Origin of the sequence: Mesorhizobium sp. LNJC391B00, assembly GCF_000502535.1 — a bacterium.
GTDB lineage: Bacteria > Pseudomonadota > Alphaproteobacteria > Rhizobiales > Rhizobiaceae > Mesorhizobium.
Genome location: NZ_AYWI01000008.1, coordinates 1 through 57,671, shown reverse-complemented (window position 1 = coordinate 57,671; position 57,671 = coordinate 1). Strand labels below are relative to the sequence as shown.

Annotated in this window: 48 protein-coding genes and 3 pseudogenes (1 of these 51 running past the window's edge); 13 read left to right on the top strand and 38 right to left on the bottom strand. The window is 60.8% G+C overall.

Translation table 11 applies throughout. The annotated features are described in order from the left end of the window. The 4 genes in view from X750_RS145135 to X750_RS145150 are tightly spaced (at most 49 nt apart) and all read right to left on the bottom strand, a layout consistent with a single transcriptional unit that may run on beyond the window. Positions 1-414, bottom strand: partial view of an SDR family NAD(P)-dependent oxidoreductase gene (locus tag X750_RS145135; RefSeq protein WP_023748029.1) — the 5' end (the start) only. The gene continues 591 nt to the left of window position 1, outside the view; only the first 414 of its 1,005 coding nucleotides appear in the window; it begins with the start codon at positions 412-414; the stop codon falls past the left edge of the window. Between the two features lie 43 nt (positions 415-457). Then, on the bottom strand, positions 458-1,132 hold the full coding sequence (locus X750_RS145140; RefSeq protein ID WP_023681043.1) for a sugar transferase: 675 nt from the start codon (positions 1,130-1,132) through the stop codon (positions 458-460). Next, on the bottom strand, positions 1,129-2,280 hold the full coding sequence (locus tag X750_RS145145; RefSeq protein WP_023681042.1) for a DegT/DnrJ/EryC1/StrS aminotransferase family protein: 1,152 nt from the start codon (positions 2,278-2,280) through the stop codon (positions 1,129-1,131). The genes X750_RS145140 and X750_RS145145 overlap by 4 nt, the downstream gene beginning before the upstream one ends. Positions 2,281-2,329: 49 nt before the next feature. Then, positions 2,330-3,058, bottom strand: a complete 729-nt coding sequence (locus X750_RS145150; RefSeq protein WP_023744437.1) for an NDP-sugar synthase — start codon at positions 3,056-3,058, stop codon at positions 2,330-2,332. A 620-nt stretch (positions 3,059-3,678) separates the two neighbouring features. Between X750_RS145150 and X750_RS145155 the strand changes: the two genes are divergently transcribed. Continuing rightward, complete coding sequence (locus X750_RS145155) at positions 3,679-4,356, top strand: response regulator transcription factor (RefSeq protein ID WP_023681040.1); 678 nt, start codon at positions 3,679-3,681, stop codon at positions 4,354-4,356. Positions 4,357-4,457: 101 nt separating this feature from the next. Here X750_RS145155 and X750_RS1000000167060 read toward each other — a convergent pair whose 3' ends face one another. Together X750_RS1000000167060 and X750_RS01000000163165 are read right to left on the bottom strand one after the other, a co-directional pair. Next, complete coding sequence (locus X750_RS1000000167060) at positions 4,458-4,946, bottom strand: sensor histidine kinase (protein ID WP_245271879.1); 489 nt, start codon at positions 4,944-4,946, stop codon at positions 4,458-4,460. Positions 4,947-4,965: 19 nt separating this feature from the next. Next, complete coding sequence (locus X750_RS01000000163165) at positions 4,966-6,276, bottom strand: PAS domain S-box protein (protein WP_245271878.1); 1,311 nt, start codon at positions 6,274-6,276, stop codon at positions 4,966-4,968. A 253-nt stretch (positions 6,277-6,529) separates the two neighbouring features. On the opposite strand from X750_RS01000000163165, the gene X750_RS145160 reads away from it, so the two are divergent. Further along, positions 6,530-7,207: a helix-turn-helix transcriptional regulator gene (locus X750_RS145160; protein ID WP_023706589.1), complete on the top strand. Its 678-nt coding sequence runs from the start codon at positions 6,530-6,532 to the stop codon at positions 7,205-7,207. A gap of 159 nt (positions 7,208-7,366) precedes the next feature. Next, the gene (locus X750_RS145165; protein ID WP_084567170.1) at positions 7,367-8,503 is read left to right on the top strand and encodes an NAD-dependent epimerase/dehydratase family protein; all 1,137 of its coding nucleotides are present in this window, start codon (positions 7,367-7,369) and stop codon (positions 8,501-8,503) included. Positions 8,504-8,552: 49 nt separating this feature from the next. On the opposite strand, the gene X750_RS145170 is transcribed toward X750_RS145165, so the two are convergent. The 6 genes from X750_RS145170 to X750_RS145190 all read right to left on the bottom strand — a co-directional run bounded on the left by X750_RS145170 (position 8,553) and on the right by X750_RS145190 (position 18,896). Beyond that, the gene (locus X750_RS145170) at positions 8,553-9,758 is read right to left on the bottom strand and encodes an acyltransferase (protein ID WP_050589855.1); all 1,206 of its coding nucleotides are present in this window, start codon (positions 9,756-9,758) and stop codon (positions 8,553-8,555) included. 215 nt (positions 9,759-9,973) lie between these two features. Then, positions 9,974-12,142 (bottom strand): polysaccharide biosynthesis C-terminal domain-containing protein, encoded by a 2,169-nt coding sequence (locus tag X750_RS1000000163800; RefSeq protein WP_031243145.1) that lies wholly within the window; start codon positions 12,140-12,142, stop codon positions 9,974-9,976. A gap of 69 nt (positions 12,143-12,211) precedes the next feature. Then, positions 12,212-14,413: an exopolysaccharide transport family protein gene (locus X750_RS145175; RefSeq protein ID WP_023748027.1), complete on the bottom strand. Its 2,202-nt coding sequence runs from the start codon at positions 14,411-14,413 to the stop codon at positions 12,212-12,214. A 1-nt stretch (position 14,414) separates the two neighbouring features. Next, positions 14,415-16,412 carry an asparagine synthase (glutamine-hydrolyzing) gene (gene asnB / locus X750_RS145180; protein ID WP_023748026.1) on the bottom strand — a complete coding sequence of 666 codons (1,998 nt, stop codon included), beginning with the start codon at positions 16,410-16,412 and terminating at the stop codon, positions 14,415-14,417. A gap of 1 nt (position 16,413) precedes the next feature. Further along, positions 16,414-17,673: a polymerase gene (locus X750_RS145185; protein WP_023681031.1), complete on the bottom strand. Its 1,260-nt coding sequence runs from the start codon at positions 17,671-17,673 to the stop codon at positions 16,414-16,416. Continuing rightward, the gene (locus X750_RS145190; protein ID WP_023681030.1) at positions 17,670-18,896 is read right to left on the bottom strand and encodes a glycosyltransferase family 4 protein; all 1,227 of its coding nucleotides are present in this window, start codon (positions 18,894-18,896) and stop codon (positions 17,670-17,672) included. Before X750_RS145190 ends, X750_RS145185 begins: the two co-directional genes overlap by 4 nt. A 992-nt stretch (positions 18,897-19,888) precedes the next feature. On the opposite strand from X750_RS145190, the gene X750_RS145195 reads away from it, so the two are divergent. Both X750_RS145195 and X750_RS145200 read left to right on the top strand, forming a co-directional pair. After that, positions 19,889-21,367, top strand: coding sequence for a calcium-binding protein (locus tag X750_RS145195; protein ID WP_023681029.1), 1,479 nt, complete (start codon positions 19,889-19,891; stop codon positions 21,365-21,367). Between the two features lie 88 nt (positions 21,368-21,455). Further along, positions 21,456-21,668, top strand: a complete 213-nt coding sequence (locus X750_RS145200) for a DUF768 domain-containing protein (RefSeq protein WP_023733260.1) — start codon at positions 21,456-21,458, stop codon at positions 21,666-21,668. An 80-nt stretch (positions 21,669-21,748) separates the two neighbouring features. Here the strand turns inward: X750_RS145200 and X750_RS145205 are convergent, their stop codons facing one another. Beyond that, the gene (locus tag X750_RS145205; protein ID WP_023741165.1) at positions 21,749-22,474 is read right to left on the bottom strand and encodes an AAA family ATPase; all 726 of its coding nucleotides are present in this window, start codon (positions 22,472-22,474) and stop codon (positions 21,749-21,751) included. 475 nt (positions 22,475-22,949) lie between these two features. On the opposite strand from X750_RS145205, the gene X750_RS145210 reads away from it, so the two are divergent. Genes X750_RS145210 through X750_RS145230 form a run of 5 tightly spaced genes read left to right on the top strand, consistent with a single transcriptional unit; the run spans position 22,950 to position 30,444 of the window. Continuing rightward, positions 22,950-25,565, top strand: a complete 2,616-nt coding sequence (locus tag X750_RS145210; protein WP_348524479.1) for an AMP-binding protein — start codon at positions 22,950-22,952, stop codon at positions 25,563-25,565. After that, positions 25,562-26,542 carry an NAD(+) synthase gene (gene nadE / locus X750_RS145215; RefSeq protein ID WP_280805595.1) on the top strand — a complete coding sequence of 327 codons (981 nt, stop codon included), beginning with the start codon at positions 25,562-25,564 and terminating at the stop codon, positions 26,540-26,542. The genes X750_RS145210 and nadE overlap by 4 nt, the downstream gene beginning before the upstream one ends. Positions 26,543-26,548: 6 nt before the next feature. After that, the gene (gene asnB / locus X750_RS145220; RefSeq protein WP_023748024.1) at positions 26,549-28,576 is read left to right on the top strand and encodes an asparagine synthase (glutamine-hydrolyzing); all 2,028 of its coding nucleotides are present in this window, start codon (positions 26,549-26,551) and stop codon (positions 28,574-28,576) included. Then, on the top strand, positions 28,566-30,122 hold the full coding sequence (locus tag X750_RS145225) for a class I adenylate-forming enzyme family protein (RefSeq protein ID WP_031243142.1): 1,557 nt from the start codon (positions 28,566-28,568) through the stop codon (positions 30,120-30,122). The genes asnB (X750_RS145220) and X750_RS145225 overlap by 11 nt, the downstream gene beginning before the upstream one ends. Positions 30,123-30,177: 55 nt before the next feature. After that, positions 30,178-30,444 carry an acyl carrier protein gene (locus X750_RS145230; RefSeq protein ID WP_023670883.1) on the top strand — a complete coding sequence of 89 codons (267 nt, stop codon included), beginning with the start codon at positions 30,178-30,180 and terminating at the stop codon, positions 30,442-30,444. A gap of 53 nt (positions 30,445-30,497) precedes the next feature. Here X750_RS145230 and X750_RS145235 read toward each other — a convergent pair whose 3' ends face one another. Further along, positions 30,498-31,190 carry a class I SAM-dependent methyltransferase gene (locus X750_RS145235; protein ID WP_023697126.1) on the bottom strand — a complete coding sequence of 231 codons (693 nt, stop codon included), beginning with the start codon at positions 31,188-31,190 and terminating at the stop codon, positions 30,498-30,500. A gap of 486 nt (positions 31,191-31,676) precedes the next feature. Here X750_RS145235 and X750_RS145240 point away from each other — a divergent pair, with 486 nt between their 5' ends. After that, entirely contained in the window at positions 31,677-32,048 is a 372-nt protein-coding gene (locus X750_RS145240) for a response regulator (protein ID WP_023670881.1), read from the top strand. Between the two features lie 371 nt (positions 32,049-32,419). After that, a complete protein-coding gene (locus X750_RS0133225; RefSeq protein WP_155921622.1) occupies positions 32,420-32,623 on the top strand; it encodes a hypothetical protein in 204 nt (67 codons plus the stop codon). 173 nt (positions 32,624-32,796) lie between these two features. Here the strand turns inward: X750_RS0133225 and X750_RS11060 are convergent, their stop codons facing one another. From X750_RS11060 to X750_RS1000000167055, 23 genes and pseudogenes are all read right to left on the bottom strand, one after another. Next, the gene (locus X750_RS11060; protein ID WP_023681021.1) at positions 32,797-32,982 is read right to left on the bottom strand and encodes a hypothetical protein; all 186 of its coding nucleotides are present in this window, start codon (positions 32,980-32,982) and stop codon (positions 32,797-32,799) included. A 1,464-nt stretch (positions 32,983-34,446) separates the two neighbouring features. Continuing rightward, positions 34,447-34,894, bottom strand: a pseudogene (locus tag X750_RS1000000164830) (flavin reductase family protein). An 84-nt stretch (positions 34,895-34,978) separates the two neighbouring features. Continuing rightward, the gene (locus X750_RS145250; protein ID WP_023706577.1) at positions 34,979-36,406 is read right to left on the bottom strand and encodes an FAD/NAD(P)-binding protein; all 1,428 of its coding nucleotides are present in this window, start codon (positions 36,404-36,406) and stop codon (positions 34,979-34,981) included. Next, entirely contained in the window at positions 36,403-37,578 is a 1,176-nt protein-coding gene (gene ssuD / locus X750_RS145255) for an FMNH2-dependent alkanesulfonate monooxygenase (RefSeq protein WP_023706576.1), read from the bottom strand. Before ssuD ends, X750_RS145250 begins: the two co-directional genes overlap by 4 nt. Before the next feature lie 33 nt (positions 37,579-37,611). Then, the gene (locus X750_RS145260; protein ID WP_023706575.1) at positions 37,612-38,859 is read right to left on the bottom strand and encodes an SfnB family sulfur acquisition oxidoreductase; all 1,248 of its coding nucleotides are present in this window, start codon (positions 38,857-38,859) and stop codon (positions 37,612-37,614) included. Next, entirely contained in the window at positions 38,856-39,647 is a 792-nt protein-coding gene (locus X750_RS145265) for an ABC transporter ATP-binding protein (RefSeq protein WP_023748023.1), read from the bottom strand. Before X750_RS145265 ends, X750_RS145260 begins: the two co-directional genes overlap by 4 nt. A 65-nt stretch (positions 39,648-39,712) precedes the next feature. Then, positions 39,713-41,044 carry an ABC transporter substrate-binding protein gene (locus X750_RS145270; RefSeq protein WP_023706573.1) on the bottom strand — a complete coding sequence of 444 codons (1,332 nt, stop codon included), beginning with the start codon at positions 41,042-41,044 and terminating at the stop codon, positions 39,713-39,715. Positions 41,045-41,091: 47 nt separating this feature from the next. Further along, a complete protein-coding gene (locus X750_RS145275; RefSeq protein WP_023706572.1) occupies positions 41,092-42,141 on the bottom strand; it encodes a branched-chain amino acid ABC transporter permease in 1,050 nt (349 codons plus the stop codon). A 3-nt stretch (positions 42,142-42,144) separates the two neighbouring features. Next, entirely contained in the window at positions 42,145-43,041 is an 897-nt protein-coding gene (locus X750_RS145280; RefSeq protein WP_023706571.1) for a branched-chain amino acid ABC transporter permease, read from the bottom strand. After that, positions 43,041-43,943 carry an ABC transporter ATP-binding protein gene (locus X750_RS145285; RefSeq protein ID WP_023706570.1) on the bottom strand — a complete coding sequence of 301 codons (903 nt, stop codon included), beginning with the start codon at positions 43,941-43,943 and terminating at the stop codon, positions 43,041-43,043. Before X750_RS145285 ends, X750_RS145280 begins: the two co-directional genes overlap by 1 nt. 51 nt (positions 43,944-43,994) lie before the next feature. Continuing rightward, a complete protein-coding gene (gene sfnG / locus X750_RS145290) occupies positions 43,995-45,095 on the bottom strand; it encodes a dimethylsulfone monooxygenase SfnG (RefSeq protein ID WP_023709130.1) in 1,101 nt (366 codons plus the stop codon). Positions 45,096-45,119: 24 nt separating this feature from the next. Then, a complete protein-coding gene (gene msuE, locus X750_RS0133215) occupies positions 45,120-45,689 on the bottom strand; it encodes an FMN reductase (protein ID WP_031193016.1) in 570 nt (189 codons plus the stop codon). Positions 45,690-45,994: 305 nt separating this feature from the next. Continuing rightward, complete coding sequence (locus X750_RS145295) at positions 45,995-46,237, bottom strand: hypothetical protein (RefSeq protein ID WP_023706569.1); 243 nt, start codon at positions 46,235-46,237, stop codon at positions 45,995-45,997. Between the two features lie 248 nt (positions 46,238-46,485). Continuing rightward, complete coding sequence (locus tag X750_RS145300; protein ID WP_023707684.1) at positions 46,486-47,724, bottom strand: Zn-dependent hydrolase; 1,239 nt, start codon at positions 47,722-47,724, stop codon at positions 46,486-46,488. Then, complete coding sequence (locus tag X750_RS145305; RefSeq protein ID WP_023707683.1) at positions 47,721-48,563, bottom strand: BtpA/SgcQ family protein; 843 nt, start codon at positions 48,561-48,563, stop codon at positions 47,721-47,723. The genes X750_RS145300 and X750_RS145305 overlap by 4 nt, the downstream gene beginning before the upstream one ends. After that, entirely contained in the window at positions 48,560-49,471 is a 912-nt protein-coding gene (locus X750_RS145310) for a ribokinase (RefSeq protein ID WP_023707682.1), read from the bottom strand. The genes X750_RS145305 and X750_RS145310 overlap by 4 nt, the downstream gene beginning before the upstream one ends. A gap of 2 nt (positions 49,472-49,473) precedes the next feature. Then, positions 49,474-50,244: a glutamine amidotransferase gene (locus tag X750_RS145315; protein WP_023705820.1), complete on the bottom strand. Its 771-nt coding sequence runs from the start codon at positions 50,242-50,244 to the stop codon at positions 49,474-49,476. Positions 50,245-50,275: 31 nt separating this feature from the next. Continuing rightward, positions 50,276-51,364, bottom strand: a complete 1,089-nt coding sequence (locus tag X750_RS145320; RefSeq protein WP_023707681.1) for a phosphotriesterase — start codon at positions 51,362-51,364, stop codon at positions 50,276-50,278. Position 51,365: 1 nt separating this feature from the next. Then, positions 51,366-52,376, bottom strand: coding sequence for an ABC transporter permease (locus tag X750_RS145325; protein ID WP_023705822.1), 1,011 nt, complete (start codon positions 52,374-52,376; stop codon positions 51,366-51,368). Continuing rightward, on the bottom strand, positions 52,373-53,170 hold the full coding sequence (locus tag X750_RS145330; protein WP_023686756.1) for an ATP-binding cassette domain-containing protein: 798 nt from the start codon (positions 53,168-53,170) through the stop codon (positions 52,373-52,375). The genes X750_RS145325 and X750_RS145330 overlap by 4 nt, the downstream gene beginning before the upstream one ends. Positions 53,171-53,268: 98 nt before the next feature. Next, the gene (locus tag X750_RS145335) at positions 53,269-54,210 is read right to left on the bottom strand and encodes a substrate-binding domain-containing protein (protein WP_023701800.1); all 942 of its coding nucleotides are present in this window, start codon (positions 54,208-54,210) and stop codon (positions 53,269-53,271) included. A 141-nt stretch (positions 54,211-54,351) separates the two neighbouring features. Further along, complete coding sequence (locus X750_RS145340) at positions 54,352-54,969, bottom strand: cupin domain-containing protein (protein WP_023672469.1); 618 nt, start codon at positions 54,967-54,969, stop codon at positions 54,352-54,354. Positions 54,970-55,909: 940 nt separating this feature from the next. Further along, positions 55,910-56,146, bottom strand: coding sequence for a hypothetical protein (locus X750_RS1000000167055; protein WP_031195849.1), 237 nt, complete (start codon positions 56,144-56,146; stop codon positions 55,910-55,912). 137 nt (positions 56,147-56,283) lie between these two features. Between X750_RS1000000167055 and X750_RS1000000167050 the strand changes: the two are divergent. Further along, positions 56,284-56,724 (top strand): annotated as a pseudogene (locus tag X750_RS1000000167050) (tyrosine-type recombinase/integrase); the annotation flags it as partial. A gap of 711 nt (positions 56,725-57,435) precedes the next feature. On the opposite strand, the pseudogene X750_RS145355 reads toward X750_RS1000000167050, so the two are convergent. Continuing rightward, positions 57,436-57,671: pseudogene (locus X750_RS145355) on the bottom strand (integrase); the annotation flags it as partial.

Here is a 57,671-nt window from a genome sequence, read left to right as displayed (position 1 = left end):
CATGGTTTGGGCAGTTCCGTAGACCTCGCTCGTGGAGGTATGGATCACCCGCTCCGTCTCCCATAGGCGCGCCGCTTCGAGGACGTTCACCGTGCCTAGGATGTTGGTTTCCACATAGGACTGGGCAGCGGCGTAGGAATATGGAATCGCAATAAGCGCCGCCAGATGAAAAACCGCGACTTGGCCGCGCATGATCCGGTTAAGGAACGCACTGTCGCGGACGTCACCACGGACGAGCCTCAACTGGCTGCGGATGGTGTCCGGCAGATCGTCTAGCCATCCATGGCTGTCGAAGGAATTGTAAAGGGCAAGGGCTGTGACATCTGCCCCGTTGCGAACAAGCGCCTCCGTGACATGCGAACCGATGAATCCGTCCGCGCCGGTCACCAGGACTTTCTTTCCATTGTAGCTCATCACTGCGCATTCCCTTGGCTGTTTGGAACGCTTCCTTGGATATTCAAACGTCGATCGGCGGTACCGGAACCCAACCGACCACTGCCAGCACTCCCCGCACCATCCACGCGAGGTCGGAGACGATGGTGCGTCGCGGATAATATGAGAGGTCCAGTGTTGCCTTGGCGGGGAACATGACCTCCCGGTAGAACACGATCGGATCTACGGATTGGGGGAAGTAATGCGCTTCGTGCCGAAAAACGACCTGGGCTGGTCCCAGCAGGCCTGGCTTGTATTGCAGCACGGCCCTAAGCTCGCCCCGGAAACAATCGGCGAAAGCCAGGCTCTCGGGCCGTGGGCCGACGATCGCCATTTCGCCTTTGAGGACATTCCACAGCTGCGGTAGTTCGTCCAGCTTCGTCGCTGCGAGAAAGCGGCCAACGGTGGTCATGCGTGTATCGCCCACGACCGTCAGCGCAAGGCCTTGAGAGCCGCAGTTCACACCGAATTTGCGAAATTTGTACATGCGGAAGGTTCGGCCGCCGGCCCCGATGCGGGTCTGAGCGAACAAGATCGAGCCACCGCCCTCGAGCAGAAGCGCTCCGGCGATCAGCAGCATCAATGGCGCCAATGCGACGGTAGCGATGCCCGCCACCGCAAGATCGATTGCGCGTCTCGCAAAGCCGTGATCAGGATTTGGAACGAACATCCGGTGAAAGGCAGGGTCTAACGCATTCATGCAGCAGTTCCTCTTTGGGCGCCTGCTTTGAGCGCGCCTGTTTTGAGCGCGGCTGCCAGGGCAGCCACGACTGATTCGGCGGCGGCGGAAGTGATCTGGGGGTGCAGCGGAATTGTGAGCTCTCGCTCAGCGAAATCCTCTGTTCGGGGCAAACTCACGCCGGGAAAGCGCTCGCGGTAGAACGTCATTTGGTGCACCGGCGGGTAGTGGATGGTGGTCTGTATGCCCTGTGTCCGCAGCTCGTCGATGACATCCTGCCGGCTCGCGTAGCGCGGCAGGACGATCGGCATGATGTGGTAAGCCGACGTCCGGGGTTCGCTAAATGGAATGACAATGGCTGGGCAACGGTCCGCGATCAGGCGTCGGTACAAGACAGCTATGATACGCCTGATTTCGTTCCACTCTTGCAGGTTCTGCAACTGAACCAGCCCTATTGCCGCTCGCATCTCGTCCATTCGGTAGTTGAACCCGAGCATCGTGACATCATATTGCGGCGTACGACTGTTCAGCCGCTGATGCGTCCCCGTGGTCATTCCGTGCCCGCGGGCCAGGCGAACCCTGTCGAGCAGATCGGGGTCACGTGCGATCACGGCGCCCCCTTCGGCCGTTGTCATGTTCTTGTTGCCATAGAAGCTGAACGCGGCCGCGGCGCCGAAGGTCCCGACTTCCCTAAGCCCGGGCGCGTGCGCAGCGTCCTCGATGATATGCAGCCCGCGAAGCCGGGCGAACCGCTGCCATTGTTCCCGATCGGGGAGATACCCGGCGAAGTGAACGAGAATGACCGCTTTCGTGCGCGTCGTGCACCGCGCTTCGGCTTCCGCAACCGAGATCAACGGCACGTCGACGGACTCGATATCGACGAAGACCGGCGTCGCCCCTACATACAGCACCGCATTCGCCGTCGCCACGAACGTCAGCGAAGGAACCAGTACTTCGTCGCCAGGGCCGATGCCCAAAGCATGGAGGAGAAGATGGAGCGCTGCGGTGCAGGAACCAACCGCAACGCAATCTCGCGCGCCATGCATGCCGGCAAAGGCCTGTTCGAACTCTCGTACCCTGTCCCCCATCGTAAGCCAGCCGCTATCAATCACCTGCGACAGGGCTGCCTTCTCTGGCACGCCTAGGATCGGGGCGCTCACCAAGAGCATCTTGACCTCCTGAAAGCCTTGTTAGTGGCTAGACCTCTGCATCAGACTTTCATGCGGCTGCAGCGGCAGCCGCGACCTCGATTGAGGACGACTGATCTTCCCAGGGAATTGCCTGTGCATTCTGGAAGTCATCGACACGACCGATGTCGAGCCAAAGACCGTCATGCTTGTAAACATGCACGGTCGTGCCGCCCTGCATCATCTGCAGCATCAGGTCATCGAACCCAAATGGGATCCCGGACGGAATGAACCGCAGGACATCTGGGTTCATGCAGTAAATCCCCATGCTGACGAGATGGGAAAGCGTCGGCTTTTCCCGGAAGAGCTGGACGGTATTGTCGATCTCGTCGATGACCCCGAAGTCCATCTTGATATGACGGCACGCCGTGGCAATCGTAACGGGATCCCTATGCAAGCGGTGCGCGGCTACAAACCGGCTCAGGCTTAGATCTGTGAGGACATCGCCGTTCAGAACGACAAATGTTTCGTTCAGTTCATCCCTAATCAGAGAGAGAGGTCCGACGGTGCCGAGTGGCTCCATTTCCTGGGTATATTTGATCTTCAAGTTCCATTGCGATCCGTCGCCGCAGACGCTACGGATCAAATGCCCTAGATACCCTGTCGTAATATACACGTCTTCAATGCCGTTGCGCCGCAGCCACTTCAAAAGCAACTCAAGAACAGGCCGGGCCCCTATCGGCATTAATGGTTTCGGCAGGACCGATGTAAACGGTCGAAGGCGCGTACCCATCCCACCACATTGAATCACCGCTTTCATTCGATCCTCCTGATCTGCAGTTGGCTTTGTTCGGGATCGGTGTTCCATTGTCCGGCCAGGGCATACCCTCAAATCCGGCCAAACCTCGGCGGCAATCCGAACATCATATGTGAAAAGGTATGTGACAGCCGGGGCGGCTGTCGTCGTGCATTCGAATGGTAGGGATTCAAAACGTTCAAGGTATTAGATGGCCACGAGATCAACAGCCGATAGAAGCGCGATTGGGCACTGATCATGACGGCGATAAAACGAAAGCAGTTGCTTTCAAAAAAGCTGCGATCCGCCCGGGCCGGACCGGCCTACAGGTCCAGCGACAGCGGGTGGCGACATAACAGAAATGGTCCTGAACAGCTGGCTTTGGACCCACAAATGGGGAACCGGCATCGTTTTGCGGACAGGCACCGCACGCCAGGGTTAAAAATCTATGGATGAGCTTCGCAATTTAGTATTATATTAGACGTTCTGGATGTGCGTGGATGGGACGCTGCGGACATCACTGTGATGCGTTGACCAGTGGATGGCCGCCATTTTAGGACCACCACGGATTGTCGATCATAGGCGAATGGGAGGTTCCAGCGGGTTTTCTCGTCGGGAACCGAGTAACGCGTTGGGGTAGTTGCATGGCTCGGATCGTCATTGCCGACGATCACGGCTTATATCGGCGTGGTCTCCGGCTGGCACTCATGGCTGGAATTCCAAGCGCCGAAATATTCGAAGCTTCGTGTTTCGATGCCGCGGTCAATCTTCTAGAGGAGCAGGCGTCCATCGATCTTGCGATCCTCGATCTGAACATGCCTGGGCTGTTCCATCAGGAAGTGCTCAGCGACTTTATGGCTGCCTATCCTGACACTCGCTTTGCGATCGTTTCCGGGGATGATTCCCGCTCGGAGATACTGACCGCGCTTTCGATCGGACTTCACGGGTATATCGTCAAATCGCAGAGCGACGAAGAAGTCGTGCTGGCTGTAAACGAAATCCTCGCTGGCCGGATCTATGTGCCATCTCTCCTATCTCGAACGTCTGCCGACCAGAGATCGCATGCCCCCCCACCTCCGGTACAAAATGCCAGCCGCCGGCACGAGGGCTCGGGCGACGTCGCTAGGCTGACATCTAGACAGAAGGACGTCCTCAAGCTGATGGCAGAGGGGTACTCGAATAAGGAGATTGCCCGCAATCTGGACATTGCCGAGGCGACAACGAAAATCCATGCCGCAGCCGTGCTGCGTGAGCTTGGGGTTAGAAACCGTACCGAAGCAGCTGTGTTGCTCCAAAGCTGGCTGACGAGACAGGCAAGTTGACGTATGCCCCTCGAACCGGCCCGAGTTTGCTTGCAGGAAATCGCAGCAAAGGGCCCACACCATCCGTTAATTGGCCAATTCGGCTTCGACTTGGAGGGGCTCTATTGCAATCCAAATTCCTCAATTTCTTTGCGCGACACACGCAGCGAATATCGAAGGCCATCTTCGGTTATTTCCATATTCGGGGAATGACCGACAAGCGGCGTGCTGTCCACACCGATTATCAGTGACCCGAACCCGCGGCGTACGACTTTTGAACTCTTCCGTCGGCCCGATTCCACCCAATCGAACACGAGGTCGTCACCTTCGTCCTCGGATGCAAATCGCCACTTAACTTCGACCCTGCCATTCGGGTCACCCAGCGCACCATGTTTCACCGAGTTTGTCGTCAACTCGTGAAGGATCATCGCCAAGCCCTCGGCGGCGCCGCTTGGCACAGTGAGGGAAGGTCCACTGATCGTTATGTCGCGTGTCTCCTTGAAGGGCTGCAATTCCCGGTCCACGAGCTCATGGAGCATCCCTGACAGGTTGGCGTGACGAGAAAGGATGCGATGGGTCGCCTCCAGCGTTCGAATCCAATCGATCAACATCTCCTTGTATTTGGCAACGTCATTGTCGGGAATTTTTTTTTTTTTTTTTTTTTTTTTTTNGATGGGTCGCCTCCAGCGTTCGAATCCAATCGATCAACATCTCCTTGTATTTGGCAACGTCATTGTCGGGAATATCGATCATGTTGACCAGAGCTCTGATCACTGGAAACACATTGCTGAACCGATGGCGCTCTTCGCGCATTATGCGCTCGCGTCTCTTTACGGCGGCGCGAAGCAAAGTTGTTTGTCGACGTTCGGTCAGATCCGCCGCCACCCCGATGCGCATTTTGCGGTCGCCGTGCTCTTCCTGCCGTCCACGCAAAGCAATCCAGCGTGTGTGACCATCCACTTGCCGGACACGGATCTCGACGTCATAGTTCAATGCCGATGAAGGCTTTGCCGAGGCGGACAGCTTCGGCCAGTCGACGGGATGGATTACAGCCGAGAGTTCTTCCAAGCGGCGGACTGGGGCCGGAGGCAGACCAAGAATGTCCCAGAACTTGCTCGAGCCGGCGACTGTCCCATCGTCAATGTCTATTTGCCATGTTCCCAGGCGCCCGGCAGACACGGCGAGATCAAGCCATTCCTTCTGAGCCCGAAGGGCCTCGCGTGCCGCTTGTCGCTCGGAAATATCGTCAACCACCACGAATACGCTCTCATTTGGCGCCTCGTCCGGCCGCGACGAAGACAGGGCCAGGTGAGCCCAGAATGCCGTGCCATCCTGGCGCAAAACGCGGATATCCGTCGCAGACGCGGTCCCATTGCCCAAATCTTCCAAAAGTTTCCGCACAGTACCTCGATCGTCGGGGACAATGAGTTCCTGCAACTCGAGTTGGGCAAGTTCCTTGTGCGCGTAGCCGGTCATCTCCAAAAGCCGTCTGTTCGACTGCAGCAGTTCGCCATGGCGATTGGTATTAGCAAAGCCCAAGGCGGCAGCGTCGATGGCAGCGAGCCTCGCTTCTGCCACCCTGAGCGCACCGTGCAGATCTTGTCGCAGGCGGTGGAACACAGCTGCGATCAGGCTACCCGAACCCAGGAGGAAGACGGCCCCGGTCCAGTCTCCACCAGTGAGGTGACCGTCCAGCAGGTGTCGCATCCACAAGCCGGCGACCGCCATCAGAAGCGTTGCTGCGATGGCAACAAAACGGCCCTCAAGATACACGATGACAACGGTTATGGGGATAAACGCAACAAGCGGCAACGGCTGGCCGCCATATACCGTACTTATCGCCTCGAATGCTATCGATGCTGCAAACACCAACAGCGAAGCTAGATGAGCCAACGTAGTGCTCGACACATTCGATTTGAGCCAGCGCAGGTCCGAACCCATGCGCAAAGACTACAACTTTCGGTCTAGTCCGTCGAGACTAGGCCGAAGGGGTGGCACCTAATCCCAATGCCCGATTGCCATGACTTTGCCGGCGAATAAAATCATGTGTCAGGAGCGCTCTTCAGAAAGGTATATCCAAAGAGACGCTGCGGAAAAACCATTCGCAGATTTCTCGCAGTATGTGGAATTCAAGTTGAAGCAGCAACTTCAACCAATTTGATTTGCGTCAGTAGCAATGGGTTGGGTGGAAGCGATGACACTGATTGAAACGCGAAACGATACGCTCGCAGGCAGGCAATACATTGTATTGAACGATACCCGCCACGAACGGCCGATAAGCCTTGTGGACCGACCGGACGCAAGGGTCGGCGGATCTCGACGACGCAGCCTGGAATCCATCACCGGCATGCTTGATCGTATGGGTTGCGGCTATCTCGTCCTGGACCGAGACAAGAAAGTAATAGAATGGAACGCTGCCGCTCGGGACACCCTCGCACGCCAGGGCGAAGCAACTGATACAGCCGTCGAGCTTGCTGCCGGGTTGAGGCGGCTGGTCGCGAATGTTCCGGTCCACCTCCAGCCGGGCTCACTCTCATGGGTAGTGATCCACAGCAGAGGCGACAGGCCGGTGACCATGAACGAGACGGGCGTCGTTACACCGGACGGGACAACCGTCGTCGCATTGCTGGACCGGGATAACAAATCGGCGGCCAACCCTCGCACGTTGCAAAGGATGTTCGGTTTGACCAGCGCGGAAACGCAGTTGGCGCTACGCCTGGCCCATGGCGACGCGCCCTTGGAGATCGCCCGTAGCTGGCATCTCAGTCGCACGACTATTCGCTCTCAGCTCGCCTCGCTGTTCGCCAAGACCGACACGAGGCGTCAGGCGGAACTAGTGGCTCTTTTGGGGCGCATTTCGGTTTTGCCATGAGAAATCGACTGCTGTCTGCATCCGCTTTGATTCAGACGGCGGCGGCCCGCATTGAGCGCGCTGTCGCGTAGATCACAAGGCCGGCGGCGCCATTTCCGATCGTTCAAGCGCTGCCGAGATAGCGCGGAACGCGGAACCTGGAAACGGGAGTGACTTGCCATGGCCGAAGCAGATTCGAAGGTCAAGAAGCTGGCGGATATCGTTCACGGGCTGCAGGATGGTGCTGCGTCGACCCTTACGCACACGGGGCCGATCATCGTCACGGGCGCCGCTGGGTTCATCGGATTTCATGTTGCGTTACGCCTTTTGCGGCTCGGCGCCGAGGTCATCGGCGTCGACAACTTCACGCCTTACTACGACCTGAAGCTGAAGGAGGCGCGATTTACACGGCTCTGCGCCGAGCCGAGGTTCACGCCGATGCGCTTCGACCTGGCGGACCGGTCGCTGGTGAAAGCGCTGTTCTGCGAATTCCAGCCATCGCACTTCGTGCATCTGGCCGCCCAGGCCGGGGTACGTCATTCGCTCGTGGACCCGCATGCCTATGTGGAGTCAAACATAGTCGCGTTTCTCAACGTTCTGGAGGGCTGCCGACACGCCGGCGTCAGCCATCTCGTTTATGCCTCGTCGAGCTCCGTATATGGTGCCAATCGACGCATACCCTTTTCCGAGCATCATGGTGCCAATCATCCGGTGAGCTTCTACGCCGCCACCAAGGCCGCCAACGAGTGCATGGCGCATTCCTACAGCCATCTGTTCGGCTTGCCCGCAACCGGACTGCGCTTCTTCACCGTCTATGGTCCCTGGGGCAGGCCCGACATGGCTGTCTATACTTTCACCCATGCCATCGCCGAGGGCCGAACGATCGAAATCGCCAATGCCGGGCGCGTATGGCGGGATTTCACCTATATCGACGACATCGTAGAGGGGGTTGTTCGCGTGCTCGCCAAACCACCGTGTCAGGATCCCGATTGGGACGGTCGCGCTGCCGATCCTGCCACCAGCTCGGCGCCGTATCGGCTCTACAATATCGGCAATGATCGGCCTGAAGAAATCAACCATCTGATCGCGCTCATCGAGACGGCCCTTGGCCGCCGCGCCCTTCGCGTCAACGTACCTTTACCACCAGGTGACGTCCTGGAAACCCGCGCCGATGTCAGGGACCTCCGCCGCGCCGTTGGCTTCGCACCGGCGACAACACTGGAGGACGGCGTGCAACGTTTCGTGGAATGGTATCGGGAATTCCATGCATGCCCCGTCGGACAGGTGCGACCAGCCGGCCTTACGGCAACGGCATAGTGAGCACAACAGCGGCATTTCCTTGGTGTGGCAGGGTCGCGGCTCGCCTTCAATCTGTCTTGGGATACGCCGGCAATGGAAGGGACCCAAGCTGCCGCCCTGTGCTGTGCCCGACCCCCAAAAGGCGCCGCGCATAGCGGGTGAGCGGCTTCTCGAACAGACGGTGGGTGATAAATGCCACGCCCAGGGTTATCGCCAAGGCCGAACCGATGAAAGCCCACGGGCCGAGCACAAAGATCAAGCCTGTACGCCAGAAAATTATGCGCATGGCGCGGATCACGAATGGATGCATGAGGTAAAGAGCGTATGACGCATCGCCAACGCCAGCGGCCCACCTCGCCGCCAGGCTGTCATGCCTCAGTTTACCCGGCTCTGCCAGGGCAGCACTCCAAACAATTAGAGACGCCGGAATGCCATACACGACAGGGCGACCAAGGCCGGCCGAGATATCGGGAAACGCCGCCGCAAGCATCAGGGCACCCAGTCCCGTTGCGGCGACACAGGCCCTGATTGGGCCGGAAGGCCGCAGGCCCGAGGCGCACATGACCCCGATCATCGCGCCGAAAGCGAATTCGAGGATGATCGGATTGGTCCAGAAACCCCAAGGCTCTGGCAAAGGAGCCGCAAGAGCGCCCAAGAGCACCATCCCAACCAGGATCGTGAGCAGGACCGTAACTGCCCACCGCATGGGCAGCACGATCGTCGCCGTGAACAGCACGTAAAACAGCATCTCATAATTGAGCGTCCAACCCAACTCGTAGACCGGCTGAACGACGCCGTCAGGGCGACTGGCCGGAACGAATAAGTAGGATTCGACTACAAACCTGAAATCGACGTAGCTCTGGTTGAGAAGATTTGGGGCGGCCACCGCTACCGCAATGTAGAGCGAGGTGAGCGCCCAATATAGCGGGACAATTCGCGCGATCCGGCGGGAAATGAAGAGACGCGCGCCCCCGGGCTTTGCGAACAGCTGTCGCGACGTATGCACCATGATAAGGCCGGAAATCACGAAGAAAATATCGACTCCAGCGCTCCATGGTATCGGATTCCAGCTCTGAAAGGTGCGGCCGGCCTGTAATTCCAGGGTGGCCGCATCATGCTGGGCGTGTCGCAGCGCGACCGAACTAGCCGCGAGGGCGCGCAGGACCTGGACCTGGGTGAGGGTTTCGCGTTGGCTGCGCTCGACAGGCGTCGATCTCTCCGAGCGACGGCGCACTGCAGGCGCCGAGGCGCTCGCCATTCGGGCTTGTTCCATGGATGCTCCGCAGATTGTGAGCACACCCTGGGGCGCCTCCGAAACTGATGCATCCTTCAAATGACGGACACAGCCCGCGAAGTATCGGCTGCCCGCGCGGGTGTCCCGAACAGAGATACGCCGAAGCGTCTGTGCAGCCCTATGGCCTTTGTGCGATCCGGGCTTCGTGACTTCCTGCCCGAACGACGGCGATCACCGTAGCCAAAACAGTGCTCTCATTTGCTCGCCCTCAAGAACCAATGCCATTGACGGGCATCGACCGCGCTCGGCCTCATCGACAGCAAGGCAAAAACCAAGCCTGGCATGATTTTCAGTCGCTTGCGGATATAGACGGCCATGGCAATGCTCCAGATGCTCAGTGCAAGTGCCACACCCACCGCAGCGCCAAGCAGGCCGTACACCGCAACTCCGGCTGCACAGGCAATTATATTGGCCACAGCACCCGCTACCATCGTCGTTGCCGCAGCCCATTCATTTCCAGTCATGGTCAGGAGATTCTGTTGGGGCCCGCACAGCGCGACAAAGACATATCCCAAAATCAGAACCCGTGCGATCGGCGCTCCCGCGCTATAACCCTCACCGAAATAGCTCAAGAACGGCTCGACTATCACCATCATTGGGACGGCCACCAGGATGGCACCGCCAGCAGAAAGCAGGGTTGCGCGCGCGAACAGTTGTTGTAGGCCTCTGCGATCGCCTCTGACGTAGAGATCGGCTGCTGTTGGCGAAAACATGGTTGCCACGGCGATACGGGACAGGCCCACGAGCATCGCGACATTCAAGGCCAGCGCGAAAATACCCGCTTCAGCAATATGGCTTGTCCAGCCCAAAACCAGGACTCCTGCCCGACTGACGAAAACATCGAGCCCGGTGATGAGCATGAGCGGGGGGACGGCAAGCCACCATTCCCTCGAGGCATAACTTGGCTTGGCGTGTCCCAGGCCGGGTGGTTCAAACCTCCTCGCGATGATGAACACCAGCGCCGCTGTGAAAGCGGAACTCACAAGCACCGCCATCGTCACCGAGGGCGCATCCACTGTTCGAAATCCCGACAATGCCAGGAGCGCTACCAACACGAGCAGGAGTCCGTCTCGCATGATGCGCTCCGGCAACAACGCCGAGACAACGCCGCCGAAAGCACGCACAAGCGTGGCTCCGAGAGCATAGGCCGTAACCAAGGGCACAGCCATCATGCCGAGCACGATGCTTGTCTCAAGCCCTCTTTCCGTTGGATCTGAAAGGAACAGGACGGACGCAGCGCCGATCATCCCGAACAAGGTTGCCGCTATCAGCGATCTCTGCAGCGCAAATCTTATCACCCCGCGGGCCAGATCAAGCCTGCCACTGGCCCTATAGGCCGGGAGGAAACGCAACAATAATACATTAAAGCCAAGCGTTGCCAGATAGGCGAGCACTGACGTCCAAGCCTGAACGTAGGAATAGATACCGTAGTTGTGAGGTCCGATAAGGCGTGCAATTGCCAACTGTGCAAGACTGGTCAAACCAGCGCCACCAATATAGATCAGCAAGGCGAATATGCTTGCCCAAGCCAGCCGCGAGCCCATGTCCTTGTTGCGCGGCGGTGCGGTTGCTGAACCAGTTACATCTGCGCGATGAGCCGGCAACTCAATTTGCTTTTCGCCGACCGACCTATCGAAGCGCGACAATGCAGAAAGTATTTGTCTCTCAATCCGACAAATACTTTTAAAGGTCGATGGACCATCGGTGTTTTCGACGGAGATGATTTCCCGGCCAGATGTTGTCAGGAGGTCATGCATCGCTTCAAAAACGGCGAATGAGCGCATGTTAACGCTCAAGTCGGCCTCGAAAATCCGTTCCGCCGGCGGCTCAAGCTCCATCCGCCGACGAAGGCGACTTTCCACGACCGCAGCTGGCACCAAGAGCCTGACGGTGAGATCGGCCGCCGGTGCGAGGCTGAGCGCCTTTTCCAGCGCTCTGGGGTTGGTGCTCCCATTGAACATCGCAAGCGAACCAATCGCTTGAACATATCCTTGATCGAAAATTATAATTTCGGGCGATTGCTCCGCAGACTTCCAGCAACGCGAAAGGTGCAGGATGTATCGCCAGATTCGCGCGCGCCATATTCGGTTTTTTGGCGGTATCATCCTCACTATTGCAAAGGAACTGGAAATATCATCGGCTCGCCCTGCCGAAAAAAGCAGTATTCTGGCTGTTGAAAACATCGCCGATACGATCCGTGATATGAACAGAAAGATTCCGAGATCATATTTGGCGGCCCTGGTGCTTGGCTTGTAGCTGAGAGCGACCTTGGCGTGATAGCCTTTCCCGCGCAGCTGCTGCGCAAGCGCATGTGCGAAGGTTGTTTTGCCGGATCCTGGAGGTCCGAAAAATTCAATGATCATCGTGTAGCTGGCTCGATTTAGGGGCTCGATCGCTCCCTGGAGCTTCTGTTGAAGATCGCACACGCATCTTCAAACCCTCTCCAACAGAAGATCGGCGTTGTCTCCGAGCCTGGAGCCGGCTAGCCTCTTCAGGTTCACCCGGGTGAGCACACTCCCTACTGGAACGGTGGCGGATCCGCCGGCCCCTATTGCATCCAGAGCACCACGGGCAATGCTGCGCCTCGTCCTTGCCCAGCGAACGGCAAAAAGCACCGAATCGGCCCAGCGCTTAAGCAGCCTGGTTTCAGGCCCCCCGAGGCCCAGGGGACCGTTCATGATGACCACGTCGTAGGCCGAACGCAGCTCCTCGGTGAACTGGCATTTGTCGACGGTGGACAGAAGCGTCAGGAGATCATCGGAAGGTGCTGGAGCGGCCATGAGGTCGATACCGATTTCCGGCATCCTCGTAATTGCATCCTTCAGCACGCAACGTTCATTCACATAGTCGCCGAAGGAGTTCCGGGCCTTGTCGGTGCTGAATTCACCACGAAACCCGTTCGTGAGCCGTACATCCTTGCGATCGAGATCGAGGAAAAGCACTCTTCCTCCCAGCCGCGTTGCCGCCAGCGCCAGGCTCCATGCCAACTCGGTCTTGGCATCGTCCTGGATGCTGGACGTCACGAGAATGATATGCGGCGGCTGCCCCTTCCCCTGAGTTGGCGCCGCAGTGACGAGCAGCGAAGTCACGGCGCGGCTGAACGGCAAGTTCTGCTGGCTCAGAACCAGATGCCGCAGCTTTCTGGCGTTAAGTCCCGCAACCCTGGGAAGCAGTCCTACGCACGGGACCCCAAGCTCGGCCTCGGCTTCGGCTTCACTGCGCAAGGTTTGGTTGAAACCGTTGCGGACCAGGACAATGACCGCCCCCATGAGACCAAAGACGACCATGCCAGGGGGAATCAGGAAAATTGGCGACAATGTCATGGGGGTCGACGGCGGCCAGGCGGTCGAAAGGACCGCTACGCCTGGGGAAGGAGCGGCGATGCGACGTGTCAAGTCCTGCTGCCGGCTCAGGAGTTCGTTGTAATGCTGCGTCACGATGGCTACCCGAGGCTCAAGGGAACGCAGCCCCGAAAGTTGGCTCGCCGTGTCGGCCACGGCCGCGTCGAGCATCGCTTTGCGACTTTCAAGAGCCGTAGCCTGGGACCGGTAGACATTTGCCTCGGCAGCGATTCGGGCAACGCTTTGCTCCATTTCGCGGGCGATCGCGTTGCGCAGATCGCCGTCGGCGGCGGCACCCGACTGGCGTGTCACCAGGTCCGTCAACACGGGCGACCCGATTTCTTCAGCGATGGCCGTGACCGGGGCGCCCGCCTTGCGCAGGTCCTCAATACGGCGAAGGCGCGCTTCCGACGCGGAAAGACTGGCTTTCGATAGGAATATCTGCCGGCCGAGTTCCGCTGTCTCACTGGCTGCGTTGTTGGCCGCAGTCTGATCGACGGCGCCATGCGTGAGCCGGTATGTCTCCAGCCGATCTGTCGCTTCGACAAGATCCCTTTGTACTTGCGGAAGGCTGGCGACTATCGAATCCAGATTAACCTGATCCGATGCCCGGCTTTTTTGTACCAGATCTTGAATGTAGACCTGGGCAAACGTGTTCGCGACAAGTGCCGCACGCGCCGGACTTGGATCGGTGAAGCCGATGGTGATGACGCGTGATCGCAGCTCTTGTCCGACCCTCATTCCGTTGCGTAGCGCCTTCAGTTCGGGCGCGTCCGCTGCGTCCGGATTTTCCGCCACCTTGTTATCCTGTCTCCAGGCCCTGCTCAGGAGATCGATGAGGAACGAGCCAGCCGCGGGCGGGACGGCATTGACGACGGTCTTTCCGTTACCGTCGACTGGTTGGGCTTTGCGGAGTGCTGCCAGGACCCGACGCAGGTGGCCTTGCGAGGAGAGCATCGTCAGATGATCATCGATGTTCGATTCCAGCGAGTCCTGGGCGGATGCCACGCCGCCCGAAGCACTGCTGCTCGGGGCATCGATAATGACCTGGGTCGTTGCCTCGAACAGCACCGGGCGGGTGAAGCCTGCCAGTCCGGCCAGGATGCCGCCCAGAAGGGCCATGGCAAGCAAGAACCATTTTCGCGTCGTCAGGATGATGACGAGCTGGTGGAAGGGTGACGATTGCGTTGGCTCGCGTGGCGGCCGCATCAAGCGCAGATTGGTTTCAAGTGTCCCAACTTCCATCTGCTTGGCGCGCGGACGCCGGGCGCGGTTGGCTATGGAACCTTCCATCTCAATCCCCTGTCAGTTCGATATGGTAAGAAGGGTGCGTGGCGACCGTCGATGGCCGCATGGCTTCGTTGCGCCACGCCTGAAACATGAGCACCGGCCACAGGTCGCGGAAATTATCTTGGCTTCCATGCAGATGATTGCGCCAGCATGCGTCGACCTTCTCACGGTCGATGACCCCGTCCCCGGAGCGGCCGATCGTGGCAATGATATCGGTTGCCCAGCCGCGCAAGGACCCTTTCAACCAAGTCCCGACCGGAACGTCGAAACCTTGCTTGGGCCGGTCGACCAGTCGGCGTGGTACATAACGATCAAGCAGTCGGCGAAGCAACCATTTGCCCTTCCCGTTTCGGACTTTGGCACGGGCTGGCAAGCGCCAGGCGAATTCAACGACGCGATGGTCCAGGATCGGGCATCGCCCCTCGAGGCTGTTGGCCATGGTGGCTCGATCGAGCTTCACCAAAATGTCGCCCGGTAGATAGCCTGTCATGTCGGCGAATAGGAGACGCGAGAGCAGGCCGTCGAGCTTTGTGGTGTCGGTAGGTGCTGTCGACGGCTTGCGATGAACAAGGTCGTTGGCTGAAGATTTTGTCAGTTGCAGAAAGAGTTCGTCCTCATCTCGCGCCGCGAGCAGGCGGGCAAGGCGAGCCAGGCGGTCACCGCGCAAGCCATGCCGCATATTCGCCGAAAGCGGCAGATTGCCGAAGATATCTTTCTGAGAGGCTTGGGCCAGCAACCCAGCCCCCGATGCCAACAGCCGGCGAAATGACAATGGCAGCTCATGCTGCTTTGTGAGGCGGGTTGCCAGGAAGTGTCGAGAATAGCCTGCGAAGCACTCGTCGCCGCCATCGCCTGAAAGCGCCACGGTTACGTGTTGCCGCGCGAGGCGCGACACCAGCAGCGTCGGTATCTGCGATTCATCGGCAAACGGCTCGTCCCAAATCCGGGGCAGCTCCGGAATGACCTCAAGCGCGGCAGCCGGCGAGAGATGAAGTTCCGTATGATCGGTGCCCAGATGCCGAGCAACCGCGGCCGCATGGGGAGCTTCATCAAACCCACCTTCCCCGAACGCTATGGTGAACGTCCGAACGGGGTTTCGGGACTGTGCCTGCATCAGGGCGACGACAGTCGAGCTGTCGATCCCGCCCGACAGAAAGGCGCCCAGCGGCACATCTGCAATCATTCGTTGCTTGACGGCCAGGCGGAGCAGGCTGTCGAGCTCGGTCGCGAGGTCCTCGTCGCTGGCGGCTATCGGATCGCGCTGTCCCTTGCTGGCGACATCGGCCAGCGACCACCAAGGGTGAATGCGATGCTCAAGCGAACCGGTGCCGCGGGCGTCGGCGAATTGCGCCGCAGTGACCGACAGGATTGAACCAGGCGGCAGCTTGAACACGCCCTGCCAAATGCAACGGTCATCCGGCACCCAGCCGTTGGAAACCATCGTCGTCGCCGCATCGACATCGAGTTCCGGGGTGAACCCTGGGAAGCAAGTGATCGCCTTCAACTCCGAGGCGAAGACAAGCGCGTCACGTGTTAAGGCGACATAGAGTGGCTTCTTGCCCATTCGGTCGCGGGCAAGCTGAAGCGTTCGGTTCTTCAGGTCCCACAGCCCGAAAGCAAACATGCCAGCGAAGCGCGCGAGGGCTGCATCAAGGCCCCAGCTTTCGATCGCGCACAGCATGACCTCCGTGTCGCTGGCGCCGCGGAAATGATGGCCCGCCCCTTCCAGTTCACGGCGCAGATCGCGAAAATTGTATATCTCGCCATTGAAGGTGATGACATACCGACCGCTCGCGGAGAGCATTGGCTGGCGACCCGCTTCGGACAGGTCGACGATGGCCAGTCGCCGGTGGCCGAAGGCTACCCCCCCTTCACGGCTCACCCAGAAGGCCTCACCGTCAGGTCCGCGATGACGAAGCGCCGTCGCCATCGGTCCGATGGCCCTGAGCGCACTTGCGTTGGCTGCATCGGGCGCCAACAAAATTCCGGCGATCCCACACATTCTAGCATCTCCTCTGGCGAACAATCGCGGGGATCGCTTCCGGCGTCCCAGCGGCAAGGCAGAGGGTCAGACAGAACCACACGATCGGATGGCGGATGACCAAATGCGGAGCACTGAAAACGGCGATCGATGCCACGAGCGCCACCAGAGCGTCCAGCTTCGCCCGCCAGGCGGACAACGCAGCCGAGCCGAAGATCCACATCAGGGCTAGAACCGAAATCAGGCCGCCCTGAGTGTAGAGATCCAGGATGGTGCTGTGCGCCTCGAAGGGCCGCGGCAAAAACTGTTGATTGACCACGGGGGGACTATCTAGGTGCGGGCCCGGACCCAGTCCAAGCGATCCCGATCGTGCCCCCTTCTCCAAGGCTGCATTCCAGAGGTAGAGGCGAAGCGCCGCGGTTTGGGCAGTCGCTTCCCCGCCCTTGTCTTTGGTCAGGCTCTTGGCGAAGTCTTCGGCGCTGGAGGCCTCGCTGAGGGCATAGGGCGCTATAGACAGGGCCAGCGGCAGGAAGCCAACGGCCATCAGGACGGCAAGCTGCCTTGAAAGGCTCGCCTTATTGCCGTCGCTCGTCAGCCAGGCCCGGACCCGCAGCCCGAGAAGGATCAGACAAGCCAGGACCGTGGTATAAAGGTAGGTATCGCTTTTTGTCAGCCTTCCGACGTAAACGGTGAATATGAGGCTGCATAGGGCAAGGCATCTTCCCCATTTATTGCTGGTGGTTGTGGCAAGATGCAAGGCCAGTGGACCGAGCAGGGCGCAGTAGAGCGCAAGCTGGTTCGGATTGTCGGACCATCCGCAGAAGCGGTCCCAGTACCAGGGCTCGACCCCAGCCTGATGGAGCCAGCCGAAGCCAAGCCCTACCTGAATGATGAAGCCCGCATTCGCGATAGCAACCATCCACCAGGCGATACGACGCAAACGGAAAGACGCGTTGGGCTCCGCAGCGGCCAGACAGGTGACGCACGCCAACAGCACATAGGCCAGCGTGTCGTGCAACAACGGATCCAGGAACAACGTGGTTGTCAGAAAACCGATGATGTAACCCACGCCCATGGCAAGCGCCAGGATCAGCCAGAAAAGCCCAAGCTTGGCCAGGGCCGGCGTAACCTCCAGTTGGCCGCCAGCAAGGATTCGCGTCATCGACAGCATTATCCAGAGCGTGAGGCACAGTTCGCTGTAGCCGAAGGGCAGCCCTGGGATGCTGAGTTGCGCCGCGTAGGACATCGCGACGCCGAAGGCCAGAAGCGCATCACGCATCATTGCCGCGCCTCACCCAGTCGATGGGGGCTTGGCACCGCCTCTTCCCTCGGATTCGCCTGCGCAGCTTGAACAAGCCTGCTGCGATATCTGCCACCCAGTATTGTCTTATACAGGTCGCAATACTGGTCGATCACCCACGACAGCGAGAACCGCTCCCGCACGAATCCGACGGAACGGCTGCCCATCGTCTTGCCACGGGCGGGGTCGGAAAGAAGATCGACTATCCGGGAGGCCAAGCCATCCGCATCGCGCGGCGCCACGAGATAGCCGTTCCAGCCATCCTCAACCACATCGTTGCAGCCCGGCATATTCGAGGCGACGATCGGCAATCCGGACAATCCCGCCTCCAGCAGGACACGCGGAATTCCCTCGCGATATTGCGTCGGAAACGCAAAGATATCCGCCATGCCAAGGAGGGCTGGAATGTCGCGCCTTGGCCCCAATGCGACAACGTGGGGAACATGGCGCTCGATATCGGCTCTGCTGACGGCAAACGGACCTTCGGAGTCTTGCGGGCCGACAAGTACGAAACGCGCGTTGGGCCTCTCGCGGATAACGCGAGGAACCGCCTCGATGAGGGTTGGAATCCCCTTCTGCCGCGTGAGCCGACCGACAAATATTATGACCTGGGCCGATTGTAGGCCAAGTTCCTCGCGCATCGTGGCAGCCGAAGGACCACGATACCTTGCCATCGAGAATGCATCGGGGTCGATGCCAGAACTCCGGATCAGTCGCCCTTTGCCGCGAGCCACCAGCCGATAGCGCTCGAAGAAGGCCTGATCATCACTATTCTGGAAGACGGTCATGGCTGTCCAACGAGACGCCACCCCCTGAAGGCCGCAAAAGAAAGGACGCAATGCCAGGGCCCGCGGCTCCCGCGACGAGAATGTCCAACCAAGCCCGTTGATGGTGCGAACGACGGGAACGTGCCCGCGCACCGCCAGTGGAGTTAGGAGATTGGGCTTGGTGTCGAAACTTTGAATGATGTCCGGACGCAGTTCGGACATCAGTTCACGGATCGCGCCGACAGCACCCCATTCTGCACCGCCGCTGCCAAAGCGGTCGAACCCGAATCGGCGATGGGCAATGCCATGGGGTGAAAAGGCGGCTCCGAGATCACTCGAAACGGCAGTGACTTGAAAACCCCTTTCGCGAAGCGCCAAAAGAAACGGGATTCTTAGTCTATGATCCTCGCCGCCAACGCAAACCAGATGCGGACTCATCCTGTCGCTCCTGGATGCGATCCCAATCTCGTAAAACAGCTGACCCTATCCGCGGTTTCCATGGCCGGTTTCATCGCCCCTGAACACACAACAGCCAGTCCCACGCTAGGAGCAGGCTTTCGTGCTGTCCTCGTCTGTTTGCATGAAGCAAGCTGATCAACGATGCGGCAATGCAGCCACAATCGCTGTCGCCTCGGTCAGTGCGTTGGATCATCCGGTCTGACGGTGCAACGACGACACGTTCGCGTACGACACGGCGGGCCGGATATTTAGAAAAAGAGGGCTGTGTTCGACGGGGTCCGCGCGCTCGCGTTCTCTGCCCGCCTTCTCACGCCGGATCAACATCGCACCCAGATGGTGTGATGACTCGCACCGGCAGTTCTCCCGACCGCTTCGTCTGGAACAGGCTTTCACCCGGTCTTTGGATACGGTCGGACCACCAGCCGCCTCTTCCTGCGGATGGGCGACCGCGTTGCCATGCTCCCCGTCATTCGGACCCGCACGCCCGCCTTTCGGTTGAACCCGGCGGGATCCAGTTCAGTGCCTCTCCGCAATTGCCAGCGGCGAGCGCCTCGCATGACCTTGCGGACATTTGGCGCCGAGGCTTTGCTCACGAGGAGCATTGAGCGGCTGCAATGGGAGGGCTTCGCCAGGACGCGATTCTTTTGCGGTCTGAGCTCGAATAAATCCTGCGGAAGCGCGCATTTGGGCGGTGGCTCGCGCAACCGAAGCGCGCATTGGCCGATTGCCGCCACTGCAAATGCGCAGGCGCTCCGGCAGACTTCGCTGCAATGCTTTCGTTGCAGGCTTGAGCGCCCGACATACTTGGATCATCTACAAACCTCTGACGCAAGCGTAGCATCGAGGCTGTTGTGTTTTCCGGACGATGATCAAAGATTCTATCAAGGGACGCCGGTATTTGATTTGTCGCTAATGGATCCTTTCCCTAGGCAGGTGTGGGGCGCCTACCGAATCGGACGAAGGGTATGTCAATGACAACACTCCATTACGCCTCGGGCGGGTCGGCCTCCGAGGTCGCGAAAGCCGGATTCAATCTTGTTGATGTATCTTCCTTGGACCAGCTCAACGCCTTGCCGGCCGGCCAGAAAGGCCTGGTGTGGCTCAATGAAGCAGATGGTGCAACCTCCTCCTTTATCCAGAAGGTCACGCCCTTCATCGGCAATCCGAAAGTGTTTGGCTTCTTCCTCGTCGATGAGCCGGACCCGACCGGCAAATGGGGAACTTATGCCACCGCCGCTGATCTGAAGGCGGAGTCAGACTGGATCCACAGCCACCTGCCCGGCGCCAAGACCTTCATAACAATGATGAACATGGGGTCTTCCGCTAACCCCGACTTTTCAAACACCTTCAATCCTGCCAACACGCATATCGACTATTACGGCTTGGATCCCTACCCGGTACGGACCGGAACAAGCACGATTGATTACAACATGATCGACAGGACTGTGGCGGCGGCCGTCGCCTCGGGCATCCCGCTCAGTCAGGTCGTTCCCGTGTATCAGACCTTCGGCGGCGGCGACTGGACGACCGACACGGGCGGTCGCTATGTCCTGCCCAGCGTTGCTCAGGAAAAGACCATGTTGGACCACTGGGCCAAGGTAGCGCCTTCGCCGGCCTTCGACTATGCCTATGCTTGGGGTTCTCAACAGGGCGACACGGCGCTTGAGAGCTCGCCGACGCTGCAGGCTCTGTTCCTTCAACACAACCAGAGCACCGCAAGCGGTCCTTCGGCCAGCGAACCGACGCCGCCGCCTACCAGCACAGCGCCTCCGCCCACAAGTGTCCCTCCGACCAGCACCGGCGATCACATTTTCTACGGCACGGGTAGCGCGGATGTGCTTCGCGGCACCGCTGGCGCGGACACGATGATGGGCCGCGGCTACAACGACACCTACTATGTCAACAACGCCGGCGACAAGGTGGTGGAACTGCGGCACAGCGGCAACGACAGCGTGCTGGCATCGGTGAGCTACGCGCTGTCGGCCGGCTCGCAGGTCGAGCATCTTGCGACCACCAGCAAATTGGGAACTGCCGCCATCAAGCTCACGGGAAACGAATTCGCCCAAACCATTGATGGCAATTCCGGGAGCAACACTATCAACGGCGGTGGCGGGAGAGACGTTCTGACGGGACATGGCGGCAACGACGTCTTTGTCTTCGATTCGGCTCTCAAGGTCGGCAATATCGACAAGGTCACCGATTTCAAAGTGGGCCACGACAAGATCCAACTCGACCACACTGTGTTTGCCGGCCTGCATACCGGCGCCCTCCCCTCTTCGGCGTTCTACGCCGGCAGGGCCGCGCACGACAGCGGCGATCACATCGTCTATAACAGCACGACCGGCGCGCTTTCCTTTGACAGCGACGGCTCCGGCGGCGCACATCAGATCCAATTTGCCACTCTATCGCCACACTTGGCTCTGACGGCGTCCTCGTTCATCGTGACGTGACCGCGGGAACGTCAGCCTGAGCAAGATGGTCTGACGTTCTTGAATATGGCTGACGGAACCAACAAGCCCCGCCGAGCTTGTAGTTGGTATGAGCGCGCGCGGCATCGAATTCCTGCAGAAATGGATAGAGGATAAGATCCCGCTCTACACCAAGGCCGATCCGGCTCTTGCGGCGAAACTTGCGGACCAAGCAACGGCGGATGCCATCAGAGCGGGAATCCGCCCCGAGGAAATTTCTGAGGAAGTCGGAAGCATGTTGACGACCATGCTCGAAGTGCTCGATCAGCACGATTCGACATGATTGCGCGCTTGGCGGCAGATGCTGCCCGGCTTGGCGCCAAATGCATAAAATGTGTCATGGATCATAGGTTATGGGCCAGCCTAGACAGCATGACCAACATGCTCGCCCAGAACGCGCGCGACGACCCCGTCCACGTCGTGAGGTTCAGCACCATTGACTTGTATCAACGGCCATCGGTCCTGGCGCAGGCACTCGCCGACCTCTCTTGAGATTTCGGCCTGCCTTAATCCTTTGTCCACGCCAAGTTCGAACAGCATAACCTCGAGGAGCGGTTGCTGCGCATGCCTATCCACAAGACGGCGGCGTAGCGTTTCCTGCGGCGCGTCGAGTTGCACAACGAGATCCGGCCGCGGCAGGAACGCCAGGCACTTGCGGACCGCCTCCAGGCTTGGAGTTCTAGCCAGCACACCCAGCGCACACAAAGCCTGAATCATGCCCTCTTCGAAGATGAAGCAACCGGGCGACTCCCGCGCTTGGCGCCAGGACTGGCACAGTTGGGCGATGTCGACCTTCATGCGCCATGACCACACGCGGCTTCGAAGAGGGATCGATGCCAGAAGCCGGGCCGCGACACTGTCCTTTGGCAAGGTCGACAGCAAGATAGGACCGGATGTGGCAATCTTCTTGCCAATTCGCCCTATGCCGTGGCGGATTTCCGGAGCGTCATCCTGAGCCGATCCAGGTTCAATCAGGCGATACCCATTTACTGTCTTCACATTGATGCCGTGTCTCGCCAGCCCGTGGCAGAGGCCGCGAAGCAGCGTGGTTTTACCCGCGCCAGGCGGCCCAAACAACTCGATGATCATATGCTCTCGTCTCCGAACGAGCAGTCATTCCCCTACCGATCAAGCTTAGCCGGATTTCAGATCACACCAACGTTCATTTGAATGATTGTTCCAATCAGTGAATCTGGGCACCGAGCCCGGATTCTAGCGGAGATGCCGATCGCATCCGTTCGCCTGGGCGTGCCGTCTTGCGCTCCACGGAGCTTGCAAGGAAAAACGACCGGTGCTGGACACAAATGGCAAAACATCTGAAGGACGCTCGGGAAGCGCTGGCTAGGCAAGATCGAGGCATCATCCGAATGATTGATGAAAAGATCTCCGCGGCGAGCGATGTTCGACCGTCAGCTTGGCGGGGCCCTGAATGTCCTCAGTGTGTTTGCATTCGGAAGTGGCAAATCAAAACCTACAGGTGGATCTGCGACCCACCCGAAGGTGGTCAGTCGTTCCCGAATATGAGCTTGACCAAGGGGGGCCAGTCTGGCGCCGTTACCGACAGATGGGTGCCAAATTTGCGGACATTCCAATCTTCGATCACCTTGGAGATGTCGCCAGGCGGTATCCTGACAAGCTCGCAATCAGCGACGGCGCCAACCGCCTGACTTTTTCTGAGCTTTTCCGGGCGGTCGAGACGCTGGCAACTCATATCGGTGCCGTCGTCCCCGAAGGGCAGGCCATCGGCATCCTGCAAGCAAACTCCGCTTGGTATCCTGTGGCGATCTTGGCGACCATGACGGCGGGACGGCCTTCGGTTCCGCTCAACACAAGAGATCCCGCCTCTCGCATTTTCGATATAGTCAGTGCCGCGCGGCTCGGCGCAATTATAGGCGCCGAAAATGTTCGCCCGGTCGAATTGGCCCAGGAGATCGTCTGGATCGATATTGCCGCCGCCGTGGCGCCCAACGATCAACACCCGGAACAGCAGCATAAGCACCCTATCGTTTCGGTCGATGCGCCTGCATTGGTGCTTTACACTTCAGGTAGCACCGGGCGCCCCAAGGGAATCGTCAACAGCCAACGAAGCCTGCTATGGCGGGTCCGGCAATATGTCGATGCGTGCCATATCAGCGCGGATGACGTTTTCCTGCCGCTGACCGGGCCAGCCACGATCGCCGGTTGCCGGGAGATCTTTGCGGCGCTGCTGACGGGCGCCACTTTGCATCTTCTCGAGGTGGAGGCTGTCGGCCTGCGCGCTACGCGCGCTCGATTGCAGTCCGAAGGTGTGACGATCGCCTATCTTGTGCCGGCACTGCTTCGAGCCCTCCTGGCTGAGGCGCCCGCCGACGCTTCCTGGCCGCTCAGAGTGGCCCGGATCGGTGGGGAGAAAGTGTCATGGACGGACATCGCTTTGCTGCGCAAAGCCGTTTCGGACCAGTGCCTGATCCAGATCGGCTACTCATCGACTGAAACCATCGGTTCGCAATGGTTCTTGCCGCCTGACTGGCCCGAGCAAGACGCGTCGGTTCCCGTCGGCAGGCTGCTCCCTGGTATGGCATTCGCTATCGTCGACGAAGCGGAGCGCAATGTAGGGCCAGGCGAAAGTGGAGAGCTTCTGATCAAAAGCCGCTATGTCCTGCTCGGTCATTGGGAGAACGGTGTGGTCGTTCCCGCGCAGCCGGACCCCGACGATCCCGAGGCTCGGCTTTTTTCCACCGGGGACCTCGTTCGGCTCGACGATGATGGCATCTTGAGGATCGTCGGCCGCAAAGGGCGCCAGATCAAGATCAATGGTCGACGCATCGAGCCCGCCGAACTCGAACGGGTCTTGCGTTGCGCGCCTTCGGTGGCGGATGCCGTGGTGATGGTAACGGCCGCGCAGGAACTCATCGCCTTCGCGGTTCCCCAGCGCTTCGCAGGCGGCGCTTTTGCAGACGACCTTCGCCAGCTCCTCAGAATGACCTTGCCGGCACCATTGCGTCCCTTGCGATTGCACACCGTTGACGCAATCCCACGCCTGTCGGGAGGTAAGGTCGATTTGGCAACACTGGCCGAGATAGATCGTTCGCACGGAAGGAGGGCGCGAGCCGCCCGGTCGTCCACTCTCGATGCTCGGCCCGCCGGAGGAGCAAAGGACACGCGTCAAATAGTGCAGCACGCGTGGACGCAGGTTCTCAACACAGGCACTGCCACGGGAAACTGGGATGATGCTGGAGGAGATTCGCTGCAGCTGCTGCACTGCGTCATGGCGATCGAAAACGCCATCGGGCAAGAGCTGGGCCTCGAGGCATTCACCGTGGGCATGAGCTTGGACGAGATGGTTGAGGCGGTCGTCTCTGCACGGTTGGGCGAAGGGCGCGAAAAGAAGCACCACCCCCCGGTTCTTTTCCTGTTTCCAGGGTCCGTTGGCTATGGTCCGAGCCTGGCTGCGTTCGCAGCCGCCATGGCGAAAGTCGCCCGTGTAAACCCGATCCGATATCCGAGCCTTGCGGCGATACTGGACGGACACAACAGCCTAAGCGCCATGGCTGGCGCCGCACTCGAGCAGATAAGCCGCATCCAACCTGCGGGCCCCGTGCGACTTCTCGGCCATTCTCTGGGTGGCGCGGTTGCATTCGAGGTTGCCGCACGGCTCATGAAGGCCGGGCGAACGGTGCGGTTCCTGGGCATCCTCGACACGAGCCTCCTGCACGAGCCGAGCAACCACTGGGAGACACTTACCCGTACGTTCTATCGTATTCGCACCAACCGCATATCCGCGCACCGGATGGCTTGCAGAGCCCTTGCGAAGATCACCGTCGCCGTGGGCGGCGAAGCGCGTCTGGCCAGGATTCTAGACAGATTTGCCAATGGAGAGTTCAACCCGACGATCTTCAGGACCAAACTGGAACTGCAGGAGGTTTTAAGGGCGAAGTCATTCTTCCAGTGGCTTGAGGCACCGAAACCGGCTCTGCCCCTCTCCGGTACCTTGTTCCGATGTCGCAGGGAGGGAATGCCGCGGGCCTTGGGCTGGGACAGCGTCTTGGCACACCTGGACGTCATTTCGATCAAGGGCAGCCACATCGACCTTGTCGTCGAACCAAACCTTGCCACCAACCGTCCGCTTATCGAGACGGCCATCGTGCAGACCTATTCCCCCGCCGAATCTCGCAAAAGGGAGGACTTGTCATCGACATAATTCCGGAATTCAGCAAGGACATGCTGGCGCTCGATGCCGGCGCGGAGGTCGATCGCATCGTTGACACCTTGCGCACTCAGGTTCTCGGCACCCTGCATCGTCGCGGCGTGGTTGTCGGTCTTTCCGGCGGTATCGACAGCTCCGTCGTCGCGACCTTGTGCATGCGCGCGTTCGGGAAAGACAAGGTCCTGGGACTGTTCATGCCGGAGCGGGATTCTTCCGGCGACTCCCTGAGACTTGGCCGCCGCGTCGCGGCACAGCTTGGCATTGAAAGCGTCCTTGAGGACATAGCACCGGCACTGGAGGCCATCGGCGCCTACCGCCGGCAGATCGATGCGATCCAGACCGTCGTTCCCGACTATGGGGAAGGGTGGAAATGCAAGCTGGTGATCGCGTCGGTTCTGGAGAGCAGCGGGCTCAATATAACCCGCCTCACGGTCCAGGATCCGCAGGGTAAAGTAGATACCGTGCGTCTGCCGCCAGCTGCCTATCTGCAGATCGTTGCTGCGACAAACTACAAGCAGCGCCTGCGCAAAATGACGGAATACTATCACGCCGACCGCCTCAAATACGCGGTTGTCGGCACTCCAAATCGCCTCGAGTACGACCAGGGCTTTTTTGTCAAGCAGGGCGACGGAGCCGCCGACGTGATGCCGATCGTTCACCTTTACAAAACCCAGGTTTATCAACTCGCGGAATATCTCGAGGTGGATGATGAAATCCGGCGGCGGCCACCGACCACCGACACTTTTTCCATGGCCCAAAGCCAGGAAGAATTCTATTTCGCGCTGCCCTATCACCTGATGGATCTATGCCTCTACGGCCTGAACCACGGGGTCGCCAGCAATGAGCTCGCGGCGGTTGCTGGCCTCACCGAGCCCCAGCTTCAGAAAGTGTTCAAGGACATCGAAGCGAAACGAAGGGCGGCCCACTATCTCCACGCGCGGCCTTTGCTGTCCGCCGAAGGCGGAGATTGACCGAGCATGTGCGGCATCGCTGGAATCGTGGCGCTGAATGCCACAGCGGCTTCTCCTTCGCGGCAGGCGCTGATGCAGATGATGGGCGCGCTGGCGCATCGCGGGCCCGACGGGCGCGGTCTCTACCGGGACAGACGCGCGGGGCTGGCGCATGTGCGCCTGTCCATCGTCGATCTCTCCAGTGGCCAGCAGCCGATGGCGGATACAGGCGATACGACGTGGATCGTGTTCAACGGCGAGATCTTCAACTACGTCGAATTGCGTGAAAAACTCACGGCGCTCGGCCACCGCTTCCGAACCCGCAGCGACACGGAGGTCGCGCTGCACGCCTATCGTGAGTGGGGAGAAGCGGCCTTCGAGCGGATGAACGGCCAATGGGCAATTGCAATCTGGGATTCAGTGGCCAATCGTCTCGTATTGTCGCGCGACCGCTTCGGCATTTGCCCGCTGTATTTCAGCGAGCATGCGCACCGGCTTTATTTCGCCAGCGAAGTGAAAGCCATTTTCGCGGCCGATCGAACCATCCCTCGCGCCTTTGATCCCGCCGGCATCGATCAGACGTTCACGCTCTGGACGGTCGTTCCGCCGCAAGGAGTTTTCCACGGAATCAACGAACTCGAGCCGGGTCGTGTCCGCATCTATCAGGATGGCACCGTTCGTGAGCGGATTTTTTGGCAGCCTTCCTATCCCGACGATTTCGGATCGCGGCAGGGCGAGTTCCCCGGGTCCTCCAACGACGCGGTGGACCGCGTGTCTAGCGCTCTTGAGTCCGCGACGGCGCTCAGAATGGTGCGCGCCGACGTGCCTGTCGGGTGCTACCTCTCCGGAGGGCTGGACAGTTCGCTTGTGGCCGCGCTCGCAAGGCGCTTCGCGGGCGATCGCTTCCAAACCTTCTCCTTGCGTTTTGCCGACGCCGAATATGACGAGACCCGCTTCCAGCGAATGGTTGCCGAGACGATCGGCAGTGAGCACCATGAAGTGGTCGTTTCGCGCAGAGATATAGCCGGAATCTTTCCGGAGGTAATCCAACACACCGAACGCCCGATCCTGAGGACTGCCCCGGCGCCACTCTTCCTGCTCTCGCACCTGGTGCGCGAGCGTGGCATCAAGGTCGTGCTGACCGGCGAAGGCGCTGACGAAATGTTCGCCGGCTACGACCTGTTCCGCGAAGGCAAGGTCCGCCGCTTCTGGGGGCGCCACCCGACTTCGACACGACGCTCTCGGCTCCTGGAACGCCTTTACCCCTATCTCACCCGCTCGCCGGTGCAACAGCAGGCGATGGCGCGTCAGTTCTTCGGGCGAAATATTCACGCTTACGACGCGCCGGGCTTTGCCCATGAAACACGCTGGCGAACCACCAGTGCCATCAAGCGCTTGTTTACGGCCGATATGCGGGCTCGAACGCAGGGCCGCGACGCCGTGTCCGAGTTGCTCGCCCGTCTGCCCGCGCAGTTTGCCCGTTGGAGCCCTCTTGCGCAGGACCAGTATCTCGAGGTGCAAACACTGATGTCGGGCTATCTGCTCTCCTCGCAAGGCGACAGGATGCTGATGGCTCACTCCGTCGAGGGGCGCTTCCCGTTCCTGGACGATGAACTTGTGAGGCTCGCGAATTCGCTGCCACCCTCCTTCAAACTCCGCGGCCTCGACGAGAAGCACGTGCTGAAGCGCATGGCGGCACCCATCCTGCCCTCCGAGATCATAGCCCGCAAGAAGCAGCCCTTCCGTGCGCCCAACGCGCTTTGCTTCGTCGGCGCAGACGCTCCGGATTACGCACGCGAGGCGGTTTCGCAGGCGGCCCTGCGCGAGGCGAATGTCTTCGATCCAAAGGCGGTCACGCACCTGCTTGCCAAATGCCAGGCCAGAACTGGCGATGGCGACCTGTCCAATGCCGACAACATGGCGCTGGTCGGCGTGTTGTCGACCCAACTTCTTCATCAGCAGTTCGTCGCGGGTTGTCCCAGTGCAACGCTCGAATGCACACTCAGCGTCGACGTCGACTGCGAACATCGGGAAGAGCGCCTGCATGTTGCATGATGCCGTACCATTGCTGCATGACTACCTCGCCCATTCAGCCGTCCGACACGGAAGTAAGGTGGCGCTGGTGTGCAACAGGCAGCGTGTCACCTACCTCGAACTCGAAACGCGAGCCAACGCGATCGCCCGGGACCTGGCCGCATCCGGAGTCGTTCGCGGTGATCGCGTGATGATCTTCGCCGACAACACCGTCGAGACGGTGGTTAGCTTCTGGGCGGTGCTAAAGGCGAATGCGGTGGTGTGCATCGTCAACCCGCTCACCAAGAGCGACAAGCTCGATTATCTGCTCAACGACTGCCGGCCGACGGCGCTCATCACGGACGGCCATCTGCACGCGATCTTCCGCGAGCCGGCGCGCGGCTGCCCGTCACTTCTGCGAGTGATCGTATCGGGACCGATCGACGACGTCGAACTCGCCCAGCTGCCGTTTGCCGTGCGCTGGGACGCCGCCCTCGCCAATGGCGCGGATACGCCGCCGGCACGGCAGTGCATCGATGTTGATCTGGCAGCCATCATCTACACGTCCGGGTCGACGGGCGAACCCAAGGGCGTGATGCTGACGCACAGAAACATGATGACCGCGTGCGCGTCTATCGCTTCCTACCTCGCGATTGCCGAGGACGAGGTGATCCTCAATGTCCTACCCCTCGCCTTCGACTATGGACTGTACCAGATGATCATGGCTTTTCGTACCGGCGCCCGGCTGGTGCTGGAACGCTCGTTCGCTTTCCCGGCTCAGGTCCTGGGGTTGATCAGGCAGGAGGGGGTTACTGGCTTTCCCGGCGTGCCCACAATCTTTGCCGCGCTCTCCGAACTCAGGTCCCTCAAAGACCAGGATTTCTCGAGCATCCGCTACGTCACAAACACTGCGGCAGCCCTACCCCTCAAGCATATTTTCATGCTTCGCGAGCTGTTTTCGGGTGCACGCATCTATTCGATGTACGGTCTCACCGAATGCAAACGTTGCACCTATTTGCCGCCAGAGGACCTCGAGCGAAAGCCATTGAGCGTAGGGATCGCAATCCCGAATACGGAGATGTGGATCGTTGACGAGCATGACAGGCGGATAGGCCCCGGCGTTGTCGGCCAACTCGTCATTCGCGGCGCAACGGTGATGAAGGGGTATTGGGGCAAGCCCGAGGCAACGGCCAGGAAACTCAAACCCGGCCCGCTGCCAGGCGAGCAAGTCCTATACACCGGCGACTACTGCCGGATGGATACGGAGGGTTACCTCTACTTCGTTGGCCGTGGGGATGAGATCATAAAGTCGCGAGGCGAGAAGGTGGCGCCAAGGGAAGTGGAAAACGTACTCATGGACATTCCAGGAGTCAGAGAAGCGGCCGTCATCGGTGTTCCGGACGAGCTCCTCGGGCAAGCGGTGAAAGCCTTTGTGGTGATGGAGCATGGAAGAGCCATTGGCGAAAGGGAACTGCAGAAGGAGTGCCAGAAGCGTCTGGAAAACTTCATGGTCCCGAAATCCATCGTCGTTGTGGCGAACCTGCCGATGACGGACACGGGAAAACTCAAGAAAACGGCGCTGTCATGATGCGGGGCCAGAACCAAGTCGCTGATTTAATGGTGACGCCACGGAGGACGAATTCATGTTGACCATCAAGGAACGCACCGGAATCTACAGCGAGCAGATTCGTAGTTTCTTGGTTTCAAATTTCTACGTCAGCGACGTCAAGGCATTGCTGGATGACGCATCCTTGCTCGATCAAGGCATTGTCGACTCGACGGGTGTGCTTGAGATTATCGGCTTCATCGAGGAGACCTTTGGCATTACCGTCGAGGATAGCGAACTTCTGCCTGAAAACCTCGATTCCATCCAGGGGATCGAGCAATACATCATCCGCAAAATGAACTGATGGGTAAGCGTTACGCCCAGAGCAGCCCGTATTTGGTCTGACTGTCGCAGGATTCATGCCTGCGACTTGACTTGCCCCAGAACCACCCGGCCCTCGCCCGCTTCGTTCGAGACCGAACGGATGTTCTCGAATGCCTTGCTGCGTTCCAGCAGACCCGCTACCTGTCGGTCTTGGCCAAGCCCGACCTCGAAGAGCAGGATGCCGCCACGCCGCAGGTATCGCGGTGCGTCTTTCAGTACGCGCATATGAATGCTCAGGCCGTAAGGGCCGGCTGCGAACGCCTCGCGCGGCTCAAGCTCGATCAGATGGGCGCGGTCGCCCTCGAGCCGCTTTTCAGAAATGTAAGGCGGATTGCAGACGATTACGTCGATAGTTCCGTCTAGCCCAAGGCCGATGAGAGAGTCGAACAAGTCGCCCTGAAGCACCGAAAGACGCTCAGCCATGCCGTGATGTGAGGTGTTGCGGCGTGCCGTTTCGACGCATTCATCGGTGAGATCGCTTGCCCAGACAAGGGCGCTGGGCACATGGTAGGCGATCGCGCACGCCAGATTCCCAGTGCCGCAGCACATATCAACTATGCGCGGAGCCGGCAGGTTCATCTGATGCAACACACCAAGCGCGGTCTTGCCGAGCAACTCGGTCTCAGGTCTGGGGACGAGCGCACCGGGCGAAACCAGCAGTTCAAGTCCCATGAACATGGCGCGGCCGGCGCCATAGGCATCAGCTACACTGAACTCTTTGCTCATGGCCGACCCCATCGCTTGATCTCCCCAGTATAGATCTGCGGCGCTCATGCGCCAGCCAAACCTGCTCCGAAATCATGAATTCTCAAGCCTTTCCTTCGAAAAACTGCAGGCACAAACTCGGTGCATCGCACTTCTGACGCTCATTGACCGATTGCAATCTCAGGTCGCCCAAGATGGAGAGAGAGGTGCTGCTCATGCTTTGAAGAGCCAATGGCGCGGTACGGCGGCTTTTAGATTTTGTGGATCGTGGAGAGGGACAAACGCCTATCCAACTCTGATGGAGCGGAGGCGCGGACCGCAGCTCCATTGACGCGCTAATCTTCGGCTCCGGTAATTCAGCAAGTGGTCGGTGGAAGCGCCTCCGCTCCAGCATCAGCCTCACCTTGCTGCATGGAGAGGTTACCTATAGGTTTGCGGACATGTCGAAACAACTGTCCGAAGGTCTCGGATCGACATCTCATTTCCGGTCAATCGCAGAGAGGGGCCGTGAGCGAAAGCGTGAGTGTTCTGATTGTTGAGGATCAATGGCTAGTCGCGCAGGACACTGCCGCGCGGCTGCGTCGCGCCGGTTATCAGGTGGTCGGACCTGTGCCGTCGGTATCCGCCGCTCTGCGTCTTGTCGAATCGGACAAGATTGACGTGGCGTTGCTAGACATCCAGCTGAACGGTGAAACGGGTCTGCCGGTGGCGAGGATATTGCAGGCGCGAGGCATCCCCTTTGCCTTCTTGTCGGGATTTGGCCCCGCCGACGTTCCCGCGGCTTTCCGCGACTGCAGATTCCTGCCGAAGCCGGCAACCGATGCTGTCATCCTTGCTGCTGTCAGCGAGTTGGCGTCCCTGCGCACAGCTTCGCGCTGACATTCGCTCCGCCGCATTATTACCGGAGTTGCGCCCTGGCGACCTGGTAGGCCGGACGAGGTCAGTCTCACAAAGGGCAACATTGGCGCTTTGGCCATGAGGACGGCGGACTACGACCGGCGAGGACGGAAATTCAGCGTTCAAAAAGCATCCGCCGGGGTTCCACTTCTCGGCCTGTTGGCGGCGATTTGGACTTAGGTCCGATCCCGGTCGCCAGAGGTCGGATTGCGGAACATCTGCCAAGGACCCACGTTCGGGGTTTGAGCACGGAGGTGCCGGCCGATCTCGAAGCGCAAGTTTCACGGGCAACTGTTGGGGAGTGTCGTAGTGCCGATTTCAAACGATATGGGGGACGAGTACCTGGAACTGGAATGTCCAAACTGTTCTCATGTCATCATAAAAAAGGGATCGTGGTTGAAGGTGATATCCAACTTCAACTGCACCCAATGCCATGCAAAAATCAGAATTGGTTATATGACCAAGCTCGCGCTTTTCGAGAAAAAAAGGCAAAGCATGAACCCGGCTGCGCAGTGAGCGTCCTGGCGGCCCGACAGTCGTTTGGGGTGGTGCGTTGAACCGTCGGGCCTGACCGGCCCGATGGCGGGGGAGCCAGGCCGGCTGGGTGAATCGTATACATTAGATCGTGCTTATCAAGCCCAAATACGCGGCGCGACATCGCCTGGTGACGCAACGGTGAACCCCGCGCCCGTATACGCGCTAGCAGGAACGTCGGCGGTCAACATGCCGCTCATTCGTAGAGAGTGCGAACAGCTTCATCAAACAGCTCCACCTCGGCTTCAACCTTTTCAGCCGCTTTATCGACCTTGTCGAAACGCTTCAGCATTCGATTGTGGAGCATGGACAAGCGTGCGGCATGGTAGACCACGCTGCGCTTGTAACCTTCAGAGTCGAGTGGTTCGAACAACATTGTCATGGCAGAAATCCTCAATGTTTTTCGTCCTGCAATCCTTCCCTAGTAAACCGCCAATTAACTCTTTCGTTCCGCTGGTGATGCGAAGGCGCCCGAATGAATAACTCGTTGCGCTGTCTCCAGACTGCACGAGCGTGCTTCGTCTGTCTGAGGTTGGGCCCCAAGGCTTGCGCTTGCCTCGCCTGTTCGGCTCATGCTGCGTCAGTCACGACATCGACGGCCAGCTTCAGTTCAATCGCTTTGGGCGTGAGTTGAATACCGGCGCTGCCAAAAATTGCCGAATGATCATCCTGCTGTGGTGGGACCGCCGAACCCGTCAGGAGCGACGAACCGAGCCGGCTTGGATAGTCGCCCCGCCGCAAGACGCGAGCGATCGAAGATCACGTCGGCAGGTGCTCTGCCCTCTCTAGGAAGCCGGCGCCGCGCGCACTTACTGAAAAAACCCAAACAGAATAAGAGCGAGAAAGGCAAACAGCAGCGCTGCAGCCGCTAGCAACACACCTTTGTTGGAGCCCCGCCGAGGTTGAGGGTCAGGCACGAGTTTTCTCCGGTTTGGGAGTTCATTCATTGGACATTAATTTGCGGCTGCAAATTAGGTTCCGCTCATGCTTGAATGCCTACAATGCCGCCCCACAGCGCCCTACAGGCGCACGACCTTCGCTAGCCATAGGCGTATCCGCTGGCCTTCTGCAAAGGACAACGCGAACGATTCCTGATTGAATGACCGGGCAATTTCCTGATCTTTCTCATTGATTTCGTTTAGCTGGTTTACTTACTGATGTTGCGAACGACAGATGTCGCCGAAACCACAACGTAGAAACACGGCGACTGCAAATCCTAGTTTAAGTCACTCGAGCAGAAGATCGGAGCGATGCCTATGTGCCGCCGAAGCGCAAGAAGCCGCTGCGGGACATGCCAGTCTCGCCAGCGCTAGTTAGGGCTGCCGGCGCGAATCTAGCGTTTCTTCGGCTTCGGCGTGATGTCCTGCGACCCGCGCCTTGTCGCCATTTTTCGCGAGAACACCAGATTTTGCCTTGTCCTTACTGGTCGGCAACTCTGGACCGCAGCGACCGACGGCGCCGGGCGCCAGTGGCAGATCGGTCGTGGCCTTCAACGGCAAGCACCGCATGCGCGCGGGCATGACTTCTTCGTTGCCGTAGCAATCGCAATCGGCTGCCCAACGGCAGTGCCTGGCCGCTACGCGCCACGGAAGAATTGTTCCTCTCAAGCCTCTTGGCTGGAAAAGGGCTTCCGCAAGTTCAACAACAACGCGCAAAGCCCGTATTGGCTCACATCCAAACAATCGCACATAGTGCTCCCGCGCCATCTCGGTCGCGTTTTCGCATTTTGGGTGTGTGCGGCGCGTCTCGGCGAAGGGCTATGGAGAATTCGTATTTCGTTCCTTTCGCCGCCTTGAATGAGACCAAGAATTTCATGGCTGTCAGAAAACGACACGTATCAACCCGCTCACGACGATCCATAGGCGCCGTGATGATAGATCAGTGCCGGACCGGGCTCTCCGCTCACCACATGCCGGACGCTGCCGAGTATTAGCGCATGGCTGTGGCGAACTATGGTATCCTCGACGGTGCAATCGACCGCGGCAAGCGCACCTTCGAGCGCCAATGCGCCGCTTGCAAGGGTGGACCAGCGTGCACCCTCGCAGCGAGCCTGCCCCTTGAGGCCGCCTCGACCAGCAAAACGGTCGGCAACCGCGATCTGGTCGGCGCGTAGCACATTCACGCAGAAGTGCCGATGCCGGCTGATGGCTCCATGTCGACGAGCTCAGGTTGATGCTGACGACCATCACCTCCGGTTCGACCGACAAGGAATGGGCTGTGGTAATTGTTGCGCCCGTCCGCTCGTCGCCGATGCCTGCGGTGACCACGGACACGGCTCCGGCCAGGTGTCGCATCGCAAATTTTAGGGAGATCCGGGTTTCATCCGGCAGAATGCGTTCGGTTAGTGTCATCTGGATAGCCTCATCGTGTTTGCACCTTCACGACGCCCTGCGACGCAACGCCGTCTGGTAACCCAATTGGTGAATTTCGGTGGCGATGCTCTCGGCATGGGCGGTGACTTCAGGGATGCCCATCAGCTCGCCGACGCTGCCGCGCGCCAGCGGTCCGCTAATGAAAATATTGTCGGCCGGGTGACCTGACTTACCGACCGCGCGGCCGTGGCTGTCGGTGTCGAGACCAAGGCCGGTTGGGTCAAGACGGACCAGGCCCAGATGTCCAAGGGCGGCAATCGCCGTGTTGGTGCGAAGAATGTCCGCATGCGCCGGCCCGGTCGTCACGATCACGCTGTCGAACGTCTCAACGATGAGGTCGTGTCGGCGCCTTGACCGCTGCGTGACGCGGATACGTCCGTCGGCCTCTTCGGCCTCGACAATCGATCCGGCGCGATAAGCGAGCGTCCCCTCGTCAAGGCGGCGATCCAGCACGACTGCTACCTGTGGCGCGATGCGGAAACGATGCACGTCCCAGAGCGCGCGAAGATGGCGCACCACGCGGCGCTGCTCGGCGAGCGGCAAGGCCTGCCAGATCAACTGCCCCTGACGCCGGACAGCGTCGAGGACCGGATACCAGTCTTCGCCCTGTCGCGTCGCTGCCGCGATCGTGGCCCGGATGCGCCTGAGCAGCACCGTGGCGCTGCGTAAAGGCAGGCTGGTGAAGTCGCCTATCGGGTCGCCCTGCATGGCGGCCTGCACATGCGAGCGATAGCCATGGCGCGACAGTGCCGTGATGCGGCCGCGATGACCTCTACGGTCGAGGGCTGCAATGACGTCGGCCGAGGTCAGACCGGTGCCAACAATGAGAACACGGTCGTCGCGGCCGATCGCCTGCAGCCGTTCGAGATCGTAGGGATTGGCCACCAATCCGGCGACTGAGGCCACGCTGCGCAGCGGCGCCGGGAGGGCCGGCAATGGATGCGTCGCCGCGATCACCACAGCATCGGCGGAAAGCGTTGCGCCATCGGACAGGACAAGCCGGTAGCCCTCGCCACTGCGCTCGACCCAAGCAACTTCGGCCCTGACATGGCGGATCGCCTTGCTTTGCAGGAAGGGCTGCAGGTGGGATTCGACATAGCGGCCGAAGACTCGACGCTGCGGGTAAATCGCGCCGCTGGCGGCAATGGCCTGCGTATCGTCCAGAATAGCGCCGGTCTGCTCCAGCCAGTCGGAAAAATGGCCCTCCTCACCTGAGATCAGCGTCATCTTGGACGCCCGCACGTTGATGCGGTGCGAGGGATCGGCCGTCGAATAGGCCAGACCATAGCCGAGCGCCTCGCGCGGTTCGACGACCACGATATCGGCTGCATCGGCGGGCAGCAGCCGCGCCAGGTGAAACGCGGTTGCGGCGCCGGAAAAGCCGCCGCCAATGATGGCGACCGTCAGTTTCCCAGCCCTGCGGGAAGCGCTCAAGACTGGCTCGCGCGCAGCGCCGATGGTCGATGATCTCCGGCCACCGTTTCGCCGAACGGTCCCATGTTCACCGTCGTCGGCCGGGTCGAGATTTCGTGATCGATCGGCAGCAGCGGCAGCACCAGTTCGCCGAAGCGATAGGCTTCCTCCAGATGCGGATAGCCGGACAGGATGAAGGTATCGATGCCAATCCTTCGGTATTCGTCGATCCGTTCTGCCACGGTCGCCGCGTCACCGACCAAGGCGGTGCCGGCGCCGCCGCGCACGAGGCCAACGCCGGCCCAAAGGTTCGGGCTGAGTTCGAGCTTGTCGCGGCTGCCGCCATGCAACCGGCTCATGCGCGACTGGCCAACCGAATCCATGCGGGCGAAAACCTTCTGTGCCTCGGCGATCGTCTTGTCGTCGAGGCGGCTGATCAGCCGATCGGCATCGGCCCAGGCCTCGTCATTGGTCTCGCGAACGATGACATGCAATCGGATGCCAAAGCTCACTTCGCGGCCGGCCTTTTCGGCAAGGCCGCGCACATGCTCGACCTTGGCGGCGACGTCCGCCGGCGGCTCGCCCCAGGTGAGGTATTTGTCGATCTGCTCGGCGGCGACCGCATTGGCCGCGTCCGACGAGCCGCCGAAATAGAGCGGCGGGTGCGGCGTCTGCACCGGCGGGAACAGCAACCTGCCATCTTCGATGCGGAAATGCTTGCCTTCGAAGGCTACGGTTTCGCCGCTGAGCACGGCCTTGTAGATGTCGAGAAATTCCCGCGTCACCTCATAACGCTCGTCATGGCTGAGGAATATGCCATCGCCCTTGTTCTCGACCGGATCGCCGCCCGTGACCACGTTGATCAGCAAGCGCCCGCCCGAAATGCGGTCGAGCGTCGAGGTCATGCGCGCGGCGAGCGTCGGCGACTGCAGCCCTGGACGGACCGCAACGAGAAAGCGAAGTCGTTGCGTCAGCGGCGCCAACGCCGACGCCACCACCCAGCTGTCTTCGCAACTGCGCCCGGTCGGCAGCAGCGCGCCATAATAGCCGATGGCGTCGGCCGCCTTGGCGACCTGGGTGAGATAGGGCAGGTCGACCGCCCTGCCGCCCTCGGAGGTGCCGAGATAGCGGCTGTCGCCATGGGTGGGCAAGAACCACAGGACCTTGATCCTGTCGGGGGTGGCAGTGCTCATGAATAGTCCTTTGTGACTTTACGGCGTTCCCGCTCAGCTCCAGGCGTGGAGGGGCGGGTTGACCTCGTTCAGGTAATAGTTGCCGACGATCGCGTATTTCCAGCGGACGGGATCGTGCAGGGTGTGGGTGCGCGCATTGCGCCAGTGGCGGTCGAGATTGTGCTCGGCCAGCGTGGACCGCGTGCCGGCGAGTTCGAACAGTTTGTTGGTGGCGGTGATGGCGATCTCGGTGGTGAGGATCTTGGATTCGGCGACCGCGATCTGCGCCTCCGCGACCGTCTTCTCGTTAGGATCGGCCACGGCGCGGTCGACCGCAAGGCCGGCCTTTTCCAGAATAGCCTCGGCCGCATTGGCGCGCAGGCGAAGGTCGCCGATCGCCTGGATCGTATAGGGATCCTGCCAGGCATTATCGACGCCGCTGTCGATCCACGCGCGCGACCTGGTGCGCACGAAGCTGACCGTCTCGTCGATCGCCGCCTTGGCGATGCCGAGATCGACCGCCGCCTGGATGATCTGGAAGATGGGTCCGTCGGCTGTCGGTTTGTCGTACCCCTTGTAGCCGGGGACGAGATGCGTCTTCGCCACCTTCACATTGTCGAGCAGGACCGTGCCGGAGAGCGTCGTCTTCTGGCCGAAGCTCGACCAGTCATCGATGACGGTCAGTCCGGGCGCCCCGCGATCGGCGATGGCATACCAGGCGCGCCCCTCGTCATCGAGCGCCACAATCGGCACCAGATGGGCGAGCAGGGCGCCGCTTGAATAGAATTTCTGGCCGTTGACCACGACATGGTCACCGGCATCGACAAACTTGGTCTCGAAGTCTGCGGCACGCTTGGAGCCGAACTCGGAAAACGCGTTGCCAAAGCGCGTGCCGGACAGTGCCTCGGCGAAGAGCAGCTTTTTCTGCGCCTCGTCCGAAACCGTGCGGATGGCGGCGACCACGCCGAGATGGTTCTGCGGAATCTGGCCAAGCGAGGGATCAGCCGTCGAGATGATGGTGATCACCTTCGACAGCGTCACATAGGACACCTCCGGCCCGCCATAGGCCTTCGGCACATTGATCGACCACAGGCCGCTCTGCGAAAACGCATCGAGCTCTTCCTTCGGCCAGATGCGCTCGCGGTCCCGCTTCGACGCTTCCCTGGCGAATTCAATGGCAAGTTTTTCGGCGATGGCGATCGCCTCGGCATCGGTCTTGATGATATGCGCCTTGGCCGACGGGCGCTCCACTGGAGGCACGGCGACGCGCGCGTCGGACGGCTGCTTGGATTGGATGGTCATGCTGCAGTCTCCTGGGGGAAGTGTTGCGATGGAAGCGGCGCGCCGCCGAGATAATAGGTCTTGATGTCGTCGCGCTGGCGCAGGTCGGCAGCCGACCCTTCCAGCACGCTTTTGCCGTTTTGGAGGACGGTGGCACGATCAGCATATTTCAGCGCCACCGCCGAATTCTGCTCGGCGACAAGGATCGAAAGATCTTCGTCCCGATTGAGCCGCTTCAAGGCGCTGAAGATCTCGTCGACGATCAGCGGCGCGAGCCCCATCGAGGGCTCGTCGAGCACGAAGAGTTTCGGCCGCGACATCAGTCCGCGACCGATCGCCGTCATCTGCTGCTCGCCGCCGGAGGTGAGGCCGGACCGCGTGCGCCGTTTCTCGAGAAGCCTCGGAAACAGCGCGTAGACACGCTCAAGGTCGGCCTTCACGCCAACGCGCGAGGACGAGCGCCCGAGCGCACCGGTCAGAAGGTTCTCCTCGACCGTCAGCGAGCGGAAACAGTGCCGACCCTCGAGAACCTGGACCAGGCCCTTGCGGACAAGGTGCGAGGGGCTTGCCCTTGAAACTTCCTCGCCATCGAAAAGGATTCGGCCGGCGGTGACGGAACCACGCTCGGCCGGCAGAAGATTGGATACGGCGCGCAACAGCGTCGTCTTGCCGGCGCCATTGGAGCCGAGCAGCGCCACGATCTCGCCCTTGCCGACCGAGAGGTCGACGCCATGCAGGGCGGCGATGGCGCCGTTGTAGACGGCCTCGACGCGGCTGACCGACAGGATCGGATTTTCTGGGCTGGACATCGATAACTCCGCTGGGAATATGGATGGCACGGCCGGCCCGTGGGCCGGCCGTGGGTTCGTCAAACTCAGTTGCTGACCACCGCATCGGCGTCTTCTGCCGTGCGGATCTTGAGGCCCTTTTCCTTGGCGTAGGTCTCGGACGACTTCTCGATGATCGGGCGAAGCAGCTTCCAGTCCGGCGCGATCCAGTCAGACACGACGTTCCACTTCTTGCCGTCCCACTGCTGGAAGGTCACGTAGCCATCACCCTCGTGATTGTCCCAGGAGACGTTGATCGAGTGGAACAGGTCCTTGGCACCGAGCGCCTCGACGCGCGCCGGGTCGAGCTTGAGATGTTCGAAGCCCCAGCGAACCTCGTCGCCGGTCAGCGTGCGATTGCCGAACTTGGCCTGGGCGATGCGGATGGCTTCGACATTGAGGATGCCGTTGACGATGCCGAGATTGTGGTAGACCGAGCCGATGCGGCTCTTGTCCTCGAGATTGCCCTTGCCGGCGTCGTAGACCGTCTTGACGATCTCCTTGACGACCGGATAGTCGGCGCCAGACGCCTGGGTGGTGATGGCGGTGTAGCCCTTGGCGGCGTCGCCGGCGGGGATGACGTCCTCTTCGGAGTTGGACCAAACATTGCCGACGATATGATCGGCCGGGAAGCCGGTCTTCTGCGCGGTCTTGAGCGCAACCGGGTTCATCACGCCCCAGCCGCGCAGCACGACATAGTCGGGGTGCTCGCGACGGATGGTTAGCCACTGCGCCTGCTGCTCGTTGCCCGGATGGGGAACTTCAATCTGCGACAGCTCGAAGCCGTATTTCTGCGACAGCAGCTCATAGATAGGGATCGTCTCCTTGCCGTAGGGCGAGCCGTGATAGAGCACGACGATCTTCTTGCCCTTGAGCTTATCGAGGCCGCCTTCCTTGGAGGCGATGTAGTTCACGATGCCCGACGTTTCGCTGTAGGGGTTGAGCAGCAGCGGGAAGACGTAAGGGAATACCCGGCCGTCGGTGGTGTCGGTGCGGCCGTGGTTGATGGTGATCAGCGGCACCTTGTCATCGGTGATGCGGTCGATCATGGCATAGGCGATGCCGACCGAGAGCGGGTTCCAAGCCGCGATGCCGGGATTGCTCTTCAACCGCTCGTAGACCTCGACGCCCTTCTCGACTTCGTACTGGGTTTCGCCCTCGCTCCAGGTCAGCTTGACGCCATTGACGCCGCCGTCGCGGATGTTGATCAGGTTGAGATAGTCGATGAAGCCGCCAAAGAAGCCGGTGCCGCCGGCGGCATATGGGCCAACGCGGTAGCTCTGCAGCGGGAAATATTGTTCGTCGGCATGCACGGCTGTCGCGCCGAGCACGAAAGCGGTGGCGATCGCCGCTTTCTTGAGGTGACTGAAGAAGGTCATGAGTTGCGTCTCCTGAGGTGGGTCCGTGAGAGAATGTCGAGCGGCGCTCAGCTGGACCTTGAGCCGATCCGTCGTTTCAGGCGGTCGAAGAGGGCCGACAGCCCGTTCGGTTCCGCGATGAGGAAAATGATGATGAGCGCGCCAAGCACGATGCGCTGGCTCATGTCGAGCACACCAGAATCGAACAGGCCGCCGAACACGAAGGCGCCGAGCCGAGACAGAACGAGCGGGAAGACGACGATGAATGCGGCGCCCAGAAACGCACCGCGTATCGAAGCCAGCCCGCCGATGATGATGATGAACAGGATCTGAAACGAGCGGTCTAGATTGAAGCCGGCCGGCTCGACCGTGCGCAGATAGGTGAAGGCCCACAGCACGCCGGCGACGCCGATGATGAAGGATGAAATGGCGAAGGCCAGCAGCTTGGTCCGCAGCACCGGCACGCCAATGACGCGCGCGGCGGTTTCATTGTCGCGCACGGCAATGAAGTTGCGGCCGGTCGCGCTGTTGACCAGCCGCCAAACCAGCGCCGTCAGCATGATGACGGTGGTGACGGAAAGCAAATAGCGTCCGGTGGCGCCGTCGAGCGAAAACCCGGCTACGGCAAGGTGCGGTGCAGAAATCACCCCGGACGGATTGTCGTTGGAGAACCAGCCGAACTTGGTCAGCGCCCACTGCACGAAAAACTGGGCGGCAAGCGTCGAGACAGCGAGATAGAAGCCGCGCAGGCGCAGGCTCGGCAATCCGAAGATGACGCCGATGCCGGCGGCCGAAATTCCGGCCAGGATCATGGTCGCCGCCAGCGGCAGTCCTTCGACCCGCAGGTTGAAATTGTAGGCAGCGAACTCGCCTACCGCCATGAAGGCGGAAGAGCCAAGCGAAAGCTGGCCGCAATAGCCGGTCAAGAGGTTGAGGCCGACTGCCGCCAGGCTGAGCGCAAGGAACGGCAGCAGGATCGCCTCGACCAGATAGCTCGACGCAAAGGCCGGGACCAGGCCGTAGACGACGACGATCGCCACGGCCGGCAAAGCTAATTTCCGGGCGAAGCTCAGCCAGTCGATTGGAGCCCTTGCGGCATCGAGCGCTTGCACGGCCATCGGTCAGACCCTTTCGACGGTTTTCTGGCCAAACAGGCCGGAGGGGCGCACCAGTAGGACAACCAGCGCCAGCGCATAGGCGAACCAGCCTTCGATGCCGCCGCCGACGAAGGGTCCGAGATAGACCTCGGCGAGCTTTTCGCTGGCGCCGATGATGAGGCCGCCGACGATGGCGCCAAGGATGGAATCGAAGCCGCCAAGCACCAGCACCGGCAGCGCCTTCAACACGATCAGCGATAGCGAGAACTGGACGCCGAGGCGTGCGCCCCACAGCAGTCCCGCGACCAGCGCCACGAAGCCTGCAGCCGTCCACACCGTTCCCCAGATCCGCGGCAGCCGCAGTCCGACGGCAAGGGCCGCGAACTGGTCGTCGGCGACGGCGCGAAACGCCAGCCCGATCCGGGTCCAATAGAAGAAGGCGCTCAAGCCCGCCACCATCGCTGCGGCGATGCCAGCTGCCAGAAGGTCGAACGACGAGATCAGGATGCCGCCGACCTCGAAGGGCGTGTCGTCGATGCCGAGATCAAGCCCGTGCACCTGCGTGCCCCAGATCAGTTGGGCAGCGCCCTCAATGATGTAGGACAGGCCAAGCGTGGCCATGAACAGTGTCATCGGCGAGCGGTTCACCAGCGGCCTGAGCACGGTTCGCTCGATGGTGAAACCCAGCGCGACCATGACTGCGAAGGTGATGAGCAGCGCAAGCGCAAACGGGATGCCGCGTTCGACCAGGCTGACAAAGGTGAGTGCCGCAAACAGCACCATCGACCCTTGCGCGAAGTTCAGCACACCCGACGTCTTGTAGATCAGCACGAAGCCGATGGCGACGAGCGAATACATGACTCCCGACAACAGGCCGCCGACCAGCACTTCGACAACGAAGAGAAAATCATAGTAGCTCATCAGATGCCCTCGCCATCCTCGCCCTCGGCGGTGCCGAGATAGGCCCGGATCACGTCCGGATCGGCGCGCACTTCGGCCGGCGTGCCGTCGGCGATCTTGCGGCCGTAATCGAGCACGGCGACGCGGTCGGATAGGCCCATGACGACCCCGATGTCGTGCTCGATCAGGATGATGGTGACGCCATGCCGGTCGCGCGCGGCGCGCACGAACCCGGCCATCTCGGCTTTCTCGGTCGCCGTCATGCCCGCCATCGGTTCGTCGAGCAGCAGGATCTTCGGCTCGGCAACCAGCGCTCGCGCCAGTTCGACCCGCTTCTGCAAGCCGTAGGGCAGCGTCGCGACCAGCTGATCGGCGACCGTTTCCAGATGCAGGAAGGCGATTGTCTGGTCGACCTTTTCGGCAATCGCAGCGTCTTCGCGCCTGGCGCGTGGCAGGCCGGCAATATGTTCGACAAAACTGGCGCGCCTGGTGTGGACGCGGCCCGACGCGATGTTGTCGCGCACCGAAAGCCCGGGAAAGAGCGCCAGGTTCTGGAAGGTGCGCGCGACGCCCAGACGTGCCAGACGGTTCGCGGGCACACGGGAGAATGACTGGCCGGCGATCGCGATCTTGCCGTGGTCGGCGTGATAGAGGCCGCTGATGATGTTGATCAGCGAGGATTTGCCTGCGCCGTTGGGGCCGATCACGGCGCGGATTTCGCCGCTCTTGACCTCGAGATCGACATCGCTCAGCGCCGTGACGCCGCCGAACGAAATGCCAATCCCGCTCAGGGTCAGGATCGCATCGACCTTTGCCGACAGGCGCGCCGGGCGCGTGTCCGTGAGTGGACCAGCGCCAGCAAGAATGCCGGGGATTTCGGGCGCACGCTCGTATGCGGCGGCTCCCAGCGAAGCACCAATCATGACACGTTCCTGATTTTGGAGGAGTGCGCGGCCCGCAGGCCGCGCCCTGGCCTATTCGGCGGCGACAAGCTCCCTGTCACGCGCCGCTTCCAGTTCGCGCACCAGCGGGATGATGCGCTTGCCGAAGAACTCGACCTCTTCCTGGAAATGCAGGAAGCCGAGCAGGATCAGATCGGCGCCGGCATCCTTCAGCTTGAGGATGCGTTCGGCGATCTGTTCCGGCGTGCCAATCAGATTGCTGCGGAAGCCGTCATTGTATTGCACCAGATCCTCAAGGGACGACTTCGCCCAGTTGCCCTCGCCTTCCGGCGAGGCCTTGCCGGCATTCTTGACCTGGTCGGCAAAGCCCTGCACCGCTTCGGGATTGGCCTTGGCGACGATCTCGTCCAGCACGGCGCGTGCTTCCGCCTCGGTTTCGCGAGCAATGGCAAAGGCGTTGACGCCGATCTTCACCTTGTGGCCATTCGCCTTCGCCTTGGCCTGGATATCGTCGACCTGCTTCCTGATCTCTTCGGGCGTGTTGCCGTTGGTGAAATACCAGTCGGACACCCGCGAAGCCATGTCACGCGCGGCGCGCGACGAGCCGCCCTGGAAGATCTCGGGCTGCGGATCGATCGGCTTCGGCTTCATCGAGTAGTTGGTGAAGCGATAGAAGTCGCCCTTCAGCGTAAAATTGTCCTCGGTCCAGATGCCGCGCAACGCGCGGATGAACTCCTCCGAGCGGCGGTAGCGCTCGTCATGGTCGAGCCACATCTCGCCGATGGCGGCGAACTCGCCACGGAACCAGCCGCTGACGACATTGACGGCCACGCGGCCATTGGTCAGGTGGTTGATGGTGGCGATCTGCTTGGCCGCCAGCGCCGGGTTCCATGGACCGGGCAAGACGGCGGCAATCACTTTCAGCGTTGTGGTGGCGGCCAGCAGTGCGTGGCTGAACGACACGGATTCGTGCTGGTTGTCGGCGCCGTAGCCGGCGGTGAAGCGTATCTGGCTCAGTGCGTAGTCGAAGCCGTTGGCCTCTGCGATCTGGGCGAGCTTGCGGTTGTAGTCGATGTCCCAACCGGTCCGCTGCTCGATGTTGGAGATGACCAGGCCGCCGGAGACGTTCGGAACCCAGTAGGCGAATTTCAGGCCGTCGGAATGAGACGTCATGTCGTTGTTCCCTTTTTGGTTGGCTCAGCCGACGCGCGCTGCGGCGGCGGCATTTGCATGGTTGGAATTGAGCAGTGAAACCGCTTCGGATGCGGCCCGTGAAATGCGTTCGCGTATCGCCTCGCCGACGATTTCGGCGCCGATGAAATCGTCGGGCGCCCCATAGACGCCGGTCGGTACGGTGACGGCGCCGAAAAAGCCGAATAATGGCCGCAGCTGATGTTCGAGAACCAGGCCATGGTAAGGACCTCCGCCTGTCGCCGCGAGAAGCACGGTCTTGCCGGCGAGCGCGCGATAGTCGACGAGGTCGAACAGGTGCTTGAGGGCGCCGGTGTAGGAAGCCCGATAGACAGGCGTTCCGACCACGAGCAGATCGGCCTTCTCGACACGCTGGATGATCGCTTCGCCGGACGCGCCGAGGGCGCCACGGGACAGTCCGACGAAAAGCGAAGGCGCCGCCTCGGTGATTTCGATCAGGCCCGTGTCTGCCGGGACGCGCAGCGCGACGTCCTTGACCAGCGCGTTCACCACCGCGGTTGTGCGCGATGGCGTGCTTACGCCGCCGGATATTCCGAGAACCGATAGCCTTGCCAACTCGTCAATCTCCCAGACCCTGCATGCGCATCGGTCATTTCCAAACCGGGGCAGACGATATTCGACAAAATCTATAGAGATAAGGAACGACGTTTCGATTTTTCGCCTTTGGCGAGAAAAATCCGGTTCTGCTAATGTGCGGTAGCAACGTCCATCTGGCGATGGCCGGGAAGGATCAAAACGGCTCGCAGTCATCTATCGACATTTTTGAAAGCGCCGATGCCTTTGGGCAATAAGGTTCGTTGCCATGATGCCTGGCGTCGCCGTCGCGCAATACTACGAAGCGGCTTCCCTTGCCGGCGACGTCACCAGTTTCTGGGTGCCCAATCGGGATTGTCTCTTTCCATGGTGCGCGACATTGGCTTTAGGATTAACCGCAGCGACAGTTGGGACACACGCATCCCTGTGGACGCCTCGAGTGCGACAACGTCCAGCAGCGCTGGACGGCTGGACGGCGCCAGTTGCTCGCGATCGACACGGGCAAGCTCTATGGCGGGCGTGGGGATTTCCTGCCGGTGGCCGAGGCGATAGCCCAGCAGATCGTCCATCTCGGTAAGTCGACGAGATCGTCACCGCCTAGCACCCACGGCGTCAATGACGGCCCAGGGATCTGGTGGGCTTTTCTGCTGGGTCAGGTGTTGAATGTGGGCCGATCGTACGTCCGCGATCAATCCGCCGCAGCTCGGCGGCCTTGATCACCCGTTGCAGCCCGCCGACGTCACGAAATGACGGACGGGCACCAGGAAGTCCCACGGGTTGCCTCTTCACGCCAGCACGCCTGTGCCACCGTCGCTGCCTAAGAGGCGGCGACGGTGGCCGCTTGAAGCAGAACCCGCGCGCCGGTAACCGCGTGGGCAGGCTCCACATATTCCGCCTCGTTGTGGCTCAGCCCGTCACGGCACGGCACAAAGATCATCACGGCAGGCGCCACCCGGGCGAGGAACAGCGCGTCATGGAATGCACCCGAGATCATCTGTTTGTGCGGCAGCTGTAGGGAATTGGCGGCCTCCTCGACGGTTTTGACCATATCGGGAGAGAATGCCGCCCCCGGCATGTCGAACGACCGCCTGATCGTTACCGTGCAATGCTGAGCTTCTGCCTCCGCCGCGCATACCTGGCGCAGTTCTGCTTCGATGGCATCGAGCCGCTCTACCCGCGGATGCCTGATATCGACGGCGAAGACCACAGACTGCGGTATGGCGTTGATCGATCCCGGCTGGGCGGTGACCCGGCCCACCGTCAGCCTTGCGCTGCTGTCGAACGGCATGATGGTCGTCTGGAGCCTGTGAATCGCGGCAACGGCCGCGACCATCGGATCCCTACGGTAGGCAAGGCCGGTTGTACCGGCGTGACCGGCGGCGCCCTCAATGCAGACCTCCAGCCAGCGCGTACCTTGCACGGCTGTGACGATACCGATCGGCAACCGCTCCTTTTCCAGCGACGGTCCCTGTTCGATATGCAGCTCGATGTAGCCGGATATCGGCATGCCGAGGGGGCGAAGGGTTGCCTCTGGCAAGGCGGAGATCGTTGCCCCGAGCTCCTCTGCGAGGGACGCACCGTCGCTGCCGACTATGGACCGCCATGCGGAAATGTCGGCTCCGGTGAAGGCCATGGAGCCCATGACACCCGGCGTAAACCGGCTGCCCTCTTCATTGGCCCAGGCGACGACCTCGATCGGCATCCGAGTCTCGGCCCTCGCGTCCTCCAGCGCTTCGAGCGCCTCGAAGGCGGAAAGCGTGCCGAGCGCTCCATCGAAGCGCCCGCCGGTCGGCTGGCTGTCGAGGTGGCTGCCGATCAGCAGCGGCGGCAGGGTGGCATCCGTGCCATCGCGGCGGACGAAAAGGTTTGCCATGGCGTCCTGGAAAACCGCGAAGCCGCGCGCGAGCGCCAATTCCGCCAACAGGCGCCGGGCGCCGCGATCCTCAATGCTGAACGCCTGTCGGTTTACGCCACCGGCTGGCGTCGCGCCGATCCGGGCGAAGGCATCGAGCCGGCCCAGCAGCCGCTCGCCGTCGATCTCCGGCACTAAAGTCACCGCTTGAGGCCGCGGATGAAGGCCTTCACCCGTTGCGGATCGACCTGATTCCACCACACTCCATCATGTTTCAGCGAGCTGGCGACAATGACGCCGTCGACGATGTCCAAGATATCGTTGGCGTTGTCGGGTGTCACCCCGCTGCCGACAAGCGTCGGCAGTCCGGCGGCGTCCTTGATCATCCTGATGTAGCTGAGGTCGGCGGCGTGGCCAGTGCGCTGGCCGGTGGCGATCACCGCGTCGGCATCGAAGAACACGAGGTCCTTGACCTGCTCCTCGATCGGCCGGTCGCCGACGATCGCGTGGGCGCCATGCTTGACATGCGCGTCGGCGAAGATGCGGATACCGTTGGCCCGAAGCCTTGCGCGGAAACGCATGGCGCGCGCCGCTTCGCCTTCGATAAAGCCCTCGTTGGCGACATAGGCGTTGGCCCATTGATTGACGCGCACGAAGGAAGCACCGGAGGCACTGGCGATCGAAAGCGCGGGAATGGAGGCATTGGCAAGCACATTGATGCCGATCGGCCGGCCGAGTTCTCTGCGGATCCGGTCTGAGACGACAGACATGTAGGCGGAGGTTTCCGGCCCGATATCATCCGGCTTGGAAAACGGCACGTCACCATGGTTTTCGGCGATCACGCCGTCACACCCTCCCTGCAAATAGGCTTTGGCGTCGTCGAGGCCGCGTTGATAGATGGCCTCGATCGCCTCGCCATGGTAGCGCGGCGCCCCCGGCAGGGGGGCGAGATGAACCACGCCGATCACCACCTTGCTTCTGCCGAAGATCGACTGCAGCGCATCATTCGTCACCTGGCCGACGGGTTTGGGGGATTGTGTCATGCGGTTTCCGCTTCTGTCGTTTCCATGAGCAGTTTCATCTCCCGCCTGCCGGGGCAGGACTCAAGCGTGCCGGCGCGCCCGACAGAGATGGCTGCGGCGCGGACCGCAATCCGCGCTGCCGCGAGGAGTTCCATGCCGGCCGCAAGGCAACCAGCGAGGCAACCGCAAAAGACGTCGCCCGCGCCGCTGGTGTCTAGCACGGCCACCCTGGGCGCCGCGATCCGGTCGATCCGTCCTTCGCCATCGGCGACAAGGCAGCCGAGTGCGCCAAGCGTCACGATGGCAGCGCCGGCGCCCTGACGGATCAAGTCGCGGGCCGCCATGGCAGGGTCGCCAGCCCCGGTCAGTTGCGCCGCTTCGCCCGCGTTGGCGATGACGACGCTGACGTCGCTCAAGCCCGGTGTGTGGTCGGCCGCAAGCGGGCTCGGATTGAAGATCGTCATCGCTCCCGCGCCGCGCGCCACCTTCAGGCAAGTGGCCGTGATATCCGGAGCCAGATTGCCCTGAAATACCACGATATCGCCGCGTTCGATCGCTCGGGTAAAACCGCTGTCGGCCATAGGATTGTACGCGGCGGCGCAACTGGCTCCGGTGACGATGAGGTTTTCGCCGCGCGCATCGACCATGATCGTCGACCGATCGCTGGGCAGTGGCAGTACCGCCAGATGGCTGGCATCGAGATCGCGGCTCAACTGCTCTGTGATCCAGGCTCCGGCGGGATCGTTGCCGATCGCGGCACGGAAGCGAACATCGGCTCCGGTGCGCGCCGCGGCCACCGCCTGGTTCGCACCCTTGCCGCCAAGTCCGTCAGCATGTTCCGATGCGTTCAGCGTCTCGCCTGCCGCCGGAAACCGGTCCAACTGAAAGGTTGTATCGACGCAAACATTACCGACGACATGGACGCGCATGGCTAATCCCTGGCCGTTGCCCAGCCTAGCATCTGTTCGAACAACGTCTTGTAGCCATTCCAGGCGATGAAGCCCGGCGGCAGCCAATGCGGCCCTACATCCGAGGTCCAGGCGACAGTGCGGCCCCGGCCATATTTGCCGGCCACCAGCAGTGGCAGCGAACGGTAGTCGGAGGACACGGTGGCGAGAACTTCCGAACCGTCCTTGACCGTGACCTCGTTGAAGCCAAGCAGGATCGGCCAATCCTTGCCGAGGCCCTTGAGGATCGGATGGGTCTGCGGGCCGACGACGACCGGCGCATAGCCTTCTGGAACCTCGACACGGTCGTCCACCGGCAGGCACATGACCGGCAGAACGTCCTCAACCGGCGTCTTGTGATAGCGCGCGCCGCCATTGATGCCCTGAAAGCTGTAATAGCCGCCGAACATCAACAGGCCGCCGCCATTGCCGACATAGTCGCGCAACAGGCGCAGCCGGTTCGGCGTTGGTTTGGAGTGGATCCAGGTATCGGGGTGAAGCAGCAGCGTGTTGGCCCCAAGATCGGAGAGCACGACCGCGTCATAGGCCGAAAGCGCTTCCATGGTCTGCGGGAAGTTCCGCTGTGCCTCATGCGCCGGCATGAAGGTGACGTCGAACAGGCTGTCCTTCAGCGCGGCCAGCAACTCATCGGCACCGGTGTGATATGTCACGGTGGGAAACTGATCGAAGCCTTTGATGTGGGTCGCGGTCGAGACCCAGGACTCGCCTGCGAGAAGAACCTTCTTCCTGGACATGTAGTCTCCCTATCTTGTTTGGAGCCGCGGCTCAGAGGCCCTCGGCGAACACAGTCTTTGGATTGTCGATGAGCATCGTGTCGATTGCCGACTGCTCGACACCATGGCGTTTCAGTCTCGGCACGAAATGCTTGAGGATGAAGCCGTAGCCGAAACCGCCGAAGCGGGTCAGCATGATCTTGAGAAAGACGTCCTGCGACAGCAGAATCCTGTCGAGCAGTCCCATATCGATCAGCGAGCGGATCGCCCGCGCATTCTGCTCGTCGGACGGCGACTGCGCATCCTGGTCGGCATAGTAGAAATCCATGCCGATCATGTCGTATTCCAGGAAGGCGCCACGCGCGGCGAGGCTTTGCTGGTAGGCAAGATCGTTGTGGCTGGGGTTCATGTGGCAAAGCACCGTATGCCGGAGATCGGCGCCTTCTGCCTCGACCACGTCAAGCACATCATGCGCCAGCCGCTCCCAGCCGGGCAGATGAATCGTCAGCGGCACGCCGGTCATCTTGGCCGCACGGGCGGAGGCCCGCAGCGACTTGCGCTCCTCGTCGGTAAAATCCTTGCTGACGCCAACCTCACCGATAATGCCGGCAATGATTTCGGGCTGCGCCGACCCGCCGCCGACATCATTGACGAGGAATTCGGTGACGTCGTCAACGTCCATCGCTTTCAGCCAGACGGGATGGGTGTGCTGCAGGTAGAAGCCCGTCCCCATGACGATCCGCAATCCAGAGGCGCGGGCGATGCGCGCCAGCTTCACCGGATCGCGGCCAATGCCAATGTTGGTCGCATCCACCACGGTATGGCCGCCGAGCGCCCGGTATTTCGCCAACTCCGAAAGGGCTAGGTCGCTGTCCTCGAGCGAGACGTTGTCGCGGTTCATGTAGGGGTTCATCCGCAACTCGCCGATGATCTCCATGCTGACCGGCTGCTCGGCGATCTTCGTCTCGTCGGGATGGCAAGGGCATTTCCACGACGTCGCGCCATCGAGCAGTATGTGTTCATGCATCAGCGTCACGCCCATATCGGCAATCGCAACCGGGCCGGTAACGGTCATCACCGTGCCGGAGCGAACACCGATCGGTGCCCGTTCCCTTGGCTTGTCGTCGAACAGATGATCCATGTCAGCGGCTCCGCGTTGCGCCCTTGAACAGGCGGAAATTCAGCCAGATGGCAACGAGGATGATTGTGCCGGTAACGATCGGCGTCAGGAAGGGCGACATATGCGCAAGGATCAAGCCGTTGCCGATGACCGCGACGGTCAACGCGCCGAGCACAGTGCCGATGATCGTACCGCGCCCGCCGAACAGACTGGTGCCGCCAAGCACCACGGCGGCGATGACATCGAGCTCGAACCCCTGGCCGGCATTCGACGAGCCGGAACCGAGCCGGGCGGCGAGGATGATGCCGGCCACCGCCGCCGCCATGCCCGACAGGATGTAGACGAAGAGCGTCATGAAGCGCGTATCGACACCGGCTCGGCGCACGGCCTCTGTATTGGCGCCGATGCCGGTGACATAGCGGCCGAACGGCGTCTGGTTGAAGGCGAGATAGGCAATGATCAGCACGACAAGGGCGAGCAGCGCCGGTACCGGCACGCCGAGAAACCAGGCCCTGCCGATGTTGACGAAGAAGCTGGTCGGTTCGACCGGGATCGAATAGCCGCCGGTGATCAGCAACGCCACGCCGCGGATGACGGAGAGCCCGGCAAGGGTGACGATGAAGGGCGGTATCCGCTCGTAGGCGATGAAGAAGCCGTGCAAGGCGCCGATCGCAGCACCAAGCGCCAGCATGGCAATGACGACCAGCGGCCATGGCAGGTCGGCCTGCAGGAAAACCGCCGACAGCGTTGCCGTCAGCGCCAGCACGGAGCCGACCGAGAGGTCGATGCCGCCGGTGGTGATGACGAAGGTCATCGTGGCCGCAACGATCAGCAGCGGCGCCGACTGGCGCGCGATGTTGAGCAGATTGGGCGTCGTCAGGAAGGAACCGGTGATCAGCGAGAAGACCACGCAGACGACGATGAAGAACAGCGCAATCGAGACGACGCTGCCATTGGCTAACGCCACATCCTTCCACGTGCTGTTGTGAGCGCGTTTGGGCGAGGCGCCAACACCGGCGGAGGTAACGTTCATGGTTGGACCCCCTCATCGCGGCTTGCGCGGGCCGAGCGCGCGGTGAATTTGCGGCCGACGATCAGGTTGACGACCTCCTCGATGCTGGTCTCGCCGATCTTGCGCTCGGCGACATTGCGGCCTTCGTACATGACCTGGATACGATCGCAGACCAGGAACAGGTCCTGCAGGCGATGGGTGATGAGGATGACGCTGACACCACGGGCGCTGACGGCGCGGATGAGTTCCAGAACCGCCTCGACTTCCGCCACAGCAAGGGCGGCCGTCGGCTCGTCCATGATCAGCACCGAGGGGTCGAAAGAAGCGGCGCGGCCGATGGCGATCGACTGGCGCTGGCCGCCGGAGAGGTTTTCGACCTTGAGCTTGGTATCGGCAATGACGATGCCGAGCCGGTCGAGCATCTGGCGCGTCTCGCCATGCATGCGCTTGTTGTCGAGAAAGGGGACGCCGAGAACGCGGCGACGCGGTTCGCGGCCGAGGAAGAGATTGCCCGCCACATCCACCGTGTCGCAGAGCGAAAGGTCCTGGTAGACCATCTCCACCCGTGCGGCGCGGGCATCGGCCGGCGACGAGAAAGACACCGCCTTGCCATCGATCTCGATGGTGCCGGCATCAGGAATTACCGCACCGGACAGGACCTTGCTCAAGGTGGATTTGCCGGCGCCATTGTCGCCGACCAGGCCGAGCACTTCGCCAGGCTTCAGGTTCAGCGAGACATCGTCCAGCGTCTGGATAGGGCCGTACCGTTTGGAAATACCGGTCATCCTGACGCGGTAGGTCTCGCCATCGCTCATCATGGTTCCAATTCTCTGGGCGCGACATGTTCAATCGGTCGCCGGGCTGCGCAGGCAACCCTCGGGTCAATGCGCAGCCCAGCGGTCCGGGGAGGATACTACTTGAACATGTCCTTGAACTGGCCGACATTTTCCTTGGTCACGATGGTGATCGGAACGTTGATGATCGGGTCGATCTTCTCGCCCTTCTTGAGCTTGACGAAAGCTTCGATGGCAGCCTTGCCTTCACCGGCCGGATCCTGCTGGACGACAGCGACCACCCAGCCCTCTTCGAGACCCTGCACCGCCGACTTGGTCAGGTCCCAGCCGAACACCTTGACGTCGCCCGTACGGGCCTGGCTGGAGACGGCGGAAACCGCGCCGAGCAGAGCCGGCTCGCCGGTCGCGTAAAGCGTCGTCATGTCAGGATTGGCGGTCATCAGGTTTTCGGAGGCGGACAGGGCGACGTCCTGGACGTTCTGGCCGTCGACCGTGTCGAGGAAGGTGACCTTCTGGCCGCTGTCGGTGACAGCCTTCTTGAAGCCGTCGAGGCGCTGGTTCTGGATAAACGAATTGAGCGCGCCAACGACGCCGATCTTGGCGGTGCCGCTCAGCTTAGTCTTCACGTATTCGGCGTAGAACTTGCCGATATCCTCGCCTGCCTTGGTGTTGTCAACGCCGACGAAGGCGACGTTGTCGCCATTTGGGATCTGCGCGTCAATCGCGATGACCGGAATGCCGGCGGCTTTGGCCGCGGTGATGGCCGGCTTCACACCGTTGACATCGATGGCGACGAGAATGATGCCGTCGACCTTCTGGGTGATGTAGTTCTCGATGGCGTCGTTCTGCGCGCTTGGTACATTGTTGGCGTTGAAGATGACGAGGTCGACGCCGGCAGCCTTTGCGGCAGCCGTTGCGCCGTCATTGATCTGGTTGAAGAACAGGGCCTGCTGGTTGATGGTCACCAGCGCATAGGTCTCGGCCATGGCGGAAGCAGAGCCGAGGGCGAGGGTCATGGCGATGGCTGCGGCGCAGCCTGAAAGGATCTTGGTAAGACGCATTCCGGTTCCCCTTGGTTTTCTCGAAAAGGCCCTTGATCGGGCTCACCTGGCGCCTGAGCGCAGAGCATATTTCAAGATGCTTGATTTCTTGTCAAGTGACTTGAATTGGCATCAACGAAGACAAATGAGGGGCTCGCCCTATCAGAATGTTGCCGGCGTGTTCACCCAGAAAATGCTGGCGCGTTCGTCGCCGACATTGCGGTACCAGTGCGGCAGTTCGGAATTGAAGACGAAGGAATCGCCGGCCGACAGGCGAAACGTCTTTTCGCCGACCATCAATTCGATCGCACCTTCCAGGAGGTAGCCGACTTCCTCGCCAGCGTGCTGGATAGGGCCGGCGCTCTCACCTCCCGCCTCGATGTGATGGATGTTGCACTGCAGGAGATGGCCGGGCGAATACGGAATGACGCGCTCGAGCGAAATGCCTTCGCCGCGCCGAAGCGGATCGAGCGCGATCAACGGCCGCGATCCAGCCCGAAAGACGATGCCTTCCTCACCATCGGATTCCTCGAACATCCAGCCAATGTTGGTGCCAAGCACCTCGACAAGCCGGTGCAGCATGGGAAGCGAGGGCGAGACCTTGCCGTTCTCGACCTTGGAAAGCAGGCTTTCAGAGCAGTTCGCGGCGGCAGCTAGCGCCTTCAAGGTCAGCCCACGCGTCTGCCGGGAGAGTTTCAACCGTATGCCGAGCCGCAGAAGGCTGGTGGCGGTCGAGCGCTCGTCGCCGCCCTTGCTGTTTTGGGTGTCCATCTTGTTCATTTGGGGACGCGAACATCTCCGCTGGTTGGGCTGACTCGTAAAACTGATCCCAGGCGTTGTCCATCCTGTGAAAAACGGACGATGCATCCAATCGACTCGGCTGGGCTTTTCAAAACCATCATCCCCGACCAAACGCTACGACGCCTTCGGCGCATTTGCGAGTAACTGCCCGATGCATGCCGCAGAGGTACCGTCATCGACCACTGATACCACAGCAAGATGCCTAACTCCTCGGGAGGGCCGCGTTAGCTGAGCGTGAGCAACTCGCCTCGCGCAACTCCCACAAGCGTGTGGCTGGCGCGCGGCCACCCGGGGAGCCTGTTTGGGATTCACCTGAACTACATTCCCGGCAGCTTCCGCCCAGGGACCGGTCCGGGATCGCCGCCGATTCTGCCGAGGAGCAGGCGTTCCTGGATAACGGCGTCGCTTTCTCGACCGAGGAAGGCGTCTATGCGTCGCTGCAGGCGACCAAGCCGCAGACGCTCGCCTTCGCGCTCAGCGACAGCCCGCCGGGCTGGCGGCATAAGACCGCCGCTTGCCAGCTGACCGATCGGCGTCATACGCGATCGCGTATACATCAATTTTATACGCAACCCCGTATGTTACGACTAATACGCGATCGCGTATATTGCAGACGTGGAGACCCATCATGACAGACCAGATCGCTCGCAACGAAAAACAACTCGGGGCCATCCTGCGCCGCGCCCGCAAGAACGCCGGGGCTCACGCAAGGCTCGCTCAGCAACCAGATCCACCTGCGCCCTGGCGCTATCGGACGAAGGAGCGTTTGGTCAGCCTGCCTACTCCCAATCAGCCGGGATTTAAGGACGCAGACCAGGCAGCGGTCGAAGGCCGAAAAGTCCCCAAGGCAACCGTCGTCCAAATGCCTGGTGCCGCCCTGCCAGGCACATTTGGAGCGGCCTTTCAACGGTTGAAGATCTCAGTCAAGTGGTTGGCGCTTGACGAAGCCAGCAAGCGCAAGAACACGCGGCTGATTGAAGAATTTCTGGAACTGCGGGTGGTCCCAGATCACCCACTGATTTGGCGCGACGTACCGGTTAAGAACCTTAGACGTATCCATATTGAAGAGCTTCTTGGCCGCTTCATCGCCACACCCCATAAGGCCAAGCACCTGCTGGTGGGCATACGCAAGCTGGTCTATATAGCACTGCGACAAGATTGGATCAAATCGATCCCACAGCAGCGGTCGAGTGGCGCCCGGCCTATGTCGGTTGGAAAGCCTGGTCGCGCGAAGCGATGGCGCAATTTGAAAACCGTTGGCACTTGGGCACCGCAGCACGCACTTGCTATGGTTTGGCGCTTTGGCTCGGCAGCCGCCGCGGCGACGTCGCGGGCCTGCGCTGGGACCAGAGGGTCACCAGCCGTGTCTTCATCGATGGCGTCGAGCGTCACTTTGACGGGTTTGATATCGTCCAGGCCAAGAACAAGGGACGAACAGGCGGCAAACGGCTTTTCGTGCCGATCACGCCGATGCTGTCCGAGATCCTGGATGCGGCTGACAGGCGCGGCGAGACCGTCTTGGTCAACGCCTATGGGGAGCCCTTCTCCGCCAAGTCCTTGACTGGAATGATGGCGCATTGGTGCAAGCTTGCCGGTCTTCCGAAGGGCCTTACCCTGCATGGTTTGAGGAAATCGCTCGGTGTTTATCTGGCGGAGGCCGAGGCCTCCACCAGGCAGATGATGGACGTCCTCGGTCACGACGATATCGATCATGCGGAGCTCTATTCGCGCGAGCATAGCAGGTACAGCTGGCGGTCCAGGGGATCGAGTCGTGCGGCTGGTCACGCGCAAGCCGATGCTTGGCGAACCTGTTGGCGAACCTCGTGGCGAATCACCCTATAACACATTGATAAATAACGATAATGGTGGTGGTGGCAGTCTGGAGCGAACCCGTCTCTGTCTGATCGTCCCTGTTTCGCCCGGAAAAACAGCGAATTTTCGGCGATTTTGGGCGCCTGAGCCATTTTCGACCTAAAATCCCGGCGCAGTTTCAACGCCTTGGCATAAATTCCCTATTCAGCCTAACAGAGAAATGGACGCGGCCTATCAGGGAACGCAGCGGCTTTAGAGGCCAGGAATGCGCGTCGTCCCCTGTTCGCCTTTGAGCAGCTTACGATTGGGTTCGTCACTCCGCCATGGAAAAAAGCCGAGTGCAGCACACCTTCACCGCCAAGAATTGTACGACCTCGTTTGGTCGACGCCCATCATCACGCTCGGTGAGCGGTTCGATATTTCGGATCCAGGACGAGCGAAGAGTGAAACGTCCCCACACCCGGTCGCTGGACTAGTGGCAGCGCTGAGATCTGCAAATCCAGACCAACACGGCGAGGTCTCAGTTCCGGGTGTAAGCGATTTTGAGCGGACTGAAAATCCGCGTGTCGGTGGTTCGAATCCGCCTCTGGGCACCATCTCTTTATGGTCCATTCCGGACACATAGGTTACGGTTTATATCGGAGACATGGGTAACACTTTTGGCCCGAAGGGGTTTTGGAGTGGTTCGAGCCTGCATGTCTCATCATCGAAGTAGCCCAAATCATAATCCATGAAGGAAGCCAGCCAGATATGGTCCTCGACCTGTTTGATGCCGACGGTCTGGCCGGCAAAGACGAGGCTGAGGTTGATCTTCTTGCGATTGTAGCAGATGCGGCCGCAGGTGGTGACGGTGACGGCCTTGTCGTGAA

Coding starts and splice junctions, on each gene's coding strand:
- X750_RS145140 (WP_023681043.1), bottom strand. CDS start 1,132: ATGAATGCGTTAGACCCTGCCTTTCACCGGATGTTCGTTCCAAATCCT.
- X750_RS145145 (WP_023681042.1), bottom strand. CDS start 2,280: ATGCTCTTGGTGAGCGCCCCGATCCTAGGCGTGCCAGAGAAGGCAGCC.
- X750_RS145150 (WP_023744437.1), bottom strand. CDS start 3,058: ATGAAAGCGGTGATTCAATGTGGTGGGATGGGTACGCGCCTTCGACCG.
- X750_RS145155 (WP_023681040.1), top strand. CDS start 3,679: ATGGCTCGGATCGTCATTGCCGACGATCACGGCTTATATCGGCGTGGT.
- X750_RS1000000167060 (WP_245271879.1), bottom strand. CDS start 4,946: ATGTTGATCGATTGGATTCGAACGCTGGAGGCGACCCATCGCATCCTT.
- X750_RS145160 (WP_023706589.1), top strand. CDS start 6,530: ATGACACTGATTGAAACGCGAAACGATACGCTCGCAGGCAGGCAATAC.
- X750_RS145165 (WP_084567170.1), top strand. CDS start 7,367: ATGGCCGAAGCAGATTCGAAGGTCAAGAAGCTGGCGGATATCGTTCAC.
- X750_RS145170 (WP_050589855.1), bottom strand. CDS start 9,758: ATGGAACAAGCCCGAATGGCGAGCGCCTCGGCGCCTGCAGTGCGCCGT.
- X750_RS1000000163800 (WP_031243145.1), bottom strand. CDS start 12,142: ATGATCATTGAATTTTTCGGACCTCCAGGATCCGGCAAAACAACCTTC.
- X750_RS145175 (WP_023748027.1), bottom strand. CDS start 14,413: ATGGAAGGTTCCATAGCCAACCGCGCCCGGCGTCCGCGCGCCAAGCAG.
- asnB (WP_023748026.1), bottom strand. CDS start 16,412: ATGTGTGGGATCGCCGGAATTTTGTTGGCGCCCGATGCAGCCAACGCA.
- X750_RS145185 (WP_023681031.1), bottom strand. CDS start 17,673: ATGATGCGTGATGCGCTTCTGGCCTTCGGCGTCGCGATGTCCTACGCG.
- X750_RS145190 (WP_023681030.1), bottom strand. CDS start 18,896: ATGAGTCCGCATCTGGTTTGCGTTGGCGGCGAGGATCATAGACTAAGA.
- X750_RS145195 (WP_023681029.1), top strand. CDS start 19,889: ATGACAACACTCCATTACGCCTCGGGCGGGTCGGCCTCCGAGGTCGCG.
- X750_RS145200 (WP_023733260.1), top strand. CDS start 21,456: ATGAGCGCGCGCGGCATCGAATTCCTGCAGAAATGGATAGAGGATAAG.
- X750_RS145205 (WP_023741165.1), bottom strand. CDS start 22,474: ATGATCATCGAGTTGTTTGGGCCGCCTGGCGCGGGTAAAACCACGCTG.
- X750_RS145210 (WP_348524479.1), top strand. CDS start 22,950: ATGGGTGCCAAATTTGCGGACATTCCAATCTTCGATCACCTTGGAGAT.
- asnB (WP_023748024.1), top strand. CDS start 26,549: ATGTGCGGCATCGCTGGAATCGTGGCGCTGAATGCCACAGCGGCTTCT.
- X750_RS145225 (WP_031243142.1), top strand. CDS start 28,566: ATGTTGCATGATGCCGTACCATTGCTGCATGACTACCTCGCCCATTCA.
- X750_RS145230 (WP_023670883.1), top strand. CDS start 30,178: ATGTTGACCATCAAGGAACGCACCGGAATCTACAGCGAGCAGATTCGT.
- X750_RS145235 (WP_023697126.1), bottom strand. CDS start 31,190: ATGAGCAAAGAGTTCAGTGTAGCTGATGCCTATGGCGCCGGCCGCGCC.
- X750_RS0133225 (WP_155921622.1), top strand. CDS start 32,420: ATGTCCAAACTGTTCTCATGTCATCATAAAAAAGGGATCGTGGTTGAA.
- X750_RS11060 (WP_023681021.1), bottom strand. CDS start 32,982: ATGACAATGTTGTTCGAACCACTCGACTCTGAAGGTTACAAGCGCAGC.
- ssuD (WP_023706576.1), bottom strand. CDS start 37,578: ATGAGCACTGCCACCCCCGACAGGATCAAGGTCCTGTGGTTCTTGCCC.
- X750_RS145260 (WP_023706575.1), bottom strand. CDS start 38,859: ATGACCATCCAATCCAAGCAGCCGTCCGACGCGCGCGTCGCCGTGCCT.
- X750_RS145265 (WP_023748023.1), bottom strand. CDS start 39,647: ATGTCCAGCCCAGAAAATCCGATCCTGTCGGTCAGCCGCGTCGAGGCC.
- X750_RS145270 (WP_023706573.1), bottom strand. CDS start 41,044: ATGACCTTCTTCAGTCACCTCAAGAAAGCGGCGATCGCCACCGCTTTC.
- X750_RS145275 (WP_023706572.1), bottom strand. CDS start 42,141: ATGGCCGTGCAAGCGCTCGATGCCGCAAGGGCTCCAATCGACTGGCTG.
- X750_RS145280 (WP_023706571.1), bottom strand. CDS start 43,041: ATGAGCTACTATGATTTTCTCTTCGTTGTCGAAGTGCTGGTCGGCGGC.
- X750_RS145285 (WP_023706570.1), bottom strand. CDS start 43,943: ATGATTGGTGCTTCGCTGGGAGCCGCCGCATACGAGCGTGCGCCCGAA.
- sfnG (WP_023709130.1), bottom strand. CDS start 45,095: ATGACGTCTCATTCCGACGGCCTGAAATTCGCCTACTGGGTTCCGAAC.
- X750_RS145295 (WP_023706569.1), bottom strand. CDS start 46,237: ATGGACGATCTGCTGGGCTATCGCCTCGGCCACCGGCAGGAAATCCCC.
- X750_RS145305 (WP_023707683.1), bottom strand. CDS start 48,563: ATGACACAATCCCCCAAACCCGTCGGCCAGGTGACGAATGATGCGCTG.
- X750_RS145310 (WP_023707682.1), bottom strand. CDS start 49,471: ATGCGCGTCCATGTCGTCGGTAATGTTTGCGTCGATACAACCTTTCAG.
- X750_RS145315 (WP_023705820.1), bottom strand. CDS start 50,244: ATGTCCAGGAAGAAGGTTCTTCTCGCAGGCGAGTCCTGGGTCTCGACC.
- X750_RS145320 (WP_023707681.1), bottom strand. CDS start 51,364: ATGGATCATCTGTTCGACGACAAGCCAAGGGAACGGGCACCGATCGGT.
- X750_RS145325 (WP_023705822.1), bottom strand. CDS start 52,376: ATGAACGTTACCTCCGCCGGTGTTGGCGCCTCGCCCAAACGCGCTCAC.
- X750_RS145330 (WP_023686756.1), bottom strand. CDS start 53,170: ATGAGCGATGGCGAGACCTACCGCGTCAGGATGACCGGTATTTCCAAA.
- X750_RS145335 (WP_023701800.1), bottom strand. CDS start 54,210: ATGCGTCTTACCAAGATCCTTTCAGGCTGCGCCGCAGCCATCGCCATG.
- X750_RS145340 (WP_023672469.1), bottom strand. CDS start 54,969: ATGAACAAGATGGACACCCAAAACAGCAAGGGCGGCGACGAGCGCTCG.